Annotated in this window: 37 protein-coding genes (2 of these 37 only partly in view); 20 read left to right on the forward strand and 17 right to left on the reverse strand. The window is 68.9% G+C overall.

Translation table 11 applies throughout. From position 1 onward, the window contains the following. The 3 genes from KEG38_RS11645 to KEG38_RS11655 form a co-directional block, all read left to right on the forward strand. Nucleotides 1-808 carry the 3' portion of a tetratricopeptide repeat protein gene (locus tag KEG38_RS11645; protein ID WP_272419419.1) on the forward strand. Its footprint begins 149 nt before the window's first position, so 808 of the gene's 957 nt are visible here — the last part of the coding sequence; its start codon lies beyond the left edge, outside the window; its stop codon occupies nucleotides 806-808. Nucleotides 809-823: 15 nt separating this feature from the next. Continuing rightward, nucleotides 824-1435: a hypothetical protein gene (locus KEG38_RS11650; protein WP_272419420.1), complete on the forward strand. Its 612-nt coding sequence runs from the start codon at nucleotides 824-826 to the stop codon at nucleotides 1433-1435. A 260-nt stretch (nucleotides 1436-1695) separates the two neighbouring features. Further along, nucleotides 1696-2208 carry a universal stress protein gene (locus KEG38_RS11655; protein ID WP_272419736.1) on the forward strand — a complete coding sequence of 171 codons (513 nt, stop codon included), beginning with the start codon at nucleotides 1696-1698 and terminating at the stop codon, nucleotides 2206-2208. On the opposite strand, the gene ggt is transcribed toward KEG38_RS11655, so the two are convergent. The 5 genes from ggt to KEG38_RS11680 all read right to left on the reverse strand — a co-directional run bounded on the left by ggt (nucleotide 2205) and on the right by KEG38_RS11680 (nucleotide 8074). Then, nucleotides 2205-4094 carry a gamma-glutamyltransferase gene (gene ggt, locus KEG38_RS11660; protein WP_272419421.1) on the reverse strand — a complete coding sequence of 630 codons (1890 nt, stop codon included), beginning with the start codon at nucleotides 4092-4094 and terminating at the stop codon, nucleotides 2205-2207. The genes KEG38_RS11655 and ggt overlap by 4 nt on opposite strands. Nucleotides 4095-4187: 93 nt before the next feature. Then, nucleotides 4188-5072, reverse strand: coding sequence for a hypothetical protein (locus tag KEG38_RS11665; RefSeq protein WP_272419422.1), 885 nt, complete (start codon nucleotides 5070-5072; stop codon nucleotides 4188-4190). Between the two features lie 190 nt (nucleotides 5073-5262). Continuing rightward, nucleotides 5263-6309 (reverse strand): beta propeller repeat protein, encoded by a 1047-nt coding sequence (locus tag KEG38_RS11670; protein WP_272419423.1) that lies wholly within the window; start codon nucleotides 6307-6309, stop codon nucleotides 5263-5265. After that, nucleotides 6306-6989: a hypothetical protein gene (locus KEG38_RS11675; protein ID WP_272419424.1), complete on the reverse strand. Its 684-nt coding sequence runs from the start codon at nucleotides 6987-6989 to the stop codon at nucleotides 6306-6308. The genes KEG38_RS11670 and KEG38_RS11675 overlap by 4 nt, the downstream gene beginning before the upstream one ends. 2 nt (nucleotides 6990-6991) lie before the next feature. After that, nucleotides 6992-8074: a hypothetical protein gene (locus tag KEG38_RS11680; protein ID WP_272419426.1), complete on the reverse strand. Its 1083-nt coding sequence runs from the start codon at nucleotides 8072-8074 to the stop codon at nucleotides 6992-6994. 176 nt (nucleotides 8075-8250) lie between these two features. Between KEG38_RS11680 and KEG38_RS11685 the strand changes: the two genes are divergently transcribed. After that, nucleotides 8251-8475, forward strand: coding sequence for a hypothetical protein (locus KEG38_RS11685; RefSeq protein WP_272419427.1), 225 nt, complete (start codon nucleotides 8251-8253; stop codon nucleotides 8473-8475). 79 nt (nucleotides 8476-8554) lie between these two features. Here KEG38_RS11685 and KEG38_RS11690 read toward each other — a convergent pair whose 3' ends face one another. Continuing rightward, a complete protein-coding gene (locus KEG38_RS11690) occupies nucleotides 8555-9856 on the reverse strand; it encodes a citrate synthase (RefSeq protein ID WP_272419428.1) in 1302 nt (433 codons plus the stop codon). 238 nt (nucleotides 9857-10094) lie between these two features. Between KEG38_RS11690 and KEG38_RS11695 the strand changes: the two genes are divergently transcribed. Beyond that, nucleotides 10095-10742: a hypothetical protein gene (locus KEG38_RS11695; RefSeq protein ID WP_272419430.1), complete on the forward strand. Its 648-nt coding sequence runs from the start codon at nucleotides 10095-10097 to the stop codon at nucleotides 10740-10742. 109 nt (nucleotides 10743-10851) lie between these two features. Here the strand turns inward: KEG38_RS11695 and KEG38_RS11700 are convergent, their stop codons facing one another. The 5 genes from KEG38_RS11700 to KEG38_RS11720 all read right to left on the reverse strand — a co-directional run bounded on the left by KEG38_RS11700 (nucleotide 10852) and on the right by KEG38_RS11720 (nucleotide 15830). Continuing rightward, nucleotides 10852-11187 (reverse strand): HU family DNA-binding protein, encoded by a 336-nt coding sequence (locus KEG38_RS11700; RefSeq protein ID WP_272419432.1) that lies wholly within the window; start codon nucleotides 11185-11187, stop codon nucleotides 10852-10854. A gap of 420 nt (nucleotides 11188-11607) precedes the next feature. Next, entirely contained in the window at nucleotides 11608-12624 is a 1017-nt protein-coding gene (locus KEG38_RS11705) for an NAD(+)/NADH kinase (RefSeq protein WP_272419433.1), read from the reverse strand. After that, nucleotides 12621-13286, reverse strand: coding sequence for an NUDIX hydrolase (locus tag KEG38_RS11710; RefSeq protein ID WP_272419434.1), 666 nt, complete (start codon nucleotides 13284-13286; stop codon nucleotides 12621-12623). Before KEG38_RS11710 ends, KEG38_RS11705 begins: the two co-directional genes overlap by 4 nt. Before the next feature lie 37 nt (nucleotides 13287-13323). Continuing rightward, nucleotides 13324-14952 carry a hypothetical protein gene (locus tag KEG38_RS11715; protein ID WP_272419436.1) on the reverse strand — a complete coding sequence of 543 codons (1629 nt, stop codon included), beginning with the start codon at nucleotides 14950-14952 and terminating at the stop codon, nucleotides 13324-13326. A gap of 77 nt (nucleotides 14953-15029) precedes the next feature. Next, on the reverse strand, nucleotides 15030-15830 hold the full coding sequence (locus tag KEG38_RS11720; protein ID WP_272419438.1) for a hypothetical protein: 801 nt from the start codon (nucleotides 15828-15830) through the stop codon (nucleotides 15030-15032). 41 nt (nucleotides 15831-15871) lie between these two features. Between KEG38_RS11720 and KEG38_RS11725 the strand changes: the two genes are divergently transcribed. Continuing rightward, on the forward strand, nucleotides 15872-18058 hold the full coding sequence (locus KEG38_RS11725) for a cyclic nucleotide-binding domain-containing protein (RefSeq protein WP_272419440.1): 2187 nt from the start codon (nucleotides 15872-15874) through the stop codon (nucleotides 18056-18058). Between the two features lie 134 nt (nucleotides 18059-18192). Here the strand turns inward: KEG38_RS11725 and KEG38_RS11730 are convergent, their stop codons facing one another. Beyond that, entirely contained in the window at nucleotides 18193-18975 is a 783-nt protein-coding gene (locus KEG38_RS11730; protein ID WP_272419442.1) for a hypothetical protein, read from the reverse strand. 380 nt (nucleotides 18976-19355) lie between these two features. On the opposite strand from KEG38_RS11730, the gene KEG38_RS11735 reads away from it, so the two are divergent. Both KEG38_RS11735 and KEG38_RS11740 read left to right on the forward strand, forming a co-directional pair. Then, a complete protein-coding gene (locus KEG38_RS11735) occupies nucleotides 19356-19802 on the forward strand; it encodes a hypothetical protein (RefSeq protein WP_272419443.1) in 447 nt (148 codons plus the stop codon). A gap of 5 nt (nucleotides 19803-19807) precedes the next feature. Further along, on the forward strand, nucleotides 19808-21025 hold the full coding sequence (locus KEG38_RS11740; RefSeq protein ID WP_272419444.1) for a hypothetical protein: 1218 nt from the start codon (nucleotides 19808-19810) through the stop codon (nucleotides 21023-21025). Between the two features lie 12 nt (nucleotides 21026-21037). Here the strand turns inward: KEG38_RS11740 and KEG38_RS11745 are convergent, their stop codons facing one another. Together KEG38_RS11745 and KEG38_RS11750 are read right to left on the reverse strand one after the other, a co-directional pair. Then, nucleotides 21038-21427 (reverse strand): hypothetical protein, encoded by a 390-nt coding sequence (locus KEG38_RS11745; protein ID WP_272419445.1) that lies wholly within the window; start codon nucleotides 21425-21427, stop codon nucleotides 21038-21040. 39 nt (nucleotides 21428-21466) lie between these two features. Then, nucleotides 21467-23632 (reverse strand): sensor domain-containing diguanylate cyclase, encoded by a 2166-nt coding sequence (locus KEG38_RS11750; protein WP_272419446.1) that lies wholly within the window; start codon nucleotides 23630-23632, stop codon nucleotides 21467-21469. 127 nt (nucleotides 23633-23759) lie between these two features. Here KEG38_RS11750 and KEG38_RS11755 point away from each other — a divergent pair, with 127 nt between their 5' ends. Continuing rightward, nucleotides 23760-24905, forward strand: a complete 1146-nt coding sequence (locus tag KEG38_RS11755) for a sensor histidine kinase (protein ID WP_272419447.1) — start codon at nucleotides 23760-23762, stop codon at nucleotides 24903-24905. On the opposite strand, the gene KEG38_RS11760 is transcribed toward KEG38_RS11755, so the two are convergent. The 3 genes from KEG38_RS11760 to KEG38_RS11770 are packed head-to-tail and all read right to left on the reverse strand — an operon-like array spanning nucleotide 24898 to nucleotide 27112. Continuing rightward, a complete protein-coding gene (locus KEG38_RS11760; RefSeq protein WP_272419449.1) occupies nucleotides 24898-25716 on the reverse strand; it encodes a SirB1 family protein in 819 nt (272 codons plus the stop codon). The genes KEG38_RS11755 and KEG38_RS11760 overlap by 8 nt on opposite strands. A 36-nt stretch (nucleotides 25717-25752) precedes the next feature. After that, nucleotides 25753-26559 carry a polysaccharide deacetylase family protein gene (locus tag KEG38_RS11765; protein ID WP_272419450.1) on the reverse strand — a complete coding sequence of 269 codons (807 nt, stop codon included), beginning with the start codon at nucleotides 26557-26559 and terminating at the stop codon, nucleotides 25753-25755. A 4-nt stretch (nucleotides 26560-26563) separates the two neighbouring features. Further along, a complete protein-coding gene (locus KEG38_RS11770; RefSeq protein ID WP_272419451.1) occupies nucleotides 26564-27112 on the reverse strand; it encodes a hypothetical protein in 549 nt (182 codons plus the stop codon). 51 nt (nucleotides 27113-27163) lie between these two features. Between KEG38_RS11770 and KEG38_RS11775 the strand changes: the two genes are divergently transcribed. From KEG38_RS11775 to KEG38_RS11825, 11 genes are all read left to right on the forward strand, one after another. Beyond that, nucleotides 27164-28633 carry an MBOAT family O-acyltransferase gene (locus KEG38_RS11775; RefSeq protein WP_272419452.1) on the forward strand — a complete coding sequence of 490 codons (1470 nt, stop codon included), beginning with the start codon at nucleotides 27164-27166 and terminating at the stop codon, nucleotides 28631-28633. A gap of 2 nt (nucleotides 28634-28635) precedes the next feature. Beyond that, nucleotides 28636-28938 carry a hypothetical protein gene (locus KEG38_RS11780; protein ID WP_272419453.1) on the forward strand — a complete coding sequence of 101 codons (303 nt, stop codon included), beginning with the start codon at nucleotides 28636-28638 and terminating at the stop codon, nucleotides 28936-28938. A gap of 34 nt (nucleotides 28939-28972) precedes the next feature. Further along, nucleotides 28973-29353: a hypothetical protein gene (locus tag KEG38_RS11785; protein WP_272419454.1), complete on the forward strand. Its 381-nt coding sequence runs from the start codon at nucleotides 28973-28975 to the stop codon at nucleotides 29351-29353. Then, nucleotides 29350-29985, forward strand: a complete 636-nt coding sequence (locus tag KEG38_RS11790) for a hypothetical protein (RefSeq protein ID WP_272419455.1) — start codon at nucleotides 29350-29352, stop codon at nucleotides 29983-29985. Before KEG38_RS11785 ends, KEG38_RS11790 begins: the two co-directional genes overlap by 4 nt. Nucleotides 29986-30099: 114 nt before the next feature. Continuing rightward, a complete protein-coding gene (locus tag KEG38_RS11795; protein ID WP_272419456.1) occupies nucleotides 30100-31197 on the forward strand; it encodes a tryptophan 2,3-dioxygenase family protein in 1098 nt (365 codons plus the stop codon). A gap of 1 nt (nucleotide 31198) precedes the next feature. Further along, nucleotides 31199-33220, forward strand: coding sequence for a DCC1-like thiol-disulfide oxidoreductase family protein (locus KEG38_RS11800; protein WP_272419457.1), 2022 nt, complete (start codon nucleotides 31199-31201; stop codon nucleotides 33218-33220). 4 nt (nucleotides 33221-33224) lie between these two features. Then, nucleotides 33225-35243, forward strand: a complete 2019-nt coding sequence (locus KEG38_RS11805) for an HTTM domain-containing protein (RefSeq protein ID WP_272419458.1) — start codon at nucleotides 33225-33227, stop codon at nucleotides 35241-35243. 495 nt (nucleotides 35244-35738) lie between these two features. Further along, complete coding sequence (locus KEG38_RS11810) at nucleotides 35739-43919, forward strand: type I polyketide synthase (protein ID WP_272419460.1); 8181 nt, start codon at nucleotides 35739-35741, stop codon at nucleotides 43917-43919. A 29-nt stretch (nucleotides 43920-43948) separates the two neighbouring features. Next, nucleotides 43949-48676, forward strand: coding sequence for a type I polyketide synthase (locus tag KEG38_RS11815; RefSeq protein ID WP_272419461.1), 4728 nt, complete (start codon nucleotides 43949-43951; stop codon nucleotides 48674-48676). After that, nucleotides 48673-55278 (forward strand): type I polyketide synthase, encoded by a 6606-nt coding sequence (locus KEG38_RS11820; RefSeq protein ID WP_272419462.1) that lies wholly within the window; start codon nucleotides 48673-48675, stop codon nucleotides 55276-55278. The genes KEG38_RS11815 and KEG38_RS11820 overlap by 4 nt, the downstream gene beginning before the upstream one ends. Next, nucleotides 55275-57671: the 5' portion of a type I polyketide synthase gene (locus KEG38_RS11825; protein ID WP_272419463.1), read on the forward strand. The gene runs 2325 nt beyond the window's last position; the window shows 2397 of its 4722 coding nt (coding positions 1-2397); it begins with the start codon at nucleotides 55275-55277; the stop codon falls past the right edge of the window. Before KEG38_RS11820 ends, KEG38_RS11825 begins: the two co-directional genes overlap by 4 nt.

The raw sequence follows: 57671 nt of genomic DNA on the forward strand, positions 1-57671 counted from the left end.
GGCCAAGGGCCTCATGGAGAAGAAGAACTACGCCGAGGCCTGCCCGAAATTCGAGGGAAGCTACAAGCTCGATCCGGCCATCGGCACGAAGCTGAACTGGGCCGATTGTGTTGAAAAACAGGGCCAGCTCGCGCGCGCGTGGGCCCTGTGGGGCGAGGCGCGGGATCAGGCCAAGCGCGAAGGCGACAAACCCCGGGCGGACCTCGCCACGCGCCGGCAAAAGGAGCTCGATCCACGCCTGCCGCACTTGACGGTGCAGGTGAAAGGCAGCGTCGAGGGGCTCGGTGTGTATCGCGACGAGGTGAAGCTCGACCCCGTCACGTTCGGGGTGCCGCTGCCGGTCGACCCGGGCAAACACGTGGTGACGCTCCGGCGCGGGAACGACGTGCTCAAAGAGGCGGCCGTCGAATCGAAGGAGAAGGCCACGGACGAGGTCACGCTCGACGCGACGGACGTGCCGCCGCCGCCGCCCGAGCAGGTCACGCAACCGCAGACGATGCCGGGGCAGGGGGACAAACCCAAATACCGGATCGCCACGGTCCGCCGCAGCACGGGCATGCTCGCCGGCGGGGTCGTCCTCGGTGTCGTCGGTGGAATCGTGGGGCTCGTGGGCGCGGGCACGGTCGGGCTTTCGAGAGGCGGATCGCCTGGGGGCTGGGCGACGCTCGGCGTGGGCGCCGTGATGTTCGGCGGCGGCATCGCGCTGGGCGTCATCGGCAACCAGAAGATTCAGCGCAAGCTCGAGGTGACGTACATGCCCGAGGTCTTCATCGGGCCGAGCTCGGTCATGGTGCGCGGGGTGTTCTGAGCGGGAGGGGGCGGCATGCACCGGGGCATTTCGACGTTTTGCCTTCTCGCGCTCACGAGCGTGCTCCCCGCGTGCATCGCCTTTCCCTTCGCGACGCCGCCGCTCGCCATTTCCGGGGGCGGCGGCGTTCGTTATGGGACGCCGAGCACCAAGCAGACGGGCCCCTCGATGGGGCACGTCGACGTGGGGGTGAAGCCGCTCCAGCTCATGCGTGACTGGCAGAAGCGGCGTGCGGACGTCGGCTTGGGCTACACGTTCGAGGCGGGCGCCGGGCCCTCCCGGCACGGCGCCTTTTTCGAAGGGACGGTCTTTCCCGTCGTGGATCAAATCGCCCGTATCGGCGTCGCGGCCCAGCCGCGGCTCTGGTACGAGCCGGAGACGGACAAGATGGGGTTTGGCATGGCCGCTCGCGTCACGGCCGAGGTCCGCGCGTTCGAGGCGACCACGTTCTCGGGGACGAGCTCCAGCGGCGGCGCTATAGGGTATGCGTACGGCGAGGCAGGGCTTGGCCTTTACCTCGAAGGCGCGTATGCGAAGATCGGGGAGCGGCCGAACGCGACGCTGGGGTTCGGTCTGACCGGCCGCATTCCCGCCACGGTCGGCCTCGCGATTGCGTTCTTGCGCTGAGGCCGTGCGCGCCCGCCCGCGGCGGCCGGGCCCGTCCGCCCGCGCCGCGCGGTCGTTTCGGAATGCTTCCGCTCGAAGAAGTAGCGAAAGGGACTTGCGACCACGCGACGCGATCCAAACATTCGCTGGCAATGGTCGCAATTGCTCCGTCCACGGTAGAGCCCGGCCCCGATTCACCCGCCCCGGACAGCGAAGAAACGACGCAGCCGAGGCTGCGCGCTGTCTCGGCTTCCCCACCGGACTCGGCCGTTCGCAGGGTGATGCCGCCCGCGGAGCGCAAAAAGGACCCGTACATCGTGCTCGTGGGGCTCGACCTCTCGGAGCCCGGCGGCCGGGCTTGGCGGTTCGCTTTTGATCTGGCGGAGCTCCGGGGCGAAGAGACCGAGATTCACGCGGTGGTGATCGGGGCGCGCGGCATGGCGCCGCGAATCAAGGACGTGGCGACGCCGCGGGTGTCGACCTCGCACGCGAGCGAGGCGAAGCTGCCGACTTTGAAGGTGCTCGAACATCGCTCCGCGGGCGGGCAAGCGCGGCTCATGGCCATGCATTACCGTGACGGACGGCCGGACAAGGCCATCGTGAACCTGGCGCACGAAATCGGGGCCGACCTCATCGTCGTGGCGAGCCACCCGCCGAGCCGCCTGGAGCGTCTTTTCGGCGGCCCGCTCGCCGATCGCATCGCGCGCAATGCGCCATGCCCCGTCGTGATCGTCCGCCCGAAGCGCGACGAGGACGACCCGGGCGTCGATCAATACGATCCGCGCCTTCGTTAAGGACGGGCGTCCTTCGCCTTTTCCATGTCCGAACGGGAAATCCCCTCGGCCGTGCCTCCCTCGCGGGGATCGGCGAAGCCGTAGGCAAAGCCCGTCTGCGGGTCGACGAGGATGTCGTTCGCGTCGCCTTGCGTGAGGTTGCTCTGCTCGATCGTGTGCCCGCGCCGCGTGAGCTCGGCGAGCACCTCGCGCGGCGGCGGGCGCTGCTTCTCCACGCGCAGTTTGTCCGGCTGGAACTGGTGGTGCAGGCGGCCGGTCGCGATGGCCTCGTCGATCGTCATGCCCCAGTCGACGAGGTTGCGGAAGACCTGGGCCACGGTGTTCGGGATCGTGTCGCCGCCCGGCGAGCCGAGCACGAGCGCGAGCCGTCCGTTCTGCGTGACGATCGTCGGCGACATCGAGGTCGCCATGCGTTTGCCCGGCGCGACGACGTTCGGGCCGTCCTTCGAGAAGCCGCCGAGAGCGTTGCCGAGCAGGACGCCCGTGCCGGGCACGACGACCTTCGCGCCGAACCCGGCCGAGAGCGTGTACGTGCAAGCGACGGCGTTGCCCTCGGCATCGACGACCGAGAAGTGCGTGGTCTCGGGTGACTCCTTCGCGGCCTCGGGCATCGCCGCGGCGAGCGTGGCCGAGGGCGTGGCGCGCGTCGGGTCGATCGCGGGCTTGCGGGTCGCGAGGTGCACGCCGGAGAGGAGCTCGTGGAGCTTCGTGTCGAGGTCCTTTGGCCCGAAGTCCGGGTCGGCCCCGACGAGCCTTCGATCGGCGTAGGCGCGGCGCGCGGCCTCGACGAAGAGGTGGAGCGCGTCGGCCGAGCCGGGCTTCTGCTCGTGTGCGCGCGCGCGTTCGAGCGAGAGCATGATCTGCGCGAACGCGATGCCGCCCATCGACGGCGGAGGCGCGGTCTCCACCGAAAAACCTCGGTACGAGAAGCGCAGCGGCGCGCGCTGCTTCGCGCGGTAGTCGGCCATGTCCTTGGCCGTGATGTACCCGCCGCCCTTCTTCATCCATTCGTCGATCGCGCGCGCGAAAAATCCTTCGTAGAAGGCGCGCGGGCCTTCCTTCGCGATCGACTCGAGCGTGCGCGCGAGGTCCGGCTGACGCACGCGTTCGCCCTCGGCGAGTGGTTTTTTCCCTTTGCCCCAGATCGCGCGGGCCGCGGGGTCGTGCTTGAGCTTGTCCCAGGCCCACGCGAGCGTGAGCGCTTGCCGCGGCCCGAGCGCGTGTCCCTTCTTCGCAAGCTCGATGGCGGGCGCGACGAGCTCCGCGAGCGGGCGCGTGCCGAACCGTTCGAGCGCAAAGGACAAACCCGCGACGGTGCCCGGAACGCCGGCCGAGCGCAGGCCGATGCCGCCGTCGTGATCGAGCATCGCGAGCACCTTCTCGGTCGTCGCGCCGGCCGCGGGCGCGGTCTCGCGGAAGTCGACGAAGTGCGTCTCGCCGCTCTTCAGGCGGATCATCATCACGCCGCCGCCGCCGATGTTTCCCGCTGAGGGATGCGTGACGGCGAGCGCGTACGCGATGGCCACCGCGGCATCGACGGCGTTGCCGCCGCGGCGCAGCACGCTGACGCCGATGCGCGTGGCGTTCTTCTCGACGGAGGTGACGAGGCCGGCCTCGCCCTGCACGGCGCGCTTGCCGCCCGGGCGAAGAGCGACGGGCGGAGCGGGCGGCGGCGGGGCCGGGTAAGGGTCGGGCGCGGGCGCGCTCGCAGCGGCGGAGGTCGCAGGGACGACGGCCGCAGACGCGCTCGTGGAGGCGCTCGGCGCGGCGGACGTCACGGAGGGGGGAGGGGGCGTGGCGTCGTCGCGCGGCGCGGGCGTCTGGGCGACGCAGGCCGAGACGAGCGCCGCCGCGAGGAGGATGGTTCTTCTCGGACGCGCGGGCATCGGCGGGGGGACTCTATCCCAAGCCCCCGGTTGACGCTTGGGGGCTTTGCTCGGACGAGCCGAGCGCCGCCCCCAAACCCCCGAGGTCGGCGACTACTTCTTCTGGTTCTTGCGGCGGCCGAGCGCGAGGCCGAAGGCCGCGATGGCGCCGAGGATGCCGGCCGCGCTGCTCGACGTGTTGCCGGCGCTCTGCGCGCAGGAGACGCCCGCCTCGCCCGAGGCGGTGCAGCGGCCGCCGCTGCAATTCGCGTCACCGCGCACGTAGCCCTCGACCTTGATCTCGAGCAGGCTCTCGAGCTGCGCGACGCAATTGTCGATCTGCTCGCCGACGTCGACGTACTGGCCGTCGCAGAAGAGCGCGCCCTCGGGCCTCTGGCAGGCGACCTCGCAGCCGCCCTTGAGCTCGGACTCGCAGTCGATGAAGCCCTTGGCCTGGCAGTCGATCTGGCAGTCGATGTTGGCCTGCGCGTCGCAGGAGCCGGTGCAGCACGCGGAGCACTGCGCCTTGCAGTCCGCGCTGGGCGGCGTGGCCTCGCAGCGCGCGTCGCACTCGCCGCCGCACGTGGCCTCGCAGGAGGCGCGGCAGCGGGCGCTGTCCGGATCGGCGGCGCAGGAGGCGTCACAGCTCGCGCCGCAGTCCGCGCGGCAGGAAGCGCCGCACTCGAAGCTGCCGGGGTCGACGTTGCACTCGGCCTCGCAGCTCGCCGCGCAGCTCGCGGTGCACGAGGCGCTGATGTTCGCGTTGCACTGGCCGCTGCAGCCGACGTAGAGGTCGGCGGCGCACTGGACCTGGAAGCTCACGGGCTCGCACGCGGCGGTGCAGCCGCCCGAGACGCGCATCTCGCACTGGGCGTTCGCAGCGAGCTCGATGCCGCCGCAAGCGCTGATGGTCTTTGCGTCGGCCGAGGAAGCAAAGCCGAAGGTCGTGGCGGCGGCGAGCGCGGCGGCGGCGAAGATCGGGGCAAGGGAAGTACGCATGAGTTCGTTCTCCTGTGTGGACGAGGGGTCCCTCGATCGCGGCGCCCCCGGTGCAAGGGGGCGACCATCCGCGAGGGTACGTCCTGCGTTTGACGATCCGCCGAGGATTTCGAAACGGTCGAGCTCCGCCGTTCACGCCGCCTCGGGCGGGGCTGTCATACCGGCGGTCGCTCGTCCGACCAGGTCGAGCTCACGGAAGGATCTGACTCGTGATCCTGCCTGGGCCGTACCGCGCCACGATGCCCTCGCGCGCCGCGCCCGGCATGCTGCTCGTCACGAAGTTTCCTCCAACGGCCCAGTACGTGCCAGTGCCATCGGCCCAGGCCGCATGCAGATCGGCATAAGGTGGCACTTCGAACTCGTCCACCCAGGCGCCCGCGTCGAGCCGCTGCTTCGAGCCGCCGAAGCCCACGACGACCACCTCGCCGGGCGCGTTGCAAGCCACGCCGTTGACGCCGTTCGTGAGCGCGACGTCGAGCTTCTGCCACGTCGCGCCGTCCGAGCGGAGGACCTCGAACGTGCCGACGGCGTAGACCTCGTTCGAGCCGCAGCCAGCCACCGTGAAGAGTGTGCCACTGGCGAGAGGCGGGTCCGATTCGAGGGCCCATTCCGCGCCTTTTTTATGCCAGATCGTGCCGTACTCGCCGACCACGTAGAGGTCGTCCGAGCTCGTGCCCCAGACCTTGTAGTGCGCGCGTCCGAGCGGCATGCCGGGCAAGGTCACCGGCGTCCAGGTGCTCCCGTCCCAATGGAGGACCACGTCGTTCGGGGCGTCGGCGCCGCCCTCGGGTGTGCCGCCGACGGCCCAGGCGTCCGTCTTCGAGGCCGCCCAGACGCCCCAGAGCGTCGCCGTGGTGCCGGAATCGTGCTCCGTGAAGGTCGCGCCATCCCAGTGGGTGATGCGGCCCTCCTCGCCGACCATCCAGACGTCGTCCGGGCCGGAGCCCGAGACCCACCAGTACGTCTGGTCGCCGCCGGGATGGAGTTCGCGGAAGGAGGCGCCGTCGAAGTGGACCACGAGCGACTCCAGACCGTTTCCGAGCGGGCCGCCGACGGCGAAGACGTCCTTCGGACCGCTGCCCCAGACGCTGAGCACCGCGCGGTCGAGGTCGCCACCGTCGAGCGCGACTTGCCACGCGGGCGTTTCCGAGGAAGGCGGTTTGTCCGGCGGCGGATCGGAGCAGCCCGTCGTGAGCGCCACGAGCGTGAGCACGAGCGAGAGGCGAAGGTGCTTCACGGCGGTCCTCCAGACGCGTCCGGAGGGTTTCCGTCTGCGCCCGCGTCGAGGTCCGGATCGATGGGGCCGGCGTCGGGATCGCACTGCATGCCGAGGACGTAGTCGCCGGCGCACATGCAGAGGCACTCGGCTTCGTAGCCGGGTTCGTCGCAGCGCGGGGTCACGGTCATGATCTTCGTGACCTTCTTGCCGTCGCGATCCGTGAGCGAGACCGTGAGCTCGTAGGGTTTGTCGAAGAGGTCCTCCTCGGCCCACTGGTTCGGACACGCCGCGATGTTCGAGAACGTGGAGATGTCCGTCGGCGCGCTGCGCCCGTGGCCGTCGTCCGTGGGCTCGAGGTTGATGATGCGTGTGTCCAGACGAACTTGTTTCGTCACCGGGTCGCGCAGGGCGCCCGCGACGCGGACGGCGCACGGGTCGACGTTCGTCGCCCGCACGCCCGCGAACACGACGCGGCCGCCCTGCGGCGGGAAGATGAGCGAGATGCTCGATCCGTCGCTGATCGGCTGCAGTTCGCCCCCGGGACCGAGCGCGATCACTTCCATGATCGGCTCGGCCGAAGGGTCCCCGAGATACGCGAGCTTGCAGCCCCCGATCGGGCCGGCGTCCGGCTCCGGCGGCGGCGAGGGAGAGCTGCAAGCAGCGAGCGCGAGCACGAGGGCGACCGAGCGTTTGTCCACGGCTAGAAGCAGTTGATGTTGTCGGACTTCGGGTAGTAGTAGACGAAGATGTTGCAGTGCTCGTTGGCCTCGACGATCGGGCCGAACGTGTAGCAGCAGTCGTCGGCGCCCTGCTTGTCGAGCGCGTTCAAGCCGTCGCAGCCGAGCGAGGCCTCGGGCATCTGCCACTGGTACGAGCACGTGTAGAACACGCCGCCGCCCGCGGGGACCTCGCGATCGAGCTCGGGCGACGTGAGCATCGGCGGCTCGTCCCAGGCCTGCGAGGCGTAGAAGCGCTCATCCATCGGCGGCTGGTCGATGCTCACGCCGTCCCACGTGAACATGTCGAACTGTTTGCCGCGGCTGTGGAAGTGGCCGTTCGCGCCGATGATGTGCACGGGCACGTCGCTGTTGAACTGGCAGGAGCCGTCGAAGGAGGGCGTCGGGTTCGAGGCACAGACGCGGATCGACTGCTTCGTCGCGAAGAGCGTTCCGAGCTGCGCCTTGACCTTCTCCTTCGGGATCGTCCAGAAGTTCACGTTGACCTTGCCCTCGCCCGAGGGCGTGCCCTGCGTCGACGCGTTGACGTAGTGCGTCTGGAGCATGAGCCACTCGTCGGGCATGAACTCGTTGGCGACGCCCTCGGGGAAGGTCCAGTCGAGCTGGCCGTCGATCTGCGAGTTCGCGACGAGCGGCCAGTCCGCCCAGTTCGAGCTCTTGAAGCACTCGCCGACGTTGTCCTTGCCCTCCTGGATCGCGCCGTTCGCCGGATCGAGGCCCGTGATCGTGCGGACGCGGAAGACGTTCATGTGGTGCGAGCCCTCTTTCTGGGCGATCTGCACGCGGTTCACGTAGACGGGGCTCTCCGGATCGAGGCCGTTCGCGGCCGCGAGGTCACGGACGCGGAAGAAGTAACAGTCCTGCTTCTCGACGCCGGCCGGGACCTCGAAGGTCTTCGTCTCGATCTGGAAGCCCTGACCCGCCGGGGGTGGGTCGATATGTGCCGGGTCTGCCCCCGTTGTCGGGGGGGGATTCGGCTCGCTCGAGCATGCAAAAAAGAGGGGGGCCGCGAACGCAAGCAAGACGAGAGATCGGAATGCAGACATAGGTTCTCCTCCCCGGGGGTGAGAAAAAGGGGACGGTAAGGACGCTACACGAAAGCAAGTCGTCGGCCATCCGGGCCCTGCTGCCCTCCGCGCGTCCTTTCCCGGGGAAGGTGCGCGCGAGGAGGCGCACACAGGGCGCCTTGCTGCTATTGTCGCCGCACGGAGGATTTTCGTCGATGGCTGGCAACAAGCAGTGCGGAGAGCACACCGAGCTCGCGTCGAACAGCGCCGTGCGCGTGACGCGATGCACGTGCGGCACGGTTCACGTCACCATGCTTCAGAACGGCGTGACGGTGCGCATGTCGGCCGACGCCCTCCGCAACGCGTGGGCAGGGATGAAGGCCGCGATCGATCGGATGGACGAGCCCGTGCCGAGCTTCGGCAGCTCGATCATCAACTGACGTTCGCGAGGATGCGGGAGGGGTAGGGCGCGCGGGGGGAGGCGGCCCTCCCCCCACGCATGCGCGAGGCGCGAGCCTTTCAGCCGCGCTCTTCGAGGGAGATGTAGTTGCGCTCGACCTCGCCGGTGTAGATCTGGCGCGGGCGGCCGATCTTCGTCGAGGGGTTCTCGTTCTGCTCTTTCCAGTGCGCGATCCAGCCGGGCAGGCGGCCGAGCGCGAACATGACGGTGAACATGTTCGTGGGGAAGCCGAGGGCCCGGTAGATGATGCCGCTGTAGAAGTCGACGTTCGGATAGAGCTTGCGCTCCACGAAGTACGGGTCGCTGAGCGCCGCCTCTTCGAGCTTGCGGCCGATGTCGAGGAGCGGATCCTTGATGCCGAGCTTCGAGAGAACCTTGTCCGCCGCAGCCTTGATGATGCGCGCGCGCGGGTCGTAGTTCTTGTACACGCGGTGGCCGAAGCCCATGAGCTTGAAGCCCGAGGACTTGTCTTTCGCGAGCTTCACGAACTTCGTGACGTCGCCGCCGTCCTTGCGGATCTCCTCGAGCATTTCGATGACCTCCTGGTTGGCGCCGCCGTGCAGCGGGCCCCAGAGGGCACAGATGCCCGCCGCGATCGAGGCGAAGAGGTTCGCCTTCGCGCTGCCCACGAGCCGCACCGTCGACGTCGAACAGTTCTGCTCGTGGTCGGCGTGCAGGATGAGCAGGAGGTTCAGGACCTTCACGATGTCCTCGTCGATCTCGTACGGCTCCGCCGGGACCGAGAACATCATGTTGAGGAAGTTCGCACAGTACGAGAGCGAGTTCTGCGGGTAGACGAAGGGCTGGCCGATCGACTTCTTGTACGAGAAGGACGCGATCGTGCGGACCTTCGAGAGAAGGCGCGCGATCGTGATGTCGACCTGCTCGCGGTTGTCCGCGTCGATCGCCTCGGGATAGAAGCTCGAGAGCGAACACACCATCGACGACAGGATCGCCATCGGGTGCGCCGTCGAGGGATACCCCTCGTAGAAGTGCTTCATGTCCTCGTGGATCAACGAGTGCCGCGTGAGCAGCGTCGAGAAGCGCGACAGCTCCGCGCGGCTGGGCAGCGAGCCGTAGATCAGGAGGTAAGCGACCTCCACGAACGTAGACTTCTCACCGAGCTGCTCGATCGGAATGCCCCGATACCGCAGGATGCCCTGCTCCCCGTCGATGAAACAGATCGAGCTCGACGTGGACGCGGTGTTCACGAACGCCGGGTCGAGCACCACACAGCCGGTCTTTGCGCGGAGCGTCGAGATGTCGATGCCCTTCTCGTTCTCCGTCCCGGTCACGATCGGAAGCTCGATCGTCTGCTCCTGTCCATCCTTGTTGAGCGTGAGCTTGGCCGTCTCCTGCACGCGTCCTCCTTTCACCACACCCGCCGCAGCGGCGGCATAAGTACCACGGCTGTCCGACATAAGCCGAGCGGAACCACACGTGAAGTGTCCACGTGCACGCAAATATCGTGGGGACGCCGGAAAACACAGGGTTTCGGCTCTAGGAGTGTTGGTCTGGCCACAAGCAGGGGGCGATCGACGGGGGTCTCTCAGGGCAAACCCCGCGGCGGCCAGGGAAAACTTTGGTAGGTACACGAGGATGGCCGCGCTCGAACCGATGGTCCGGGGCAAGCTCGCCTCCCACCCCGATGCGACTGCGTTCGCCGCCGAGGTCCTCCGGGTCCATCGGCGCTACGCGACGGAGATCGTGCAAGCGTACGCGCTCTGCCCGTTCGTCCGAGATGTGGACGTCGCGTTCGGGAAGTTCTGCGTGATGCTCGACCGCGAGCCCGATCTCGACGCGACGCGTGAAGCGGTCGTTGCGGCGCAAAGCAACGTGCTGCACGTGGTCTTTCCGCTCGCGCTGCCGCCGCCGAACGTGTTCGAGCGCTTCGCTTCGACGCTGCTTGCCCGTTTGCAAGGGTTTTTCCCGGAGGCGCCGGTGATGGCGGCGTTCCACCCCGAGCTCGTCGGTGATCGCGACGCGCCGCATCGTCTCATCGGGCTCTTGCGCCGCGCGCCCGACCCGTTCGTGCAGTTCATCCCCGCAGGCGTGCACGAGGGCGGCACGGTGTTCGCGACCTCGATCGAGGAGTTCGAGGCGAGCGCGGTCGACCGTTCGGAGCTCACGTTCCAGAAGCTGCGCGGCGAGCCGATCGAAGCGCTGCTCGCGCGGGCCCAGGAGATCCGCGCGGATCGGGATCGGGCGTACGCGCGGTTTGCCGAGCTCGCCATCGCGGCGGGCTAGACGGGATGCACAAAAAAGAAAACGGGCCGCGCGCCGGCTTCGCACTGCGAAGACCGGCGTTCCGCGACCCGTGGCCCCGCCCTTCGACTCGAGGGACGGGAGCGAAGGCTCAGCCCATCGCGTCCTTGACCGCCTTGATCGGGCGGGCGCGGACCGTCTTGCTCGCCGGCTTGGCCGGGAACGTCATCGGCTGCTTCGTGAAGGGGTTGACGCCCTCACGCGCCTTCGTGGCCGGCTTCTTCACGACGCGGAACTTGGCGAAGCCGGGCACGGTGAAGATGCCGGCCTTCTTGAGCTCGCGGTGGCCGATCTGCGCGAGGTTGTCGAGGACGAGCTTGACCTGCTTGCGCGTGATCTCGCCCCCCGCCTCCTCCGCAATCGCGTTCAGAAGCGCGCTCTTGCTGATCGAGGCCGCCTTCTTCGTCTCCGTCTTCTTGCCAGCCATGATGTGTTTCCTCCGAGGTAAAAGCCCCTCTCGCGGCCCAAACAACCACAAGGAACGCGCTAGGTCGAGCGGGAAATCGTCGTTCGGAGCGACAAAAATAGGCCATTCGACGAGAGCTCCCTCCCGAGGTCGCGGCCTGATGGGGCCCTCGGCGCGGCCACACGAGGGGCCGAAAGAGCCCTGATTTCCAGGGAAAACGCGCGATCTTCCGGAGGAACCCGAGCGGCGCGGAGCGGAGGATCGCGGCGCGGTGGGAGGTTCGGGTACCACGAAAACGGCGGATCCCGAAGGGTCGGCGCCGATCCGGCTCTTCCGGGGGGCGCTCGCGGCGTGCGCCGGTGCGAGGCGAATTTTTCACGGGACGGCCGGGAGACAGGCCTCCGGAGAGGCAAGCGCGCACGGACGAACCCGTTTTTCGGATCAGCGCGCGTGGTCGTCGCGGGGCGCGGCGCGGCTCGGCGCTTGTGACGGGGGTTCGTCGTGGTCGACGCCCCAGCGCCGCGTGGGCGCGATGCCGAGCACGGTGAGGGCCTCGTTCGCCTGCGTGAACTCCAGGAGATCGCCGACGCCGACGTCGATCGTGCGGTTCGGTCCGTCGATGAAGAGCTTCGCGTCCGTCATCTTGCTGCGCACGACGAGCGGCGTCCCCGGCGCGATGAGCGCGTGCCGCAGCCGGTAGCGCTCGCCGTGCGGGGTGTAGGGCTCGCGGACGACGAGCTGCAATCGTTTGGAGGTCAAAGGAATCACGCGGCCGCCGGCGGAACGCTGCGCCGCGGTGGAGCCGGCGGCGGGGCCGATCCAGAAGCCGCTCGACTTCTGCTCCTCCTCGATGTCGCCGAGCCGGACGAGGTAACGCGAGGTGGCGGCCGGCGAGACGTGACAGAAGAGCGCGTCGTTGAGGACGCGGGCCGCGACGACGCGGCCGTTCACGCAGACCTGCATGCGCGTGAGCACGGCGCGGCGGAGCTCGCCGCGGAGCGCGCGGCCGATGGCGAGCGCGGCCTCGCCGCGGCGCGCGCCGCAGAAGAAGCCGACCGAGTACTCGGGCGCGCTGTTGATGCCGAGGATGGGGACATCCGCGACGGAGTGCGAGGCGCTGAGGAGCGTGCCGTCGCCGCCGACGGTGATGACGAGGTCGAGGCCGCGGGCGTCGAAAGCGTCGCCGACGCTGCCCTCGAACGCGACGTCCACGCCGAGCACGGCGAGCGCGGCTTTGACCTCGGCCGCGGTGGCCTCGTGTTCCTCGTGCGCGGCGCGCAGGTGCGCGACCGTGGGGTCGTGGGCGTCGAGGAGGCGCTGAATGCGGCCGTTCTTTCGCTCCTCCACCTGCACCCGGTAGGCCGAGCGCTTGACGATGAGCGCGACCTTGGGCTTCTTCGCCGCGAGGCCGTTCGAGCCCGCGGGCGCCTTTCGTCGCGCGGACGAGGCGCGCTTCACGAGGCGAGCTCCGCGAGGCGGCGGAGCGCGAGCTCGGTCTTTTCGTCCTCGAGGAGGCCGCTCCGCGCGAGCGCGAGGGCCTCGTCGAGGGAGAGCGCCGCAATCGTGGCCTTGCGTTCGAGCACCGAGCCGTCCTCGGTCGGCGTCGTGCGTCGCGCAGGGTCGACTTCGACGTGGAAGAAGAAGTGCCGCTCGCCGACCATGCCGGGCGCCGGGAACGAGGAAGGACCGAGCGGCGCGAGCGCGCGCGGGTCGACTTCGAAGCCGAGCTCTTCCTGGAGCTCACGCGCGGCGCAAAGCAGGAGGCCCTCGGGGCTTCGCTCCTCGACTTCCACGAGGCCCGCGGGCAGCTCCCAGAGGTTGCCGAGGTCGTCGCGCTCTTCGATGGGCGAGGTCGCGCGGTTTCGGAGCGCGACGGGAGGGCGCACCGAGGAGCGGAGGTAGACGTGGCGGACGCCCTTCTCGTCGCGGAAGTGCGCGGCGATGACCACGGCGTCGAGCCGCTGCCGATCGACGATATCGTAGGAGAAGGGCTCGCTCTGTTCGCCGTCCGGGAAGGTGGCGCGGAGCATGACGCGCTCGACGCGCAGGAAGGCGGGCGAGCCCGGTTCTGCGTGCTGTTCCTGCGTGAGCAGGATGCGTGGCAAGGGGGGCAGCGGCATCGCCGGAGCCCGGAGCATACGCCGAACGGTCCGTGCGTTACAGGACTTTTCCAGCCCAGAGCGTGGCGTTGTACGCGAGCTGTTTGCCCCACGTGTAGCCCGAAGCGAGCGAGCAATCGGACGTGAGGTAATGAAAATCGAGATAGACGACGCGGCCGCTTCCATACGGCCACTTCGCGACTGCGTGCCTCGTGAGATCACCGAGCCACACGACCGAGCTCGTGGCACCGGGCTTGAGCGTGAACTGGACCTCCTCCCAGCCGACGAAGTCGTTGGGCTGGAAGTTGACGCCTTGCAGGAGGACGTCGGACGGGTCGAGCACGGTGACCTTGAGCGGGAAGCTCTGGAAGCTGTTGATGACCTGGCCCGTGACGGGCAGGAGATCGACGAGGTTGCCGTAGTTGCTGTACATCCACGGCGTGGCGATGACGCCGCCGCCGCCCTGCGCGTAGGCCTCGAACGTGGACGGGCTGAAGCAGCTCATCTGGCCGTGGGTGATCACGACGTCGAACTTCTGGAGCGTGGCGAGCGAGCAATCGGTGTTCACCACGGCCGAGCCGATGAAGGGCTGCGTGGCGAGGTGGGCGCGCAGGTCGTCGACGTAGAACGGTCCGCCCATCACGGCGACCTTGAGCAGCTTGCAGTCGTCGTCGGTCGAGAGATCACAACCCGCAGGGCAGCAGCCGTCGCCATGGGCGCAGTCGAGGATCGGCGCGCCGCCGCCGCAGGTGCCGGCGGCGCACGTCTCACCCGTCGTGCAGGCCTTGTTGTCGTTGCACGTGGTGCCCACAGGCACGGGCATGCCGCCGCCGCATGCGCCGGCCGCGCAGACCTCGCCCGCGGTGCAGCTGTTTCCGTCTTCGCACGTGGCGCCGTCGTTGCCCGGGACCGCGATGCAGGTCTGCTTGATCTCGTCGCACTGCGGGTTCTTGCAAGGATCGGCCGTCGGTAGGCAGGGGTTCGGCTTGCCGACGCACTGGCCCGAGATGCAGACGTCCTCCACGGTGCAGAAGAGGTTGTCGTCGCAGAAGACGCCGTCGTTCTGCGGGACGGCGATGCAGCCGAGGACCGTGTCGCATTGGCCGATGGAGCAGAGGCCGTTGAGGAAGGAGCAGTCGATCGGCGGGCCCATCTGGCACGCGCCGGCCTTGCACGTGCCGAGATCGGTGCACGGGTCGCCGTCGTCGCAGAAGCCGCCCTCGTTGACGGGCGCGAACTCGCACGCGTCGTTCGCCTCGTTGCAGCTCCCGATCTTGCAGGACTCGCCGTTCGACGGGCAGAGCTTCGAGGTGCCCGCGGTGCACACGCCGCTCAGACAAACGTCGTTGATGGTGCAGAAGAGGCCGTCGTCGCACGGGCCGAAATCGTTCTTCGGCACGAACTGACAGCCGTTCTCCCCCGCGCACACGCCGTCGCTGCAAGGGCCTTCGAGCGCCACGCAATCGAGGTCCGTGGTGCAGGGCGAACCGGGTGTGACGTCGGGGCCAGCGTCGCCATCCGAGCCGCCCGCGCCGCCTACACCCGTCGCGCCGCCCGCGCCTGCATCACCGCCCGAGCCGGTGCCGGCGTCGGGCATTTGAACGGGATTTGCGCAGGCGAACGGGACCGCGGCGAGCGTGAGCAGCGGAAGCAGAAGAAGCGGAGATGTAAGCGAAGAGATACGCATGGTCGCCATACTTACCGTGACGAACGTGCAGCGTCACGGCGGCGGCGACTTCTCGACGAGGGCGTGTCGAGGACGTGTCAGTCCTGTAGACAAGCGTTGAGCTGTTGCCCGCATTTTTGCTGCACGCAGCCGAAACAGGCCTGACTTGGCTGTCCGCCTTGGCAGGAGCTGGCACACTCGGTCGTGCAGTTCTGCTGGCAGGTGCAGTTGAAGAACTCGCTGAGCAGCACATCCGAGCCTTGGCAAGGCGGATCGTTGCCGCCGCCTTGGAGAATCTCGGAACACGTGCTGCACGCGGAACCGCCGCCGCCCGTGCCGCTCGCGCTGCTGCTCGTGGTCGTGCTCGAGCTCGATGTGCTCGCGCCGTCGCAGTAGCTTCCGCACTGCGCGCTGCACGAGCCGCACGTGCAGTCGTAGACCGGCTGGGCCTGGGGGTACTGCGTCAGGCAATCGTCGACGCAGAGTTTGTCGGTGCAGTTCTGCGCGCAGCTGATGAAGCCCGCACACGTCTGGCCGCAGGCGAAGATCTCCGCCTGGCAAGCGCCGTACGCGCATTGACCGCAGACCTGCGGATCGAAGCCGCCGCCGCCCTGTCCGCCCGTGCCGCTCGCGCTGCTCGAGCTCGGACCCGTGCCCGTCGCGGCGCTGCTCGAGTTCGATGCAGCGCCGCCTTGTCCGCCCGCACCGCCGAGCCCGCCCTGACCGCCTGCTCCACCGAGCCCGCCTTGTCCGCCCGCGCCTCCGACACCACCGGCGCCGCCGTTTCCGCCCGTCGTGCCGCCGCTCGCGAAGAGCGACTCCACCTCCGCGGCACACGCCGCGACGGAGCCGAGACCGAGCACGATCGCCAAAAGTCCAAGATGAAAAGAAGTACGCATGAAGGCACCTCGCGGGCGCATGGTAGCTCTCCCTGCGTCGTATGTCGTCGCCCACGCTGCCCTATCCCCCCGAACCCATTCCGCGTGCTTCCATCGATGCGCTCACCGCCACGAGCACGCTCTTCGCGCAAATTTGCAGTGCGACGTCATCGCGGCTGGTCTCGTACCTCGAACACGTCGTGCTCCCGCCGCAGTCGGTCGTGATGCACGAGGGCGAGGTCGGGCGGGAGATGTATTTCCTCGTGGCGGGCGAAGCGCATCTGCGCCGCGCGGACGTGGACCTCGGTCGCATCGGGCCGGGCGCGCATTTCGGCGAGTTCGCGCTCATCACGAGGCGCATGCGGACGTCGAGCGTGGTGGCGGCGTCGACGCTCACGCTCGCGCGGCTCTCGCACGAGCAGTACGAGCGGATGTCGAAAGAAGACCCGGAGCTCGCGCTCTGCCTGACGCAGGCGCTCGTGGCGTCGCTCGGACAAGAGCTGACGGAGATGACGGAGAGCGTGGGCGTGCTCTTGCGCGAGCGCTCGCTGCCGCGGCGCGTGTTCGTCGACGTCACGGTGAACCGCGCGTGGACACGGGTGCGGACGGGGACGCGGCTCGGCGCGCTCTTGCCGCGCGAGGTCGACGGCGATCCGGTGGTGGCGGCGCTCGTGAACAACAAGGCCGTCGCGCTCGGGATGCCCATCACCTCGGACGCGCACGTCGAGCCGCTCTGCGCGTCGCACTGGGAAGGCAAGCGCGTGTATCGCGCGAGCCTCGGGCTCTTGCTGCTCGAAGCGGCGCGGCGGGCTTTTCCGGACGTCTTCGTGCGGCTCGGGCCCGGCGCGGGCTTTGGTCAGTCGATCGAGCTCTTGCACCCGGGCACGCTCTCGCTCGCGACGTGGGCCCGGCGCGTGACGGGGATGATGCACGAGCTCATCGCGGCGGACGTGCCGTTCCAGCAGGAGCTCTGGACGGTGGACGAGGCGCGCAGCCACTTCGCCGAGGAAGGCGCGCGGGACTTGCTTGCGCTCCTACGCACGTGGCGAACGGGGCACGTGCAGCTCGTCTGCGCGGGGTCCGAGGCGGTGCTGTCGATGACGCCGCTTTTGCCGAGCGCGGGGCACATCGCGCCGTTCCCGTTCCGCATCGAGGTCGACGGCGAGGCGGTGATGCTCCGCTACGGCGACGAATCACGCGTGAAGCCCGAGGGCGGCGCGGCGCCAGCTTCGACGCGCCTGCCCCAGGACATCCAGCCCGAATCCGCGCGGCACGGGGTACGGCAGGACGAGCCATGGCTGACGACGCTGGGGATCACGAGCGTAGGCGCGTTCAACGACGCGTGCGTGCGTGGCAAGACGCCGGAGATCATCCGGGTGAGCGAGGGCCAGCACGAGAAGCGCATCAGCCGCATCGCGGACGCGATCGCGGAGCGCGGGACGATCCGGGTGATCTGCGTGGCGGGTCCGTCGTCGTCGGGCAAGACGACGTTCCTCTCGCGCCTGACGGTGCAGCTCCTCGTGAACGGGATGCACCCGGTGGGTTTGTCGCTGGACGACTACTACGTCGACCGGGAGAAGACAGCGCGCGATGCGCGGGGCGAGTACGACTACGAGTCGCTCGAAGCGCTCGACGTCGGCACGCTGCGTGATCATCTCGCGCGCATCGTCGCCGGGCAGACGGTGAAGACGTCGCGGTACGACTTCGTGACGGGCAAGAGCCATCCGGACGGGGGGCGCGAGGTGACGCTACGCAGCTCGGACGTGCTCTTGATCGAGGGCATCCACGGGCTGAACCCGAAGCTCGTTGATGGAATCCTCCCGCGGGACAAGGTCTTCCGCATCTTCATCCAGCCGATGACGGCGCTGCCGTTCGACCGGGTGAACCGCATCAACGTGTCCGACGTGCGTCTGCTCCGGCGCATCGTGCGCGACCGTCACGGGCGCGGGACGAACGCGGCGGCGAACATCCAGCGCTGGCCGTCGGTGCGCGCGGGCGAACGCACGAACATCTTCCCGTTCCTCGCGCAGGCCGACGCGATCTTCGACTCGTCGCTCGTCTACGAGCTCGGCGTGATCAAGGTGTTCGCGGATCGCTACTTGCTCGAGGTGTCGCAGGAGCATCCCGCGTTCGTGACGGCGTATCGGCTAAGGCAGCTCATCGACAAGGTGGTGACGATCTACCCGGATCACGTGCCGCCGACGTCGATCCTGCGGGAGTTCATCGGGGGGAGCGGGTTCGAGTACTAGGAGGTCAAACGGAGTCGGGATCGACGCCGAGGGCGCGGAGCACGACGAAGAAGTCGGGGGCACCGAACGTCTCGCCAGCGAGGTGCTTGGCGTTGAACTCGAACGACGATGTCCGCCGTGGCAAGCGGGGGCCCTTAAGGCGTCGTGCTTCCGCTCGCGGCGTCCGCGCCGGCTTCGACCGTGTCCTCGGGCTCGGGCAAGCCGGCCCTGCGTCGCGCCGTGGGCCGGACGCGCTCGGCCAGGGCGGGGCGGCCGGCGAGGAGGAAAAAGGCAGAGGCTGCGTCCGCCACGCCCGAATACGACGTTCCCCAGGCGGCCATGGCCTCGTTCTTGGCGGTCTGCGTGAGCTGCGCCTCGCGCTTTTCGCGATCGACATCGCCGAGCGCCGTCTTCAATGCGGAGGCGCTGGCTTTCAGGTCGTCGGCGGCCGCGATGGGGTCGATCTTCAAGCTCTTGTTCTTCGGCGGCTCGGTGAGCGGGCGATTGCGAAGCTGATTCTCGACATTGTCGGCGAGCACGAGGACGGTATGCGGGTCCTCTGGAATGGGGGCGCCGAGACCATAAGCACCGGCGACGACCTGGCCATAGTTGCGACCGAGGCCGGAGCGAAGCGTGCCGAGGAAGTCCCGCGTCTCGGCGGTGCATTCGTCGCGCTTTGCGCGGTAGCCGTCGTCGTCGGAGAGCTCGACCATATGGGTACGGTCGGCAATGACGAGCTGGTCGGCACGCGCGCGGAGGTGGGCGCCGAATGCGGCGAGGACCTTGGCAATCGTGAGGTCCGGGGGGACGCCGTCAGGGAAGAGAATCTTCTCCAGGGTGGGCGCGATCTCGGGGCCGTGGATGTCGATCGCGGCGACCACGGTGTTGGTGATCGAGACGCGGTCGGAGACCATGCGGGAAGCTTTGGCTTCGCTCATGGGATGTTGGTATCCGAACGGAGCCCCGTTGGGAAGGGGGATTGCGGGAGTGTTCGGGACGGGAGCTTCAACTTGAAGATGGGGCTCCAGGGACGAACGGGGTGCGACGCTCGGGCGCGCGGAGGGGGGCAGGGGCGGCGGGAGGCGAGATCGAGCGGCGTGGTGGGCGGGGAAGGAAGGCGGGGAGGGGGTTTGATCGGTGCGGGTGAGGTAGGAAGAGGCGGGGAGGTGGTTTGGTGGGGGAGGGGCGTGGCGGGCGAGCCGGGAGGGCGGTTCCGAAGGAAACGAGGCGCAGCGGCGCGGGGGAGGTGAAGCGTAGGGATGAAAGGTGCTTCGCCGGGGGGCATGATGCGCGCGGGGGACGTGGTAGGTTGCCTCCCATGTCAGCGGCTTGGCCGAAGATGTATCGCACGATGGTTCCGGAGGATCCGTCAGCGAAGCCTGCGGTTCCGGCGGTGGGGACGGCGGCGAACATGCTCGGCGTGCGCGTGCCGCCGCATCCGACTCCGGATGTTCACCCGGATAGCGCGGGGAACGTGGGGCCTTGCGGGGAGGGGCTCTCGGTGGCCCCAAGCCTCGCCGTCCTCCCACAACGGCTCGTGCCCGCGCGGCTCCGTGACAAGCGACGTGGCGCGCGAGGCCCTGACGATCTCCATGTGTTTCGCCTCGGGGAGGCGAGCTTCCGGCGCGCGCCGGTAGGGGGCTCGCTGGAACTCCAGCCGACCTCCGACACGCATGGCGTGCTTCAGCCCCTCCGGCAAACCTCCGTCGCGCAATACCAGCTCGATTTGGGGGCCACGAAGACATCATGGGTCGACGAGGGGTGACGAAGATGTCCCAATCGAACCGAGCCAAGTACGAAGCCCTGCTCGTCGCCCTTCACCAGGAGATGCGCGCCGGGCGACGCGAGGGTCAGCGGGCGGCAGAAATCGAGGGCGAGATGGATGCGCCCTGGTACGCGCTTTCGGATGACGAGCGTGCTCTCTTCGATGACCTCTCGGAGGACCTGTATATCATCGAAGGGAAACGTCGGATCGAACCGCTTGCGGAGGGGGAAACGCCAGTGTCCGTAATGCAGCAACTCCCCGCTGCATTCAAGGCAAAAGACGACCGCCGGACGCTCCAGCTCCTCCGGAAGCTCCCGACGCTCGAAGCCCCGCACGTGTATGTGATGGGGCGCTGCTGGGACCGGCAGGAGTTTTTCTGGGGCGCTGTCTGTTTCTACGACTTCGCCAAGGAGCTTCAACCCAAGGATGTCTACGAGGTTTCAGCGCTCGAAGCGCTGGTGCGTGCCGGTTCAATCGAGCAAGCCGAGGAGCGTGCTCGCGGAATCGAGACCCGCCCCATTGTGTCGGGCACGCTGCTCCTTCAGGCTGCTTCCATCCTTCATCGTGCCGCCACGCGTCTTGAAGAAACCGAGCGTCGTTCGACCCTGGGGCGCGTGACGAAGTTGGTCGAGTGCGCATGGGATGACGCCACGGCGCTGCCTTCGGTTCGTGCTTCGGGACTTCTCGCTGCAGGTTTTGCGTATGAGCACCTGGGCGACAGGGAAAAGGCATTACGCTCGTTCGAGCGGGCTGTGACGGTACATCGCTCTGAAGCTCCGCTGCTCGCGCGCGGCCTCGCGTTGCTGCACTCCGATCGGCCCCGAGCGATGCGCGACTTCATCGAGGCTGCCAGATCCAAGACGAAACTCGACTGGCCCTACCTCTACGCTACGCATCACGCACTCCAGGCAGGCCGCTATGCCGAAGTCGAGCGGTTCTGTGAAGACGGGCTTGCGGTATCCACCCGTAGTGAGGTGCGTGGGCGCCTCCTGGAGTGGTGGGCCATCGCCGCCGCGATGCTCGGTCATCCTGCACAACTGGTGAATGCTCTCTTTGAGCAGGCGATGACAGAGCTACCGCTGGACCCGCAAATCCGTCGCAACGCCGAGCGGTATCGGGAGGCGCTCTACTTCCAGAAAGCCACGCCTGCGAACGACTGGGAGCTGTCGACGGACATCGACGAAGCACAGGCGTGGGAATCCCTGCGGCAGCTGGCCGCCTGATCCCAACCCGCTCTACTTCGGCTGATCGTCGTCCGTCATGATCCGAAACCCCGGATCCTCCTCCGTCGGCCCCTTCGGCTTCTGGCCCGGCGGGTACCGCGGCGGATCACGATCGTCGCCCTTGCGCTCGTCTTCCGGCTCGGGCTCGCGCTTCTTGTCCTTGTCCTTCGATCCGAACAGGATCTCCGTCCCGAGCCGGCTCACCACGTTGTTCGCCGCCCGGTAGATCTCGCGACCCGCGACCTCGACTTGCTTGCCCACATCCGAGCGGTCGAGCTCCTTCTTGATTCCGCTCGCCGCCATCGTGGCCGCGCGGAACAAGTGGCCGAGCCCTTGCACCAGGTGCGTCCTCGCCCGCTCCGACTGCTCGTTGCGGTCGTCCCGATCGTCGTTCGCGCTCATGCCTAGAGTGTATGGGTCGTGTCAGCGCGCTCGCAAGCGTCAGGCAGCGTGTTGCGCTTTCGAGCCGGCCGCGCGGGTAGGCAAGGCCGCGTGGGCGGTCACGCGGTTTCTGCCCCCGCGCTTCGAGGCGTAGAGGGCCTCGTCCGCGGCCTTGAACAGGTCGTCCCAGGTCTCGCCGGCCTCGGGGAAGCTCGCCACGCCGATCGAGCAGGTCACGCGGATCGTCACGGGCTGACCGTCCGGGCCGGGCTTCGGCGCGTGGAAGATCGTCTTGCCGAGCTCCTCGCGCACCCGCTCGGCCAGGAGCATCGCGCCGCGCGCATCCGTCTCCTCGCAGATCACCACGAACTCTTCGCCGCCGAACCGCGCGATGGCGTCGGTCGCGCGCCGCTCGCGACGGAGCACCTCGCCGAGGCCCTTGATGATCACGTCGCCCGCGTCGTGCCCGTAGGTGTCGTTGACCTTCTTGAAGTGGTCGATGTCCGTCACGAGCACGCTGAGCTTGCGGCCGAAGCGCTTGGCCGCCTTGATCTTCTGGTCGGCGATCTCCAGCATCGCGCGCTTGTTGTAGAGGCCCGTCATGCCGTCGAGCGTGGCCATCTCCTCGAGCCTGCGCATCATGCGGGCGTTCGCGAGCGAGACGGCGACGTGGCTCGTGAGCACTTCGAGCGTGCTGCGCGCGGCGTCGCCGAACGCGGCCCGGCGGCGCGAGCCGAGCACGAGCGTGCCGAGGGGTTTGTCGTGCACGAGCATCGGCAGAACGATCATCGAGGGCATGCTCGGCGGCGCGAGCTTCTTCGTGAAGACGATCTGCCGCTTCTCGTCGTACTCGCCGCGGTAGGGCAGCGGGTGCTTGTTTTCGAGCGCCATCGAGACGAGGCCGGCGTTCTTCTTGTACTGCTGGCCGACGAGGTTCGCCTCGTCGCCGCCGCTGACGGCGCGGATCTCGTGCGCCTTCTGCGACTCGTCGTAGAGCGTGACCGCGGCGAAGTCGACGCTCGTGATCTCGCGCGCCGTGCGCAGGCCCGCCTCCACGACCTCGGCCTCGGTCGTCGCGGCGTTGAGGCTCTCGACCGCGCGGTAGAGCCGACCCTGCTCCACCTTCGCGCGCTCGAGCTGCACGAACACGCGCTCGTTCTGGATGGCCCGCACCGCGTAGCGGCAGGCTTCCATGGCGAGCTCTTGTTCTTTGAGGCCAAAGGGTTCGTCGGCGATGCGGTCGAGGACGAGCACGCCGCGGATGGCGCCGTGCTCGAAGACCGGCAGCGCGAGCGCGGCGCGCACGGGGCAGGGGCCCGTGTAGTAGGGGAGCTTGTGGCGCGGTTCGAGGCCGCGGAGCGCGACGGCCTCGCGCTGCGTGATCGCCGCGCCGAAGATGCCGTCGCCCGCGAGGAAAGGGCCCTCGGCGACGTTCGGATCGTCCGTCGAGAGCTCGCTGATGCGCAGGTGCGTCCCGGCGTCGTTTTGCCAGAGCAGGACGGCCGTGTGCAGGTTCATCGCCTGCCGCAGGAGCCGCAGCGCGAAGAGCACGGACTGGTGGATCTCCTCCACGCCCGAGCGCACGAGCCGCTCCTCGTCGTTCGCCCGCGACGCGTTGCGACCGCCGGCCGGCGCGCCGAGCAGTCGGTAGCTCCGCGCGTCGTCACGAAGTTTTTCCACCTCGGCCTGGATGCGCTCCTTCAGCGCGCTGCGGGCCCGCGCGATCTCGGCGCGAAGGAGCAGCGCGTTGAACGAGGCGAACACGACCATGAACGCGCCCGAGTAAGCGAGCCGCTCGAAGCTCGACGCGACCATGGCCCAGTGCCGCACGGACGCGTCGAGGCCGAGCGCGAAGGCGAGGAGGAGCACGGTGGCGATCGGTCGCGCGAACGCGCTCACGAGGCCCACGCACACGTAGACGAGCGGGTAGAGGCGCCCGTCGAGCGCGCCGTCGCTGCGCGTCACGATCGCGTAGACGAGCACGGTGAAGAGCGCGCCGACCTCGAGGTCGAGGCGGAGCGTGCCCTCGATCGCCCGGGAGCGTCGCGACGCACGCGCCGCGAGCAGGCCGAGCAGGAGCGCCGAGGCAGGCGCTTCGATCCAGAGCGAGAGCGGGCTCGCCGTGGACGCGACCACGACCGCGCCGAGGGCGATCGCAGCGGTGAGCGGCAAGGCCGCGCGGCCAAGGCGCCGAAGCTTGAGCACGAGGACCACGAGCGGAGCCATGCGGGTGCGGGGGTTCGGGGGCGCAGCTCGGCTCGTCCGAGCGAAGCCCCCGAGCGTCGACAACGCCCCGTATCAGAGCTGATCGGACCGGGCCTAGTTTTGGGAGAAGACGGCTACCCTAACGCCTGTGCGCCCCGGCATACGGCTTCAGCTCCTCGTCGCGCTCGGCACGCTCCTCGTCCTCGCTTTCCTGCCTTTGTTCTTCGCCGTCGTCAGCTTGCACCGGGCCAGCATGGCGGGGGTCATTCCCACGGCGCCGCTCATCCGGCTCCTCGCCCTCTACATGGGCATCTTCGCCCTCGCGCTGCTCATCTTCATGTACCTCGCGATGACGCGGCTCGTGGTCGATCCGATCGAGCGCCTCTCGCGCGCCGCGGGCCGTGTGGCAGAGGGCGCGCGGCGACTCGAGTTACCACGCACGGGCGCGCGTGAGCTCGCCGAGCTTGCCGAGAGCGTGTCGCGCATGACCGAGCGCCTGCGCGCCGACGAAGAGAGCCTGCGCGTGAAGATCGAAGAGGCCACGCGGTACGCGAAGGAGCTCGAGCGCGCGCAGGAGCGACTCGTGCGTTCGGAGCGGCTCGCCTCCGTGGGACGTCTCGCGGCCGGGCTCGCGCACGAGATCGGAAACCCCATCGCGGCGCTGCTCGGCTTCGAAGAGCTTCTCCTCGCCGGCGGCCTCGACGAGACCGATGAGCGCGACTTCCTGCAACGCATGAAGCGCGAGACCGAGCGCATCCACCGCATCCTGCGCGACTTGCTCGACTTCGCGCGCCCCGCCACGAGCGTGCGTGACGGACGACCCCCCGAGGCCTTTGGCTCCTTCACGCAAGCGCTCGACGCCGCGCTCGCCCTCGTCAAACCGCAGAAGGCCCTGCGCGACGTGGACATCACGATCGACGTCGAGAAAGACCTGCCGCTCGTCGCGCTCTCCGAACCGCGCCTCGTGCAGGTCCTTCTGAACCTGCTCTTCAACGCGGCCGACGCCGTCCCCAAGCCCGGAGGCCGCATCGAGCTCCTCGCGCGCCGCGCGCCCGAGGGCTTGCGTGTCGAGGTCCGCGACAACGGCCCCGGCGTCGCGCCTGCGATCCGCGATCACCTCTTCGAACCCTTCACCACGACGAAGGACGTCGGCAAAGGCACGGGCCTCGGGCTCGCGGTCTGTCGCGGCCTGCTCGAATCCGTGGGCGGATCGATCGGCGTCGAGCACGGCGAGGAGGGCGCGGGCGCGCGCTTCTCCTTCACGGTCCCGCTCGCGGCGAAGGACCTCAGTTGAACGAGCGGTGCGCGCTTGGCCGGGCGAGGATCGCGCGGCTGCCGCCGAGACGCTCGAGCTCGCGGGTGAGCTCCGGCGACGGCGCGATCGCCACGAGATGCTCGAGCACGTTGCGCAGCCGCTCGTCGTCCCCCCGCGACGCGTGGATGCTGCGGAGGTTCGAGAGCATGCGGGCCAGGATCTGACGCTTGCTACACGGTTCGAGCAGGCGCGGATCGACCCGCGGGCCCGCGCCCGTCACGCGCGCGTGCAGCGCTTCGAGCTCCGTGTTGCCGAGGATCCGACCGTGGAACGGATCGATCACCAGGTTGACGTTCGGGGCTCCGAGCCGCCTGACGGCGCGGTTCTCCAACGCCAATCGCGACGCTTCCTTCTCCCGCTCCCCCGCGCCGACCAGGAAATGCCCCGGGAACGAGATCCCTTTCGCGTCGATCCCCGCGCGTGTCGCCACGTCGAGGAGGATCACCGCCAGCGTGATCGGGATGCCCTTCTTCCGATCGAGCACCTCGTTCAGGTAGCTGTTGCGCGGGTCGTAATACTCCTCGGCGTTCCCACGGAAGCCTTGCGAGCCGTAGAGCCATTCGAGCACCACGCGCACTCGCTCCTCCGTCGTCCCGTGCGGCGCGGCTTGCGCGATGCGACGGGCGGCGGCGCGGCCGAGCCCTTCGAGCGTCGCCACGTACCGCGCGACGTCGAGCGACGGGTACTCGCTTTCGGCGAAGACGAGCGCGGCTTGGACGAGGTCGATCTCCGACTCGGGACGCGAGACGAGGTGGGCGAAGAGGGTCAGGCTCGGACGAGAAGGCACCATGACGATCCGTCTTCGTTCGTAGCGCTCTTCGGGGCCCTAGGCCGCACCTTCCTCGCGGCTTCCTTCCACGAAATCCGTGACCGCCACGCCGACGAGGTTCCTCGCCCGCATGCCTTCGAGGATCGCGGGCAGCGCGCCGAGGCTCGCCGGCACGTGATCGTCACGCTCGGCCGCGTCGTGCAGAAGCACGATCGCCCCGTCTTCCAGGCCTCGCACGACGCGCGCCGCCACCTTCGTCGCGTCCGCCGAGGCGAGCCCGTCGATCGCACGAACCGACCAGCCGACCACCGTCAGGCCAAGCTCGGTAACGACCTTCGCGATGCGCGGGTTCGTGTGCCCGATCGGCGGCCGGAACAGGGTCGGCTTGCTCCCCGTGATCTTTTCCAGCACCACGAGCGAGCGCTCGATGTCCGCGCGCACGGCGGCCGTGGACAGCATGGCGAACGTTCGCGGATGCGCGTAGCCGTGCGAGCCGAGCGTGTGACCTCGCGCCACGATGTCGCGCACGAGCTCCGGATGCGCCTCGGCCTTCTTGCCGATCACGAAGAACGTCGCCTTGATCTTCGCCCGATCGAGCGCGTCGAGCACCTTCGGCGTGTGCGTGCGATTCGGCCCGTCGTCGAAGGTCAGGGCCACGCCGCGCGCGTCGTCGGGCCCGCGGCAGACCGCGTCGACGAACATGCGGAGGCGCAAGAAGAGCACGCCGGAGAAGACGATCGCCGTGTACGCGGCGAGCGCGGTGAGCGTGATCCACGTAGGCACGGGCCCGATGAGGAGCGAACGCGCGACGAGCGCGAGGGCTCCGAACGTCGCCATGTAGAACAGGATCCGCGCGGGCGGCACTGCTCTACTTCTTCGCCTTTTTCTCGTCCGCCGACGTGTCGAAATCCTCGTCGAGCTCGTCCTCGGCCGGCTGCGCGATGCGCTTTTGCGGCCCAGCCTTCGCCGGCGGAGCTTTTGTCTCTTCTTTTGCTTCTGCTTCGCCCTCGGGCCCGGGCGTGTTGTCGGCGTCGTAGAAGCCGCCGAGCACCGCGGCGATGGTCGCGAGCGAGGTGATGGGGAAGTAGCCGAACCGGATCGCCTCGCTCTTCGTCATCACGCCGATCTGGCTCAGCGGCTCGGTCGGGAGGTACATCGTCAGCCACTTGCGCGCGGCGAACATGAGCCCGGCTCCGAGCAGCGCGCCGACGACGGCCTTCATCCCGGCCTCGATCTTCGCGTCCTTCGCCCAGATGGGTTTGCCCGCGATGAGGCCGATCACGACGCCGGTGATCGCGGCGGCGATGTACGCCAGCCAGGCAGGTAGTAGGGCAAATCCGAGCTTCACGAGCCCGAACCCGATGAGCCCGCCCACGATGAGGCCTTTGAGGATCCCTACGATCAGGCGCCCGAGCATCACCGTAATCCTTGGCACGGCAGCCCGCGCCGTTCAACATGCGGCCCGCTCGTGAACTTCATCAGCATCGAGTACGCGGTTTTCTTCGCCGTTGCGTTCGTCGGTTGGTGGGGCCTTTCGACCCTCAAACCGTCGTTCGCCACGTCCGGCGGGCGCCTCCTCGCCTCATGGCCGCGCATCGTCTTCCTCCTTGCGATGAGTTACGGCTTCTACGCCGCCTGGGACTGGCGGTATCTGCCGCTCATCTTCGGCTCGTCGACGGTCGATTTTTTCCTCGCCCGCATCATCGCGAACGAGACGAGCCCCTCGCGCCGCAAGGCGCTCCTGACGATCACCGTCGTCCTGAACCTCGGCTTCCTGGGCTTCTTCAAGTACTGGAACTTCGGCGTCGAGAACGTCGAGCTCCTCCGCGCGTGGCTCACGGGCACCACGCCGAAGACGAGCGACGCGATGCGGGTCCTGCTCCCGCCCGTCGGCATCTCGTTCTTCACGTTCGAGTCGATGAGCTACGTCATCGACGTCTACCGCGGCGATCTCCCGGCCCACCGGAGCTACCTCCGCTACCTGCTCTTCGTCTCGTTTTTCCCGCACCTCGTTGCGGGCCCGATCGTTCGCCCGCGTGACCTTCTGCCGCAGCTCGAAGCCGTCCCTTCGCTGCCGAGCCGCGTGGGCGCCGAGGCCATGTTCCTCATCGCGACAGGCCTCCTGAAGAAGGTCGTCTTCGCCGATCAGCTCGCGATCCACCTCGTCGATCGGGTCTTCGAGCGACCGGAGAACTACTCCGCGGTCGAGGTGCTCGCGGGCGTCTACGGCTACGCCGTCCAGATCTACTGCGACTTCTCGGGCTACAGCGACATCGCGATCGGCTCGGCGCTCCTGCTCGGCGTGCGCTTCCCGCCGAACTTCGACGCGCCCTACACCTCGTCGAACCTCGCCGAGTTCTGGCGCCGCTGGCACATCTCGCTGTCGAGCTGGCTGCGCGACTACCTGTACATCCCGCTCGGCGGAAACCGAGGTTCGAACCTCGCGACGTACCGCAACCTCATGCTCACGATGCTCCTCGGCGGCCTCTGGCACGGCGCGTCGTGGACGTTCGTCTTCTGGGGCTTCCTCCACGGGCTCGGCCTCGCCGTCACACGCGCCTTCGAGCGCGCCGGGGGCAAGAGCGCGGGCAAGTCGAAGCGCTTCCTCCCGAAGCCGATCGGCGTGATCCTCACGTTCCACTACGTCTGCCTCGCGTGGATCTTCTTCCGCGCCCCGACCTTCGACATCGGCACGCGTGTCCTCAAGCAGATCTCGACCGGGACGACCTTCCACCCGAACTTGCCGCCGATCGTCGCCGCTTTGCTCGCCCTCGGGATCGCCGTGCACCACACGCCGCGTGTGATCTACGATCAGCTGCGCGCCGCGTTCACGGCCCTGCCGGCCCCCGCGCAAGGCGCCATGCTCTTCCTCGTCGCCGTCGTGCTGCACGAGGCGGCGAGCGTGAAGGCCGTGCCGTTCGTGTACTTCCAGTTCTAGCCATGCGCCCTTTCGCCCGGATACTTCCCTTCCTCGTCCTCGTCGGCTGCCTCGACAACGTCAACGGGCGTGGCGCGGCCAGGCCGGTCGTGCTGATGCACGCGGAGAAGGACCTCGACTGCCCCAGCGAGGACATCCGCGTGAGCGAGGAGTTCGGCGGGGTCTACAAGGCCGTCGGCTGCGGCCGGAAGGCGTACTATCAGACGCTCTGCGAGCACCTCTCCTGCGAGGTGAAAGGCGAGGGCGACGGGCCCGTCGGCTGGAAGGATCGGCCCGATCAGAACACGCCCGTCCTTCCGAGGTAGACATCGAACCTTCGCATTGCGACAGGACCGAACGATGAGCGAGACGAACGAGGGCGCGGATCCGCAGGGCGAGGCCGAAGAGCCGAGCGAGGCCGCGCGCCCCAAGAAGAAGCGCAAGAAGAAGGCGAAGGCGCCGCGCGAAGGCGTGCCCTCGTTCGCGCAGCGGTTCCCGCGCGACGAGAGCCTCGACGCGTTGCTCGCCGCCTTCGACCGCGGCGACTACGCCCGCGTCCGCGAGGACGGCGCGCGCCTCGTGAAGAGCACGGACGACCCGGCCGTGCGCCGCGCCGCCGAGGAGCTCCTGCGTCGCATCGAGCCCGATCCGCTCGCGAAGTACATGCTCTTGGCCGCGTGCTTGCTCCTCGTCTTTTTCACGGTCTGGTACTTCTCTCACCGGCTCTCGCCCACCCCATGACGTCGAGGCCGAGCGCCCTCGCCCTCGTCCTTTCGGGCCTCGCGCTCGCCGCGTGCGGGTCTTCTGCGCCCGAGCCGCGGCCTTCGTTCACCACGCCCGGCGAGGGCATGGTCGACGCGTCGTCCGGCATGCCGATCGAGCGGTATTTTCCGCTCGTGCACGGAAACCTCTGGCACTACGAGACGACGAGCGACGATGGCGAGCGAGGCCTCTTGCTCGTCCGCGCCCGCCGCACGAGTGCGATCGAGGGCGAGCTCGTCACGCCCACGGGCGCGCGCCGCGTCGCGTTCACGAGCGAGGGCGTCGCGCTGCTCGGCCGTTCGGTCTACGTGCTGCGCGCGCCGATCGCCGTCGGCATGAGCTGGACCGGCGAGCATGGCGGCTGGACGCGGATCGAAGCGGTCGGACAGAGCGTGACCGTGCCGGCGGGGCGCTTCGACGGATGTGTCGTCACGGTCGAAGAGCGCGGCGGCGATGTACCCATCCGGTACACGACCACGTTTTGTCCCGATGTCGGCATCACCGTTCTCGACGTCGAGGCGCGTATGGGCCACGAGCGCGCTGAACTCCGGAGTTACGGGCCACCCGTGAACATCGGACCCGAGGGCACGAGCTTCACCACGACGCCCTGATCCCGAGGCCGACGTTACGTTAGCGGCGGCCGTGGGCGCTCTTCGAGCGCGCGCCTCGTGACTTCCGTTTTCGCGCGTGGGCAGTAGACTCGCCTCGCGTCAAGGAGCCGAGGCATGCGCAACTACTGGGACTACATCAAGGTCGAAGAGCTCCTTTCGCTGCAGGGCGGCTTCGACAACGACGAGAGCAAGCTTTCGAACGACGAGGTCGTCTTCATCGTCGTCCACCAGGTCTACGAGCTCTGGTTCAAGCTCATCCTGCGCGAGCTCGAGACGGCGCGCGATCTCTTCCGGCAGAACCCCGTGCCCGACATGAAGCTCGCGAACGCGGCGACCTCGCTCCGCCGCGTCGTGGCGCTCTTCGAGCAGGCCGTGCCGCATTTCCGCGTGATGGAGACGCTCACCACGCGCGACTACCTCGACTTCCGCGACCGGTTGATCCCGGCGAGCGGCTTCCAGTCGGCGCAGATGCGCGAGATCGAGATCCTGCTCGGGCTCGACGACACCCTGCGCATCCCGCTCGGTCGCGAGGGCAGCTACATGGCGGCGCTCCGCTCCTCGGACGGTTCTCCTTCGGCGGCGCTCGCCCGCGTCGAGCAACGCAGGCAGAGCGGGCCGAGCTTGAAGAGCGTGCTCTACGAGTGGCTCGCGCGCACGCCGATCGACGGCCCTGCGACGCAGGAGTCGGCCGATCGGTTCGCGAAGGCGTTCATCGCGGGGCACGAGAAGGAGATCGAGAACCGCGTTCGCCTCGCCAAGCAGAACGCGCTCACGGCGGACGACATCACGCGGCTCGAGGAGCGTTACCGCGCCGAGATCCGGTTCGCCGAGCGGTTCCTCCGGGCCGAGGACGAAGAGGGGCTCGACGACGAGGCGCGCGCCTTCCGCCGGCGCGTGCGGGCGGCGATCGTGTTCCTGGAGAGCTACCGCGAGCTGCCGCGGCTCGCGTGGCCGCGCGAGGTCATCGACCTCGTGATCGCGGTCGAGCAGCAGATGATCATCTGGCGCCAGCGCCACGCGCGCATGGTCGAGCGTGTGATCGGGCGGCGTACGGGAACGGGGGGGTCTGCGGGCGTCGATTATCTCGATCAGACGGCGCTTCGGTATCGCATTTTCAACGACCTCTGGGCCGTGCGGACGATCTTGCTCCGCAAGCCGAGCGTCCCGTTGCTCTCGCACGAGGACGAGTACCGATTCCGTGTCGAGGATTGACGTGGGCAAACGAATTCTGTCGAGCTTCCTTACAATCGACGCCCGCTCCCTGGGGCTCTTTCGCATCGCGATGGCCCTCGTCCTTCTGGGCGACCTCTTTCGTCGCTGGCCGTGGGTGCGCGCGTTTTATTCGAACGAAGGCGTCCTTCCGAATCACAACCACATCTTCAACCTGCGCGACAAAGGCCAGGTCTGGAGCATCCTCCACGCCTTTTCGAGTGTCGGGGAGAACCACCTCGCGTTCGTCCTGATCCTCCTCGTCTATCTCGGCTTTCTCCTCGGCTGGAAGACGCGCATCTTCCACGCGCTCTCGCTGATCTGTCTGGTCAGCCTCGGCTCGCGGAACATCCTGCTCGAAAACCAGGGCAACTACGCGGCCGTCGCGCTCCTCTTCTTCACGCTCTTCTTGCCGCTCGGCAGCCGCTTCTCCGTCGACGCCCTCGCCCGCTCGTTCGCGGATCGCGACGAAAAGACCGACGCGGATTTGAACGATCGCCCGCGGCCCACGGAGGCCGAGCTTTCGGTCACGCGCGGGCCCGGCTGGTCGCCGCTCTCGTTCGCGGCGCTCGCCGTCACGCTGCAGATCGTGATCATCCTCGTCGCGTCGGCGGCCTGGCATTTCGCTGGGTCGTGGCGGGACGGCAGCGGCCTTTATTATGCGCTCCACGTCGAGCGCTGGGTGAGCGATTTCGGGGTGCGGCTCCAGCACGCGCCGGCCGGCGTCTTGAAGGGCCTCTCGTATTTGCTCCTCGCGGCGGAATGCGCCGTCCCGCTCCTCGTGCTCGTCCCCGTGGCGCGAAGGCCGCTCCGCGGCATCGCCGTCGGGCTCCTCGTCGTGTATTCGCTCGCGCTCGGCCTCCTGTTCTCGCTCGGCCTTTATGCCTGGACGCTGCTCGCCGCCGCGGCGCTGCTCCTACCGGAGGAGAGCTGGGACGCCTTCGAGCGCCGTTTTTCCCCGGAGCGCGCGCGCAGCGTCGTCTACGACGAGGATTGCGGCGTTTGCTTGTGGCTTGCGCGCCTCGCCAAGCGCCTCGACGCCCAGCACCACCTCACGTTCCAGGGCAATGGCGACCTCTCGGGGCTCCTCCGCGGCAAGGCCGACGGCACGGTCGAAAAGGTCGACCTGCCGGCGGACATCACCGAGGAGCTCGTGCAGAACACGATCGTCGTCGTGGACGCAAAAGGCACCGTCCTCACGCGGAGCCGCGGCATCGCGGAGATCGTGCGGGCCTTGCCGTTCGGGCGTCCTCTCGCCTTCGTCATGCGCCTGCCGGGCATCTCGAACCTGCTCGACGTCTTCTATGACGCCTTCGCCAAGCGGCGCGCCGACGTCAGCGTCCTCCTCGGCATGGACGCGTGCGGCGTCCCCGCGCCGAAAGACGAGGCCGAACCCGATGCCGCCGAGGCCCTCGACGTCCCGTCCGCCGTACGCACCCAGCGTTTCTTGACGGGTGGCCTTCGCGAGGCGTTCGTCTTCGTGCTTTTCGTCGCGGCGCTCGCGCAGGCGACCAAGGAAAACCCGCTTCGGTTCTCGATTCCCCAGGGAAAACTCCTCTCGGCGGCCGTCGCGTGGCCGCGCATGATGGAGCGCTGGGACGTGCTCGCCGTGAACGGGGATGAGGACGGAGTCTTCGTGATCGACGGTCAGAACCGCAAGGGCGCGAGCATCGACCCGCTCACGGGCGCCCCGCCCGCGATCACCCCCGAGGCCTTCAACGCGCGCAAGCTCGGCCAGCTCTGGAACGATTACCTGAACCGCGTCCGCCTGCGCGAGTACGAGCCGTTCCAGAAGGCCCTGCGTGATTACCTCAGCAAGGGCGGCCCCGCGCTCGAGGGCCGCACGCCGGACGAGCAGCTCTCGGGCTACGACGCGTACTGGGTGAAGTATTCGATCGCGAAGCCTGGCGAGAGCCCGGCGCGCGTCGAGAAGGATCGCGAAAAACTCTTCACGCATTCGCGCGGCGGGCGCATGGCGGCCGACCGGCTCCCGATCATCAAGCCCGACGTCCGCCGGCAGGAGTAGGGTCGTGGCCGAGATAGCCGCCGAGGGCGAGGTCACGGCCGGACGGCCCGAGGACGCGCCGCGAGAGGACAAACCCGCCAAACCGCGGTTTTCAGGCCTCCGCGCCGCGTTCGCCTGGCTGCGTGACCATTACATGACGATGGACCCGCGCACGCTCGGGTTTTTCCGGCTCGTCATCGGGTTCCTCGTCACCGCCGATTGCATCAGGCACTGGAAGGATGCGCGCTGGTTCTACTCGAACGAGGGCGTCCTCACGAACCATTACCACCTCTTCCGTCCGAGCAGCGGCTTCAACTTCAGCCTCTTCCACGCGTTCTCCTCGCTCGAAGAAGTCCACGTCGCTTTCGCGATCGCGACGTTCTGCCATTTCTGCTTCTTCATCGGCTGGCATACCCGCATCTTTTCGGTCCTCTCGTTCCTCTTCGTGACGAGCCTCGACAACCGGCTCGTCATGGTCGAGAACGGCGGGTACGTCGTGGAAAACCTGCTCATCGGCTGGGCGATGTTCATGCCCACCGGCCAGCGATTCTCCGTCGACGCGCTTTTGCGCTCGTTCCGCGAGCGCAAGGAGCGTTCGTCCGCGGAGCTCAACGCGCGCGCGCCCTTCGCCTGGGCCACGAAGCCCTACGTCTCGTTGATCGGGCTCCTCACGACCCTGAACATCGCGGTCATTTATTATTTCAACGTCGTCAACAAATCGGGAAATATCTGGCGCAAGGGCGACACGGTCCATTACGTGCTCCACCTCGATCGCATGATCACGGGGTTCGCCGTGCCGTTTCGCGAGTACATGCCGATCTGGATGATGCGGCCTGTCGCCTGGAGCGTGCTCGTCGTCGAGGCGATCCTCGTGCCGCTCATCCTCGCGCCCGCCGGCCGCCGCGTCACGCGGCCGCTCGCGATGCTCCTGATGACCGGCCTGCACGGGAGCTTCGGCGTGATGATGCGCCTCGGCCCGTTCTCCTGGTTCATGATTGCCTGGAGCTTCCTGTTCCCCCAGCCCGTGCACTGGGAGATCCTCGACCGTTGGTACACGAAGAAAGCCCGCGCGTGGGTCGTCGTGTACGACCGGCGCTCGCCGCTCGCGTTTTTCCTCTGTCGCCTCTTCGCGCGCCTCGACCACTGCGAGCGCCTCACGTTCGAGGAGAGCCCCGAGGACGAAGCCACGCCGAAGCTCCTCCGCGTCCGCGATCCCGCGACGAACGAGGTCCACGACGATCACGCGGCCCTCGCAGCCCTCGCGCGCTCGCTCCCCGCGGGCCGCTTTCTCTGGCCCGTCTTCCGCGTCCTCACGCTGGGCCTTTCGGGGCCGCTCTTCGGCTACGTCGCGCGCCGTCGCGACGCCGTCGCGCGCGCCTTCGGCCTCGGCACGAAGCCCCGCGGCCGCTCGGCGAGCGCTGTGCCGTCCCCGCTCGCCGAGCGCGCCTCACGCGTGCGCGCGGGCCTGCGGGAGGCGCTCGTGGCCTGGTTCTTCCTCTGCGCGGTGAGCCAGACGATCAACGAGAACAAGTCCGTCCCTGCGCCCCTCAAGCACACGCAGCCGTGGCTCATGCAGGCGACCCTCGGCTACCCGCGCCTGTACCAGGGCTGGGGTATGTTCGCGCCGAACCCGATCAGCGACGACGGTTCGATCACGATCGACGCGATCACGATCAGCGGCCGCCACGTCGATCCTTTCACTGGCAAGGAGCCCGACCTCAATCTCTCGGACGCGCGTGGTCTCGGCCTGAACCAGATCTGGCAGGATTACTTCAACCGCATCCGGCTCGATCGGAACAAGGTGTTCCGTCATGGTCTCAAGGAGTACCTCCTGCACTGGCACGAAGAGACCGGTCGCCCCGAAGACGAGCTCGTCGCGTTCGACGTGTACTGGCTGCGAGACCAGTGTCCGCTGCCTGGACAAACGCAGCCATACAAGCATGAAAAGATTGCGATCTTGACATATCGCAAGCCTGGATACAGGCCGCCGCCAGGCAATCCGCCGCTTCCGCCCGAACCCAAGGTCGAGAGCGCAGGCAACTGAGCGGAGCGGGCGCAACATCCCGGCGTCGCGTGATTCTGTGTGCGACACGCGTGGGCCGTCCGGAGCGCTCTCGTTTTCGTGTTGCCGGTGTGTCCGTGCGGGCTGGCTTGCATCGCAGCCGTCGAGCACCGAACGTGCGATGGGCAAACGGTTCGGCTTCGTTTAGGATTCTCTGGACTGTATGCGCGACGTCCTCCCTGCTTCGGTCGAGCTTCGGCGGGGATCCGAGGGCCACGGGCGCCGATGCCCTCGCCGCGGGGAGGCTCGCCGCCATGGTGCTCGCGAGGCGCGCTCGTCTGGGTGGGCGAGAAACACGCGATGCGGGCTACCTCGTGCGTCGCTTCGCCACCTCGGGGTATATGCTGCTCCCGGGAGCGCGCCGCGAGGCGTGCTTCGACCGTTGGAGCAAGGTTTCAAACTTTCCGTGGCACGTGAGCACGACGGGCCGCGACGAGGTCGAGGGGCTTTCAGGAGACGAGGTCGGGTTACGCGTCGATGACTCCACCCAACGCAGAGAACCTTTCGGCCTGGCTGGTCTCCCGCCTCGCCGAGCTTCGGGGGATCGATCCGCGGACCATCGACCCACGCGAGCGGTTCCATCGCTACGGGCTCGACTCCCTCGGCGCGACGAAGCTCCTCGCGGATCTGGGCAAGCACCTCGGTCGTAGCCTCTCACCGACCCTCGTCTGGGAGTACGCGACCCCCGCGTCGCTGGCGAAGTTCCTGGCGTCGAACGCGGGTTCGTCCACGTCGTCTGGGTCGTCGTTGCGCCCCCCGCCCGTGCCTTCGCCGGCCCATCGCGCGTCTGCGGGAAACGAGCCCATCGCGATCGTGGGCATGGCGTGCCGCTTCCCCAAGGCGCCGGACCTCGACGCGTTCTGGCGGCTCCTGCGCGACGGCATCGACGCGATCACCGAGGTGCCGAGGGATCGCTGGGACGCATCGGCGCTCTACGATCCGGACAACGCCGCCGTGGGCAAGGTGAACACGCGCTGGGGCGGGTTTCTCGACCACGTCGAGGCCTTCGACCCGCAGTTCTTCGGCATCTCGCCGCGCGAGGCGGTGCAGATGGATCCGCAGCAACGGCTCACGCTCGAGCTCGCGGTGGAGGCGCTCGAAGACGCCGGGATTCCGCCGTCCGCGCTGAAGGGCAGCCGCACGGGCGTCTTCGTCGGCGCGCTTTTCCTCGACCACGCGCTCCTCCAGGATCGCGCGGGGCGCGAGTCGATCTCCGCGCACACGAGCACGGGCGGCGCGTCGTGCATCATCGCGAACCGGCTCTCGTACGCCTTCGGCCTCGAGGGCCCGAGCATGACCGTGGACACGGCGTGCTCGTCGTCGCTCGTCGCCATGCACCTCGCCAGCCAGAGCTTGCGCAGCGGCGAGTCGAACGTCGCGATCGCGGGCGGCGTGAGCTTGATGCTCGTGCCCGAGACGACGATGGGCTTCACGAAGCTCAATGCGATGAGCCCCGACGGTCGCTGCCGCGCCTTCGACGCGCGCGGCAACGGCTACGTGCGCAGCGAAGGCGCGGGGCTCGTGATCCTGAAGCGCCTTTCGGACGCGCTGCGCGACGGCGACCGCATCTACGCGGTCATGCGCGGCAGCGCCGTGAACAACGACGGCGCGAGCAACGGCCTCACCGCGCCGAACCCGCTCGCCCAGCAGTCGATGCTGCGGGACGCTTGCCGCTCGGCAGGCGTCTCGCCCGCGGACATCCAGTACGTCGAGGCGCACGGCACGGGCACGCCGCTCGGCGATCCGATCGAGGCGGGCGCGCTCGGGGCCGTGATCGGGCTGGAGCACTCGCCCGATCAGCCGCTTTGCATCGGTTCCGTCAAGACGAACATCGGGCACCTCGAAGCGGCCGCGGGGATGGCGGGGCTCTTGAAGGTCGCGCTCGCGATGCAGCACGACGCGTTGCCGCCGACCCTGCATTACGAATCGCCGAACCCGAACATCAACTTCGAAGCGCTCAACCTGCGCGTCGTCACCAAGGTCGAGCCCTGGCCCGCGCCTGAGGGCGCGCTGCGCCGCGCGGGCGTGAGCTCGTTCGGCTATGGCGGCACGAACGCGCACGTGATCCTGGAGAGCATGGCCCGCTCGACGGCGAGCGTCGCCCTGCTCGAAGCGGGCGCGCCGGAGGCGATGGGCGCCTCGATCGGGCTCGCGCTCGAATCGATCCGAGGCGAGGAGGTGATCGCCGGGCGGGTCTTGCGCGGCCCTTCGGCCGGCGTGGGCCAGAGGCTCGCGGTCGTGGCGAGCACGAAGAGTGGCCTCGAAGCGCGGCTCGCCGAGGCGCGCAGCGGCGCCGAGGGGCGAGGCATCTTCCGCGGCGTGGCCCGCGGATCCCGCCGCGTCGTGTGGGTGTTTTCGGGGCAAGGATCGCAGTGGGTGGGGATGGGCCGATCGCTCGTGCTCTCGGAGCCGAGCTTCCGCGCGGCGCTCACGCGTTGTGATCGTGTGCTCGCGCCGCTGCTTGGCTGGTCGGTGCTCGACGAGATCATGGCCGGCTCACCGCGCGTCGCCGCCGATCGCATCGACGTCATGTGGCCCGTGCTCTTCGCGTTCCAGGTCGCGCTCGCGGAGCTCTTGCACGACCTCGGCCTCGAGCCGGGCGCGGTGATCGGCCACAGCATTGGCGAGGTCGCGGCGGCGCACGTCGCGGGTGTTCTCTCGCTCGAGGACGCGGCGCGCGTCATCGCGCATCAGGCCACGCTCGTGCAGCGCTCGGCGGGCCAGGGGATGATGCTCCTCGCGGGTGTCGGCTGGGACGAGGCGCAATCGATCGCGGCGTCCTCGGGCGGCCGCATCCACCGGGCCATCGCGGCGAGCCCGACCTCCACGGTCTTCTCCGGGGACGGCGGCGCGCTCGCGGGCATCGCGGCGTCGTTCGCCTCCCGCGGCGTCTTCGCGCGCCCGGTCAACACCGGCGCCGCCGTGCATGGGCCGCAGATGGCTTATCTCGTGGACGAGCTCCCGTCGCTGCTCGGGGATCTCCACCCCATGAGCGCGCGGGTCCCCGTCGTCTCGGCGCTGACGGGCGAGCGCATTCGCGGCGAGGACCTCGACGTCGCCTACTGGTCGCGCCAGCTCTCCGAGCCGGTCCGGTTCGCGAATGGGATCCAGCGCCTGCTCGACGACGGGCTCGCGGTGTTCCTGGAGATCGCGCCGCACCCCATCGTCAAGCATTCCATCGAGGAGTGCATTCGCCACGTGGACAAGCAGGCGACGGCGGCGGCCGTGGCGGCGCTCTGGCGAAACGAGGACGAGGGCCGCTCGATCCGCGAGGCCGTGGGTCAGCTCTTCGTGCACGGCGCGAGCGTGATCGATCGCCGCACCGAGTCCGACGCGACCGAGACGGGCCACGTGCACCTCTTGCCCGTCTCGGGCCAGACCGAGACGGCGATGCGGGACGCGGCGCGGCGCCTCGTCCGGTTCATCGACACGTCGAGCGAAACCGCGCTGCGGGACGTCTGCTTCACGATGAGCGTCCGCCGCGCGCACCACCGCACGTGTGGGGTCGTCGCGGCGCGGAGCCGGGCGGAGGTGCTCGATGGGCTGCGCGCGATCGCCGACGGGCGTGATCATCCCCTCTCGCGGGTCGGCGCGGTGCCGATCGGCGGCCGGCGCGGCCTCGTCTTCGTGTTCCCCGGGCAGGGCTCGCAGTGGGTCGGCATGGGCCGCGCGCTCTTCGTGCAGAAGCCGGTCTTCCGCGAGTCCATCGAGGATTGCGACGCGGTCATCCGGCGCGAGGCGGGTTTCTCCGTCATCGAGGAGCTCCTCGCGGACGAGACGCGCTCGCAGCTCGGCCGCATCGACGTCGTGCAGCCCATGCTCTTCGCGATCGAGGTCGCGCTCGCCGCGCTCTGGCGCGCGTGGGGCGTCGAGCCCGACGCCGTGATTGGCCACAGCATGGGTGAGATCGCGGCGGCGCACGTCGCGGGCGTGCTCTCGCTCGACGATGCGGCGAAGGTCATCTGCCGCCGCAGCAAGCTCCTTCGGCGTGTGGCGGGGCTCGGCGGGATGGCGCTCGTCGAGCTGGCGATGTCCGAGGCCGAGCGCGCGCTCGTGGGGTACGAGGACAGGCTCAGCGTCGCGGTGAGCAATGGCCCGCGCTCGACCGTGATCGCGGGCGAGCCGGCCGCGCTCGACGAGGTCGTCGCGATGCTCGAAGGGCGCGGGGTCTTTTGCCGCCGGGTGAAGGTCGACGTCGCCTCGCACAGCCCGCAGATGGACGTGCTCAAGCAGGACCTCTCGACCGTGCTCGCCGATCTCCGGCCGCGGGCGACCAAGGTCGCGATGCGCTCGACTGTCACGGGCGAGCTCGTCTCGGGCGCGGAGCTCGACGCCTCGTACTGGGTGAAGAACCTCCGCGCGCCCGTCCTGTTTGGCAGGGCCGTCGCGAAGGCCGTCGAGGAGGGACAAACCCTCTTCGTGGAGATCAGCCCCCACCCGATCTTGCTCCATTCGATCGAAGAGACGTTGCGTGCCCTCTCGAAGGAGGGGGCGGCCATTGCGTCGCTCCGGCGCAACGAGGACGAGCGCCATTGCCTCGTCGACGCGCTCGGCGCGCTCCACGTGAAGGGCCACGAGCTCGCGTGGGGCAGGCTCTTTCCGCGCGGCGGCCGTTGCATCTCGCTCCCCACGTATCCGTGGCAGCGGGATCGGTATTGGCTGCCGGACGAGGTGAAGTCGCGGATGCCGCAGTCGCGACCGTGGCTCTCGCAGGCTTCTCACCACGAGCCCGACGTGCACCCGCTGCTCGGCCCGCCGGTCCACCTCTCCGTCGAGCCCACGCTCCATTTCTGGGAGCAATCGCTGAACATGACGGCGCTCCCCTACCTCGCGCACCACCGCGTGCAGAACGATCCCATCTTCCCTGGCGCGGGGTACGTGGAGATGGCCCTTTCCGCCGTCGCCGAGGTGCACGGCAAGGTCTCCGTCGCGCTCGAGGAGGTCACCTTCGACCGGATGCTCCCGGTCGGCAAGGACCCGGAGCGCCGTGTCCAGTTCGTCCTCGTGGACGAGGAGGCGGGGCGCGCGTCCTTTCAGGTTTCGAGCCGCGAGGCGGGCGCGAAATCGTGGACGCGGCACGCGGCGGGCAAGGTGCGGACGGGCGTGGGCGCGCCGGGGGCGCGGATCTCGCGCGAGCGTCCTCGCGTGCTCCAGGCGCGTTGCCCGACGGTGGTCGACGCGGAAGCATTTTATCGCCGCATGGAGGAGGGCGGGCTCTTTTATGGCAGGAGCTTCCGCGGCCTCGAGCAGATGTGGCTCGGCAACGAGGAAGGGCTCGCCCGCGTCTTCTTGCCGGCCGACGTCGCGGTGAACGCGGACCAGTATCAAGTGCACCCGGCGCTGCTCGACGCCTGTTTCCAGACCCTCGTGCAGGTCCACGTCGCGTCGGAGACCGAGCCGCTCGGCACGTACGTGCTCTCCGGCATCGATCGAATTCGGCTCCATCGCTCGCTCGGGCAAGAGGTATGGGTCCACGCGCAGCTCCACGCGAGCGACGACAAGACGAACCCCGCGGGCGACGTCTACGTCATCGACGCGGACGGCCGGGTGCAGGCGGAGGTGCAGGGGCTGCGCATCAAGCGGCTGGAGAGCGGGAAGTCGGCGTCGGCGAACGCGCTCGACGACGCCATTTACGCGATCGAGTGGCGCAAGAAGGACCTCGACGGCGAGTCCATGCGGCTCAAACACGCGGGGAACCCGGGCGCGTGGCTGCTCTTCGTGGACGAGGGCGGCACGGCCGCGTCGATGGCGTTCCTCTTGCTCGCGCGCGGCGAGGCGTGCGTGCGCGTGCGCGCCGGGTCGCGGTTCTCCCGCCTCGAAGCGGGGCTCTTCGAGATTGACCCGACGAACCCGGAGCATTACCAGCGCGTCCTGCGCGAGGCGTTTGGCCGCGAGGTCCATTGCCGTGGGATCGTGCATCTTTATGCGCTCGACGCGACTCCGTGGGAGCGGATCACGAACGACACGATCGAGCGTGACATCGCGCACGGCTGCCTGAGCGCGCTTTACCTCGTCCAGGCCGTGATCCGCCAGGGCTGGCGCGACATGCCGCGGCTCTGGCTCGTCACGCGCGGCGCGCAGGCCGTGCTCGCGACCGGGACGCCGCTCTCGATCGCGCAATCGACCCTCTGGGGGCTCGGCCGCACGATCGCGCTCGAGCACCCGGAGCTCGAATGCACGCGCATCGACGTCGATCCGAGCCGCAGTGTCGACGAGGCTTCGGCCCTGCTCCGCGAGATCTCGGTGCGCGACCGCGAGGATCAGGTCGCGTATCGCAAGGAGGGCCGGTTCGTCGCCCGGCTCGTACATAGCTCGTTCGACGCGGCCGAGGCGGCCGGGGGCAATGCGCCCCCCGAGCCCGCCAATGGCAGGGCGTTCCAGCTCGAGAGCCAGGAGCTCGGCGTCCTCGATCGGCTCGTTTTGCGGGAGATCCCGCGGCGTCCTCCCGGTCCGGGCGAGGTGGAGATCCAGGTCGAGGCGGCGGGCCTCAACTTCATCGACGTCATGAAGGCCATGGGCGTTTACCCCGGCATGACGCCTGGGCCTTTGCAGCTCGGCCTCGAATGCGCCGGCCGCGTGGTCGCCGTGGGGGCGGGTGTCGAGCAGGTCCGGGTCGGGCAGGAAGTCGTCGCGTTCGCCGCGGGCTCGTTCGGCTCGCACGTCACCACGCACGTCGAGTTTGTCGCGCCGAAGCCCTCGAAGCTGAGCTTCGCCGAGGCGGCCTCGGTGCCCGTCGTCTTCATGACCGTCTATTACGCGCTGAACAAGCTCGCGCGCCTCGGCCATGACGAGCGGGTCCTGGTCCACACCGCGACCGGCGGCACGGGGCTCGCGGCCATTCAGCTCGCGCGCTTTCTCGGGGCCCAGATCTTCGCGACGGCGGGCAGCGAGGACAAACGCGCGTACCTGCGCTCGCTCGGCGTCGAGCACGTCATGGATTCCCGGACGCTCGATTTTGCCGGGCAGGTCCTCGAGCAGACCGGCGGCCAGGGCGTCGACGTCGTCCTCAATACCCTCACGGGCGATGGGCGCACGCGCAGCCTGGAGATCCTCGCGCCTTATGGTCGATTCGTCGAGCTCAGCAAGCGCGACATCTACGACAACGGCCAGCTCGCGATGACGCCCTTCCGCAAGAGCCTTTCGTATGCGGCCGTGGACCTCGCCGGGATGTCGGTCGAGCGTCCGGCGCTGCTCGGCGCCCTGCTCCAGGAGGTCATGCAGCTCTTCGACATGGGCGTCTTCCAGCCGCTCCCGGTGAAGGAATTCCCGGTGGAAGAGGTCCGCGACGCCTACCGCCTCATGGCCCAGGCCAAGCACGTCGGGAAGATCGTCGTCAAGATGAACGACCCGACGGTCCGCATCCTGCCCGTGGAGGAGCCGAAGCCGACCATCCTCGCGAATGCGACGTATCTGGTCACCGGTGGCCTTGGGGGCCTCGGTTTGTCCCTCTCCCGGTGGATGGTCGATCGGGGGGCGCGCCACCTCGCGCTCGTCTCGCGCGGCGCCCCCTCCGCGGCTGCGCGGGAGGCCATTTCGGCCATGGAGAAGGCCGGGGCCGAGGTGGCCGTGCTCGCGGCGGACGTGACGCGCGAGGACCAGGTCGACGCCATGCTCGCGGAGATCAAGAAACGAATGCCGCCCCTGCGCGGCATCGTTCACGCCGCCGGCTTGCTCGACGACAGGACCCTCCTCGAAATGGACGAGGAGCGGTTCACGCGGGTGATGGCGCCGAAGGTCCGCGGGGCCTTCAACCTGCACACGCGTACCCTCGATCAGAAGCTCGATTTCTTCGTGCTGTATTCGTCTTCCGCGTCGCTGCTCGGCGCCCCTGGGCAGGGCAATTACGCGGCGGCCAATGCGTTCCTCGACGCGCTCTCCCACGCGCGCAGGCGCACGGGCCGCCCGGCGACGAGCATTCACTGGGGGCCGTTCGCCGACATCGGCCTCGCGGCGGCCCAGGACAACCGCGGCAACCGTCTCTCGCACCGCGGGATCGAGAGCCTCTCGCCTGCGCACGGGCTCCTCGCGTTCGGCAAGCTGCTCGAACGCCCGCGCGCCGAGATCGGCGTCTTGCGCCTCTCCGTGCGCCAGTGGGTCGAGTATTACCCGCAGGTCGGCGACATCCCCTTCTGGTCCGAGCTCCAGCGCGATCAAAAGGCCACGGACCGGCCGCCCTCGAGCCGGATCTCGTTCCGGAGCCTGCTCGAGCGCAGGCCGCCGCAGGAGCGGCTCCCCATGCTGGAGAAGCACATTCTCGAGCACGTGGGCCAGGTGCTCCGGCTCGATATCGGGCGGATCGACCGGCTCGCCTCGTTCACGAGCCTCGGCATGGATTCGCTCTTGAGCCTGGAGCTCCGCAATCGGCTCGAATTGAGCCTCGGCGTGCGGCTCTCGGCGACGCTCCTCTTCACCTATCCGAACCCCGCGTCGCTCGCCGATCACCTGCTCGACCGGATGAGCCTTGCGCAGGGCAAGCGCTCGACGGACACGTCGCCCCCGTCGATGGCGGCGCCGCGGGCGGAGCGCTCGTCGGCCCTTCCCGCGAGGCCGAGTGAACCCATAAGGGTGCAGTCGCCCAGGCACATAACGCAGTCGGAAGCCGAGATCCTGCTCGAACTCGAGGAGGAGCTGGCCCGCTCGGAGGACTACCTGTCGTGAGCACGAGACGCCCCGACCCTCCCGCGACCATGACGACGCAGCACGAGGAAGAGGCCCCGCCCGCGTCGGGGCTCTCGTCGATGCAGCGCGCGATCATGACGATCCAGAAGATGCGCGCCAAGATCGAGAACCTCGAGCGCGCGCGCGTCGAGCCCATTGCCATCATCGGCATGGGTTGCCGTTTTCCGGGGGGCGCGAATACACCGGAGGCTTTTTTCCGGTTGCTCGAGGACGGCGTCGACACCATTCGCGAGGTCCCGCCCGAGCGATGGAGCCTGGAGCAGGCGGGGCCCGAGCAGGACGCCGAGGCGCGGGCGCTCCGGTGGGGCTCGTTTCTCGACGACGTCGATCGGTTCGACGCGGCCTTTTTCAACATCTCGCCGCGCGAGGCGGAAAGCCTCGATCCGCAGCAGCGGCTCTTGCTCGAGGTCTCGTGGGAGGCGCTCGAGCGCGCGGGGCAAATGCCCGAGCGGCTCATGGGCAGCCGGACGGGCGTGTACATCGGGATCTGGGCGCTCGATTATCAGCAGCGCGTCCTCGCATTGAGCCCCGATCAGCTCGACGCCTATTGTTTTACCGGGAACGTCATCAGCACGGCGGCGGGTCGCCTCTCGTACGTCTTTGGACTGCAGGGGCCGGCCGTGTCCGTGGAGACGGCGTGCTCCTCATCGCTCACCGCGATTCACCTCGCCTGCCAGAGCCTGCGGAGCGGCGAGACCAACCTCGCGCTGGCGGGCGGCGTCAATTTGATGCTCTCGCCCGCGACGACGAAGCTGCTCAGCAAGACGCAGGCCCTCTCGCCGGACGGGCGATGCAAGAGTTTCGACGCCCGCGCGAATGGGTTTGTCCGGGGCGAGGGGTGCGGCGTCGTGGTGCTGAAGCGCCTTTCGGACGCCGAGCGCGATGGGGATCCGATCATCGCGGTGATCCGCGGCTCGGCCGTGAACCAGGACGGTCGATCGACGGGCCTGACGGCGCCGAACGTGCTCTCGCAGCAGGCCTTGCTGCGGCAGGCGCTCGAGAGCGCGCGCGTCGCGCCGTCCGACGTCGGGTACGTCGAGGCGCACGGGACGGGGACCTCGCTCGGCGATCCGATCGAGGTCGAGGCGCTGAAGGCCGTGCTCGGCGGGCCCCGCGAGAGGGGGTCGAGCTGCGTGCTCGGCGCGGTCAAGACGAACATCGGGCACCTCGAGGCCGCGGCCGGCGTGGCGGGGCTCATGAAGGTGGCGCTCTCGATGCAGAACGATCGCATCCCGGGCAACCTGCATTTCCGCTCGCTGAACCCGCGGATCGATCTCCGCGGGACGTCGCTCGAAATCGCGCAGCATGCAATGCCCTGGAAGGCAGGATTGCGGCCTCGCATCGGCGGCGTCAGCTCCTTCGGCATCAGCGGGACGAACGCCCACGTCGTCCTCGAGGAAGCGCCGCGGAACCTCGAGGAGCAGCTCGCGAAGGATCCGAGCGCGTATCTCTTGCCCCTCTCGGCGAAGACCCCCGAGGCGCTGCTCGACCTCGCCCGATCGTACCAGCGAACGCTCGCGAGCGCCGACGGGCCGCGCCTGCTCGACATCGCGTACACGGCGAGCGCGCGGCGCAGCCATTTCGAGCACCGCCTCGCGGTCGTGGGCGGCAGTAAGGACGAGCTCGCCGGGCTGCTCGGCGGATTCTTGCGCGGGGAGCAACCCAGCGGCGTCGTGCAAGGAAAAGCCACGCCCGCGCGGGCGAAAGTCGTCTTCGTTTTTTCGGGCCAGGGATCGCAATGGCTCGGCATGGGGCGCAAGCTTTACGACGAGGAGTCGGCATTTCGATCGGTCATCGACTCCTGCGACGCGCTCCTCACGGGGCGGCTCGGGTGGAGCATCCTCGACGAGCTTTATGCGACCGAGCCGATGTCGCGCCTCGCGGAGACGCAGGTGGCGCAGCCGATGCTGTTCGCCATTCAGATCGCGCTCGTGGAGCTGCTCCGTTCGTGGGGGATCGCGCCGGACGCGGTGATCGGGCACAGCGTCGGCGAGATCGCGGCGGCGCACATCGCCGGGATCCTCTCCCTCGACGAGGCCATTCGTCTCGTCGCCATTCGTGGTCGTATCATGCAGAAGGCCACCGGCGCCGGAAAGATGGTCTCCGTCGCGGCCTCGCCGGACGCGGCGAGGACGTTCCTCGCGGGGTACGAGGATCGCATCTCGATCGCCGCCGTGAACGACCCGAATTCCATCGTCCTGGCGGGACAAACCCAGGCGATGGACGAGGTCGTGGCGCGGATCGAGCGCGAAGGGATCTCCTGCCGACCCTTGCGGGTCAACTATGCGTTCCACAGCCCGCAGATGGCGCCGTTCGCCGCGGAGCTCGTCGAGCGACTCGTGCGGGTCGACGCGCGGCGGGCGACCCTCGCGATGTACAGCACGGTGCTTTCGGAGTGCGTCGAAGGCAAGGAACTCGATGCGCGATACTGGGGGCGCAACGTGCGCGAGACCGTGAATCTGGCCGGCGCCGTCGGCGCGGCCATTCATGACGGGTATCAGCTCTTCCTGGAGGTCGGGCCCCATCCGGTGCTCGCGAGCAACGTCGACCAGTGCCTCGCCGCCAAGGAGGCGGGCGGGCTCGCCGTATATTCGATGCGGCGAGGCCAGGACGAGCGTCGCGCGCTGCTCGAAGCGATCGGCGGGCTTTACACGCGCGGCTGCTTCCCGGAATGGGCGCGGCTCGTGCCGACCGGGGGGCGGTGCGTGCCGCTGCCGACGTACCCATGGCAGAAAAAGGTGTACTGGATTCCGGAGCCGGGGCATCGCGCTCCGGCCGCCCCGCGTGTGGTGGCGGGTCGGGACGTCACCTACGAGGCGCAATGGCAAAACAAACCCCGGGCCCGCGCGGGGGACGGCAAGCCGCGGCCGCGCGGCGCGGGGGCGTGGCTCGTCTTTTCGGACCAGCTCGGCACCGGCGCCGCCCTCTGTGAGGCTTTTCGCGCGCGTGGCGAGACGTGCGTCCGCGTCGTCGCCGGGGACCGATACGAATCGGTGAGCCCCGATCTCTACCGGATCGATCCGGCCGATCGCAGCCATTACACCGAGGTCCTCGGCGCGGCGCGCCCGAAGGGAATGGAATGGGCAGGGATCGTGCATTTGCAATGCGCCGACGATCCCGCCTGGGGCAAGGAGCAGGAAACGGCGCTCGCGCGATCGACGGGGGCCGAGAGCCTGCTCCATCTCGCGGGCGCGCTCGCCACGCAGGGGCTCCGGACGAACCCTCGCATCTGGCTCGTGACGCGTGGCGCGCAGGCCGTCGGCGCGTGGCAGGAGTATATCGCGCCCGTGCAGGCCGCGGCCTGGGGTTTGTCGCGGACCCTCGTGCTGGAGCACCCCGAGATCGAGATCTTCAACGTGGACCTCGATCCCGGCGCCGCCGTGGGGGACGTCGAGGCGTTGCTCGAGGAGCTCGGCGCCGGCGAGGAGGAGGATCGGGTCGCCCTGCGGAAGGACGGTCGATTCGTCTCGCGCCTCGCCCGCAGCGCCCTGGAGAATGCCCCCGGCCGCGGGGAGAAGGTGCGCGCGGACGCGCGTTATCTCGTGACCGGCGCGTTCGAGGGACTCGGCCTCTTGACCGCGCAATCGCTCGTCGGCTGGGGCGCACGCCACCTCGTCCTCGTCGGGCGCAAGGAGCCCTCGGAGGCGACGAAAACAGCCATTCAGGCCCTGGAGGAGGCCGGCGCCGAGGTCGTGGTGACAGTGGCCGACCTCCGGCAGCGCGCGGGCGTGGACAAGGTCCTCACCCAGATGAAGGAACACGAAGCGCCTCCGCTCCGCGGGGTCTTTCATGCGGCATTGGTGGCCGAGGAGCCCACGCGCGACGCGGATCTCGAGAGCCAAAGGTTCGGCGACGAGCTCTCGTCGGGGCTCGTCGAAGCCCGGCACCTCCTCGAGATCGCGCAGGGCTCGACGCTCGACGCAATGGTCCTTTATTCGTCGGTGTCGGCGATTCTCGGGTACGTCGGCCGCGCGAGTTATGCCGCGACGAGCGCCTTTCTCGATACGCTCGCGGGATGGCTCCGTTCGCGGGGCGTGCCTGCGACCGCGGTCGAGTGGGGGGCGATCACCGGGATCGGGCTCGCCTCCGGGGCGCGGAGCAGCGCCGCCGCCGGGCTCGAAGGGCTCTCGCAGGAGGAGGCGATGGCCGCGCTCTCGGCGCTGGTCGGGCAACACCGCGTGGTGGCCGCGCTCATGCGGCTCGATGTCCGGCAATGGCTCGATATCTTCCCCCAGCTCGCGTCGAGCCCCTTCTGGGCGGATTTGCGTCAGGCTCGCGCGGCGTCGAAGGGCGCCGCCCCGGAGGGCAAGCAATTCCGGCAAACGCTCGAAACCACGCCCGCCGCCAAGCGTCTCGGGCTCCTGGAGACGCACGTCGCGGAGCGCGTGGCGCGCGCGCTGCGCATGGATCCGACCCAGATCGGGCGCGCGGAGCCGTTCCGTTCGCTCGGCGTGGACTCGCTGATGAGCATCGAAGTGCGGAACGTGCTCGAGCGTGACCTCGGCAAGCGATTGCCAGCGACCCTGCTCTTCACGTATCCCCACGTCGCGGCGCTCGCGGAGCATCTGCTCGGCGAGCTCGATCTCCCCGTCGAGCAAGAGCGAATCGTGGAGCCGGCGCCGCCGACCCCGCGGACGGGCGAGCTGCCGGCGAGCCTCGCGGGCGTCGAGGGCGACGAGCTTCTCGCGATGCTCGACGAAGAGCTGGCCAACGCGCGCAAGGGATCGCCTGGATGAGCGGCAACGCACCCGATTATCTTTCGAAGCTCCGGGAAACCCTCGTCGTTTTGAAGACGGTCCGCGCCGAGCGCGACGCGCTCCTGCGCGAGAAGACCGAGCCGATTGCCATCGTCGGCGTGGGCTGTCGATTCCCCGGGGGCGGCCAGGGGCCGGACGCGTTTTTCCGCGTATTGCAGGACGGCGTCGATGCCGTGCAGGAGGTCCCGCCGTCGCGGTGGCCGAAGGACGCGATTCCCGGACAGCGGCCCGACGTACGCTGGGCCGCGCTCTTGCCGGACATTCACGGCTTCGACGCGAGCTTCTTTCGGATCTCGCCGCGCGAGGCGCATAGTCTCGATCCGCAGCAACGTATGTTGCTGGAGGTCACGTGGGAGGCCCTGGAGGACGGCGGTCAAGATGTCGATCGCCTCGTCGGGACGCGCACGGGCGTCTTCGTCGGCATTGCCATCATCGATTACGAGCACCAGCTCGTTTCGTGCGGCATCGACGCCGTGGACGCTTATTCGGCCACGGGCAACATCGGCAGCACCGCGGCGGGCAGGCTCTCCTACGTGTTCGGGTTCCAGGGCCCGGCCGTCACGGTCGATACCGCGTGCTCGTCCTCGCTCGTATCCGTGCACCTCGCGTGTCAAAGCCTGCGCAGCGGTGAGAGTGATCTCGCGGTCGCGGGCGGCGCGAGCGCGATCGTGTCGCCTTTCACCATGCAGATGATGGCGCAGACGAACGCGCTTTCGCCGGATGGCCGGTGCAAGAGCTTCGACGCGCGGGCCAATGGATACGTGCGGGGCGAGGGGTGCGGCCTTTTGATCCTGAAGCGGCTTTCGGACGCGCTCCGCGACGGCGACCGCATTCGAGGCCTGATCCGCGGCTCCGCGGTGAACCAGGACGGCCGCTCCACGGGCCTCACGACGCCGAACGTGCTCTCGCAAAAAGCGGTGCTGCGGCAGGCCCTTGCGAGCGCGCGCGTGCTGCCCGAGCAGATCGGTTACGTCGAGGCGCACGGGACGGGCACGCCGCTCGGCGATCCCATCGAGATGGACGCGCTGAAGGCCGTCCTGGGAAAACCCCGCGAGGATGGCGCGAAATGCGTCGTCGGCGCCGTCAAGACGAACATCGGGCACCTCGAAGGGGCCGCGGGCGTGTCGGGCTTGATCAAGACCATGCTCGCGCTGGAGCACGAGGAGATCCCGCGAAACCTCCATTTTCGCGCGCTGAACCCGCGCATCGAAATCGAGGACACGCCCTTCGTGATTCCCCGGGAGAACAGGCCGTGGCCGCGCGGGGCGACGCCTCGCCTCGCGGGCGTGAGCTCGTTCGGGATCAGCGGGACGAACGCGCACGTCATCCTGGAGGAGGCGCCGCCCCCGGAGGCGAAGCCGCGCGCGAAAGAGGCCTCGAGCTACCTCCTGTCGCTGTCGGCGAGGAGCGCCGAGGCCCTCTCGGCGCTCTCGCGTTCGTATGCGGAATGGTTGTCCGCGACAAACGATATTTCCCTTCCCGACGTCATTTATACCGCGAGCGTGCGCCGGTCGCACCACGAGCACCGGCTCGCGGCCGTTGGTGCGACGCGGGAGGAGCTCGCGGAAGTCCTTTCGTCGTGGGGGCGCGGGGAAGGGCCTGCGCAGGTGGTCGCGGGGAAGGCTTCGGGGCGTCCGAAGGTCGTTTTCGTGTTCCCGGGGCAAGGATCCCAATGGCTCGGGATGGGGCGGCAGCTCCTCGCCGAGGAGCCGGCATTCCGGGCCGCGCTCGAGGCGGCGAGTGAGGCCATCGCGCGCGAGGCGGGTTTTTCGGTGCTCGCCGAGCTCGCGGCCGACGAGGCGCATTCACGGCTCGCCGAGATCGACGTCGTGCAGCCCGTGCTTTTCGCGATCGAGGTGGCGCTCGCGGCGCTCTGGCGGTCCTTTCGAATCCAGCCCGATTGTGTCGTCGGGCATAGCATGGGCGAGGTCGCGGCGGCGCACGTGGCCGGGATGCTCGGCCTCGAGGACGCGGCGAAGGTCATCTGTCGCCGGAGCCGGCTGCTCCGGCGCATTCGTGGCAAGGGCGCGATGGCCCTCGTCGAGCTGACGATGGCGGAGGCGGAGCAGGCCATCGTGGGGCGCGAGGATCGGCTAGGCGTGGCGGTGAGCAATGGTCCGAGGTCCACGGTGCTCTCCGGGGACCCGGCGGCGCTCGAAGAGGTGCTCGCGAGCCTGGAAGCGAGGGGTGTGTTCTGCCGCCGCGTGAAGGTCGACGTCGCCTCGCACAGCCCGCAGGTGGAGCCGCTGCTCGCCGAGCTCGTGGCCACGCTCGGGGACGTCCGCCCCTCGCCCGGCGCGCTCGCGATGCGCTCGACGGTGACTGGGGAGGCGCTCCGCGGCGACGAGCTCGTGGCTTCGTATTGGTCCGACAACCTCCGCCGCCCGGTGCGATTCTCGTCCGTCACGGATGCGCTGTTGAAGGAGGGGCACCACCTTTTCGTGGAGATGAGCCCGCATCCGATTCTGCTGCCGTCGATCGAGGAGAACCTGAAGGAGGCGAAGATCGACGGAGCCGCGATCGCGTCTTTGCGACGGCACGCGGACGAACGCCGGTCGATGCTGGAAGCGCTGGGATCGCTGTACGTGCGCGGCTGCGGCGTGGCGTGGGGAAAGCTTTCCCCCGACGGCGGGAGCATCGTCACACTTCCCGCGTATCCGTGGCAGCGGGAGGATTACTGGCTCGAAGCGAGCACGCGCAAGCCGCGGGCAGCGCGACGCGAGGGGGGCCACCCGCTGCTCGGCGCCGGGCTCGTCCCTGCGGCGCAGCCGGAGCTCCACGTATGGGAGCAATGGGTGAGTGTCGAGGGATTCCCTTACCTCGAGGACCATCGCGTCCAGGGAGAGGTGGTGTTTCCGGGCGCTGGATACGTGGAGCTCGGGCTCGCGGCGGCGGCAGAGGTCTACGGGGAGCGCGCGACGCGCCTCGAAGAAATGTCGTTCGAGCGAATGCTCGCCTTGCCCCGCGGCGGCGAGCGGCTCGTGCAGGTCTCGCTCGTGGAGGAGGGCGGCGGGCGCGCGGCCTTGACGATCGCGAGCCGCGAGGCGGACGCGAAGGAATGGGTGACGCACGCGAGGGGCAAGCTGCGCGTGGCGGCGCCGAAGGCCGCGGCGCGGGCGGGGATCGATTTCGGCGAGGTGGAGGCGCGTTGCCCCGAGGTCGTCGAGTCGCGCGCGCATTACGCGCGTATGGAAGCGCGTGGCCTCTCGTATGGCGCGCATTTCCAGGGCATCGAGCGGCTGCGGCTCGGGGAGGGCGCGGTCCTCGCGCGTGTTCGATTGCCGGACGATCTCGGCGACGACGTATCCGCGTATCATGTGCATCCGGTCCTGATGGACGCCTGTTTCCAGGCGGGAGGCGCGGCGTTGCAATCGTCGCTGGGGGAAGGCACGTTCGTCCCGGTCGAGGTGCGAGGCTTGCGTTTGTCCGGGCGGCCCGGCGGGACGGCGTGGGTCCACGGCCGGGTCGTGAAGACGGAGGGGGGCGCCGATCCCATTCTATCCCTCGCCATCCTCGACGACGCGGGCCATGCCTGGGTCGAGATCGACGATCTCCGGGTGCAGAGGCTTGCGGAGGTCGAAGAGCCCGCCATCGATCCGTTCGCTGATTGTGTCTTCGAGGTCGCGTGGCAATCGAAGCCGCTCGCGGCGGCGGCGTCCACGGGAAACCCGGGGGCGTGGCTCGTGCTCGCCGACGAGCGGGGGCTCGGCGCGGCGCTCGCGGAGCGAATTCGAGCGCGCGGCGGGTCGTGCGTGGAGGTGCGGGCCGGCGACGGATATGCGCGCCTCGGCGAGGGGCGATTCCGGCTGGACGTGACGAATGCGGCGCACTGGGACGAGGTCTTGCGGGGAGCCTTCGGCAAGAACGGTTGTCGTGGCGTGATTCATTGCGGGGCGCTCGACGGCGCGGGCTTCCACGACACCACCGAAGCCACGCTCTCCGCAGACCTCGGGCGCGGCCTCGCGAGCGCGATGCGCCTCGCCCAGGCGCTCTTGCGTCAAGGTTTTCGGGACGTCCCCCGCCTGTACCTCGTGACGCGCGGCGCGCAGGCGGCCGGTACGGGCGCGGGGCCGCTTTCGGTCGCGCAATCGACGTTGTGGGGGTTCGGGCGAGCGATCGCGACCGAGCAGCCCGATCTCGGGTGCGTCCGGATCGACCTCGCGCTGGAAGAACAGCCGGACGAACTCGAACATCTTTGGGGCGAGATTCTCTCCGGAGACGACGAGGATCAGGTCGCGTTGCGGCCCGACGGCAGGTACGTGGCGCGCCTCGTGCGAGGCAGCCTCGGCCATGGGAGCGCGGCGGAGCGCAGGGAGCGGGCGGCGGGTCGTTCCTTCCGGCTGGACATTCGTGAGCCCGGGATGCTCGAAAAGCTCTCGCTCCGCGCCATGACGCGCAGGCCCCCGGGTCCCGGCGAGGTGGAAATCGAGGTCGAGGCGGCGGGGTTGAATTTCCTCGACGTGATGAAGGCGATGGGCATCTACCCTGGAATGGATCCGAGCGCGATCCTGCTCGGCGGGGAATGCGCGGGCACGATCGCCGCAATCGGCGAGGGGGTCACGGGGTTTGCCGTGGGGGATGCGGTCGTCGCGTCGGCGCCCGGGAGCTTCGCGAGCCACGTGGTGACGCGCGTGGAGTTCGTCAAGCCAAAGCCACGGCGCCTCTCCTTCGAGCAGGCTGCGGGCATTCCTGCCGTTTTCATGACGGTCGCGTGGTCGCTCGACCACGTGGCGCGACTCCGGCGCGGCGAGCGCATCTTGATTCACGCGGCGACAGGCGGCATCGGGCTCGCGGCCATCCAGTATGCGCGGGCCGTGGGGGCCGAGGTGTTCGCGACCGCAGGCAGCGAAGAAAAGCGCTCCTACCTCCGCGCGATGGGCATCGAGCACGTCATGGATTCGCGTTCGCTCGCGTTCGCGGACGAGGTGCTGGGACGCACGGGGGGGCGGGGCGTGGACGTGGTGCTGAACTCGCTTTCGGGGGAGGCGCTCGATAGAAGCCTGGAGGTCGTCGCGCCCTACGGGCGGTTCGTCGAGCTCGGCAAAAAGGATATTTATCAAAATACGCGCCTCGGCCTCTTGCCATTTCGCAAGAGCCTGTCGTACACGGCGGTCGATCTCGCCGGGATGGCCGAGGAGAAGCCGGAGATGTACGGCGCTCTGCTCGACGAGGTCATGGCGCGCTTCGAGGACGGCACGTTCCAGCCGGAGCCGGTGCAGGTCTTCGCGGCGAGCGCCGCCGCGGATGCCTTTCGGCTCATGGCAAAGGCAGGGCACATCGGCAAGATCGTGGTGCGCATGGAGGACGACGCCGCAGAGGTCACGGTGTCGGAGGAGCCTGGGCGCGCGCGGATCCGCGCCGACGGGACGTACCTGATCACCGGCGGCCTCGGGGGCCTCGGTTTGTCCCTGGCGACGTCGCTGGTCGAGCAGGGGGCGCGGCACCTCGCGCTCCTCGGGCGAAGCGCCCCGGGCGACGCGGCGCGAGCGGCGATCGGGGCCATGGAGGCATCCGGGGCGCGGGTCCAGGCATTGCGTGGTGACGTCTCCAAGCGGGCCGACGTGGACGCCGTCGTCCAGGAGATCGAGCGTACGATGCCGCCACTCTGCGGGGTCGTGCACGCGGCGGGGCTCCTCGACGATGCGACGCTGCCGAACATGAGCGAAGCGCAGCTCTACCGGCCGATCGAGCCCAAGGTGTTCGGCGGATGGAACCTGCACGCGGCGACGCGGGGGCGCGCGCTCGATTTCTTCGTGGCGTACTCCTCGGTCGCGGGGCTCCTCGGATCGCCGGGACAAACGAATTACGCGGCCGCCAATACGTTTCTCGACGCGCTTTGCCAGGCGCGCGCGGCGGAGGGTTTGCCCGGGCTCAGCATCCAGTGGGGCGCGTTCGCGGACGTCGGGCTCGCGGCGGCGTCGGACCTCCGCGGCAAGCGGGTCGCCTCGCGCGGCGTCGACGGGATGACGGCGGAGGAAGGGAGCCTGCTTTTCGGCCGCGCGCTCGCGCATCCACGGCCCGAGGTCGCGCTCATGCGCTTCGCCCTGCGGCAATGGGTCGAGTTTTACCCGCAGATGGCGGGCGCGCCCTTCCTGCGCGAGCTCGAAGCCGAGAAGAATGCGGCTCCGGGCGCGCCCGACAAGAAGGGGACCTTCCGGGACGTCCTCGAGCGCGCGAGCGCCGCCGAGCGGCTCGGGCTCGTCGAGTCCCACCTGGCCGAGCAGCTCGGCCGGGTGCTCCGGATGGAGCCGGAGCGGATCGACAGGCGCGCGCCATTCACGAATTACGGGATGGATTCCTTGCTGAGCCTGGAGCTACGCAATCGGCTGGAGGTGAGCCTCGCGCTCAAGCTCTCGGCGGCCATTCTCTTCACGTACCCGACGGCGTCGGCGCTCGCGGCGCACCTCGCCGAACGAATGTTCCCCCCAAAGGCCCCCACCGAGGCCGCCGAGGTCGCGCCTCCGGGGCCGGCGGAGGTCGACGACGCCCTGATCGCGCCGGCCGAGGGCGAATCGACCTCGGAGGAGGACGAAGCGAGCCTCGTGGACAAACTCCAAGCGTTCGAGGAGTATCTCGGATGAGCAACGCAGACGAATCTGCGAAACTCCCGCGACCCGCGGCCGGTGAGCCGAGCGCTCTCCAGCGGGCGATCACGGCGCTCGAAAAAATGAAAGCGCGCCTCGACGCGGTCGAGCGCGCGGCGAGCGAGCCCATTGCGATCGTGGGCGCCGGATGCCGTTTTCCCGGCGGCGGAAACGGGCCCGAGGCATTCTGGCGTTTGCTCGAAGAGGGCGTCGACGCCGTCCGCGAGATCCCGCCCGATCGATGGCCGCCGGACGCGATTTCCGGCAATCACCCGGAGGCGCGCTGGGCCGCGCTGCTCGACGACCTCCGCGGCTTCGACGCGGCCTTTTTCGGCATCTCGCCGCGGGAGGCCGAGACGCTGGATCCGCAGCAGCGGATGCTCCTCGAGGTGACGTGGGAGGCCCTGGAGGACGCGGGGCAGCGGCAGGATCTGCTCGCGGGCGGCAAGGTCGGCGTCTTCGTGGGGCTTTGCGGCAACGATTACCAGCAGATCGTGGGGGACGCGCTGCTTGGCCGTTACGACGCCTATTGCGCCACGGGGAACCTGTTCAGCACCGCGGCCGGACGCATTTCGTTCGCGTTCGGCTTTCAGGGGCCGGCCCTTTCGATCGATACGGCTTGCTCGTCGTCTCTCGTGGCCGTGGCGCAGGCATGCCAGAGCTTGCGGGAGCGTGACAGCGATCTCGTCGTGGCGGGCGGCGTGAACGCCATTCTCTCCCCGCGGATCATGGCCATGGCCGTGGAGACGCGGGCGCTCTCGTCGGACGGGCGGTGCAAGACGTTCGACGCGCGCGCGAATGGCTTCGTGCGCGGCGAAGGGTGCGGCGTGGTGGTGCTGAAGCGCCTCTCCGATGCCTTGCGCGACGGCGATCGTATTCGAGGGCTGCTTCGCGGCTTCTGCGTGAACCAGGACGGGCGTTCGACGGGCCTCACGACCCCGAACGTGCTCGCCCAGCAGGCCATGCTGCGGCAAGCGATTGCGCGGGCCCGGGTCTCGCCGTCGGACATCGGGTACGTCGAAATGCACGGGACCGGGACGTCGCTCGGCGACCCCATCGAGGCCGAGGCGCTGCGGGAGGTGCTCGGGGCGCCGCGGTCGGACGGATCGACGTGCGTGCTCGGGGCGGTCAAGACGAACATCGGGCACCTGGAGGGCGCGGCGGGCATGGCGGGCCTGCTCAAGGTTTTGCTCTCGCTCGAGCACGGCAGGATCCCGAAGAACCTTCATTTCCGCCGATTGAACCCGCGCATCGTGCTGGACGGGACGCCGTTCGTCGTCCCGACGGAGGCCGTACCGTGGCCGCGCCGGGACAAACCCCGCTTCGCCGGCGTGAGCTCGTTCGGCATCAGTGGGACGAATGCGCACGTGATCGTGGAGGAGGCGCCGGTCGAGAAGGCGAATGCGGCGCGGGCGGCCTCGAGCCATCTGCTACCGCTCTCGGCGAAGAGCGCTCCCGCATTGCGGGCGCTCTGTCGTTCGTATGCGGAATGGCTCTCGGCGGCGAACGACGTTCCGCTCCATGACCTTTCGTACACGGCGAGCGTGCGTCGGGTGCACCACGAGCATCGGCTCTCGGCGGCATTCGGGACGAGGGAGGAGCTCGCCACGCTCCTTTCGTCGTACGGGAAAGGCGAGCAGGCCTCGGGGGCGCTGCACGCGCACGGGCCCGTGAAGGATCGGCTGAAGGTCGTGTTCGTGTTTCCCGGTCAGGGTTCGCAATGGCTGGGGATGGGGCGGCGATTGCTGGTCGAAGAGCCGGCGTTCCGCGCGGCGATCGAGGCCTGCAACGAGGCCATCGAGCGGGAGGCCGGCTTCTCCGTCCTCGCGGAGCTCGGCGCGGACGAGGTCGCTTCGAGGCTCGCCGAGATCGATGTGGTGCAGCCCGTGCTCTTCGCGATCGAGGTCGCGCTCGCGGCATTGTGGCGATCCTGGGGCGTGGAACCCGATTGCGTGGTCGGCCATAGCATGGGCGAGGTGGCCGCGGCGCACGTGGCGGGGATGCTCGGCCTCGAGGACGCGGTCCGGGTGATATGCCGTCGCAGCCGGCTGCTCCGGAGGATCAGCGGCAAGGGCGCGATGGCGCTCGTCGAGCTGCCGATGACGGAGGCCGCGCGTGCCCTCGCGGGATACGAGGATCGCCTGGACGTGGCGGTCAGCAATGGCCCGCGCGCGACGGTGCTCTCGGGGGATCCGGGGGCCCTCGAGGAGGTGCTCGCCGCGCTCGAAAAGCAGGGCGTGTTCTGCCGGCGCGTCAAGGTGGACGTGGCGTCCCACAGCCCGCAGGTGGATCCGCTGCGCGACGAGCTCCTCGCGGCGCTGCGTGACGTGCGTCCGTCGCCCGGCAAGGTGGCGATGCGCTCGACGGTGACGGGGAGGGCGCTCCGCGGC

It is taken from the genome of Polyangium jinanense, assembly GCF_028435265.1.
In the GTDB taxonomy this organism is placed as follows: domain Bacteria; phylum Myxococcota_A; class Polyangia; order Polyangiales; family Polyangiaceae; genus Polyangium; species Polyangium jinanense.

Bases quoted from the DNA above. Each gene is read 5' to 3' on its own strand.
- KEG38_RS11655 (WP_272419736.1), top strand. From the start codon at position 1,696: ATGCCGCCCGCGGAGCGCAAAAAGGACCCGTACATCGTGCTCGTGGGG.
- KEG38_RS11725 (WP_272419440.1), top strand. From the start codon at position 15,872: ATGTCGTCGCCCACGCTGCCCTATCCCCCCGAACCCATTCCGCGTGCT.
- KEG38_RS11710 (WP_272419434.1), bottom strand. From the start codon at position 13,286: ATGCCGCTGCCCCCCTTGCCACGCATCCTGCTCACGCAGGAACAGCAC.
- KEG38_RS11750 (WP_272419446.1), bottom strand. From the start codon at position 23,632: ATGGCTCCGCTCGTGGTCCTCGTGCTCAAGCTTCGGCGCCTTGGCCGC.
- KEG38_RS11650 (WP_272419420.1), top strand. From the start codon at position 824: ATGCACCGGGGCATTTCGACGTTTTGCCTTCTCGCGCTCACGAGCGTG.
- KEG38_RS11770 (WP_272419451.1), bottom strand. From the start codon at position 27,112: ATGCTCGGGCGCCTGATCGTAGGGATCCTCAAAGGCCTCATCGTGGGC.
- KEG38_RS11810 (WP_272419460.1), top strand. From the start codon at position 35,739: ATGACTCCACCCAACGCAGAGAACCTTTCGGCCTGGCTGGTCTCCCGC.
- KEG38_RS11700 (WP_272419432.1), bottom strand. From the start codon at position 11,187: ATGGCTGGCAAGAAGACGGAGACGAAGAAGGCGGCCTCGATCAGCAAG.
- KEG38_RS11735 (WP_272419443.1), top strand. From the start codon at position 19,356: ATGTCAGCGGCTTGGCCGAAGATGTATCGCACGATGGTTCCGGAGGAT.
- KEG38_RS11815 (WP_272419461.1), top strand. From the start codon at position 43,949: ATGACGACGCAGCACGAGGAAGAGGCCCCGCCCGCGTCGGGGCTCTCG.
- KEG38_RS11730 (WP_272419442.1), bottom strand. From the start codon at position 18,975: ATGAGCGAAGCCAAAGCTTCCCGCATGGTCTCCGACCGCGTCTCGATC.
- KEG38_RS11760 (WP_272419449.1), bottom strand. From the start codon at position 25,716: ATGGTGCCTTCTCGTCCGAGCCTGACCCTCTTCGCCCACCTCGTCTCG.
- KEG38_RS11720 (WP_272419438.1), bottom strand. From the start codon at position 15,830: ATGCGTACTTCTTTTCATCTTGGACTTTTGGCGATCGTGCTCGGTCTC.
- KEG38_RS11685 (WP_272419427.1), top strand. From the start codon at position 8,251: ATGGCTGGCAACAAGCAGTGCGGAGAGCACACCGAGCTCGCGTCGAAC.
- ggt (WP_272419421.1), bottom strand. From the start codon at position 4,094: ATGCCCGCGCGTCCGAGAAGAACCATCCTCCTCGCGGCGGCGCTCGTC.
- KEG38_RS11695 (WP_272419430.1), top strand. From the start codon at position 10,095: ATGGCCGCGCTCGAACCGATGGTCCGGGGCAAGCTCGCCTCCCACCCC.
- KEG38_RS11785 (WP_272419454.1), top strand. From the start codon at position 28,973: ATGAGCGAGACGAACGAGGGCGCGGATCCGCAGGGCGAGGCCGAAGAG.
- KEG38_RS11680 (WP_272419426.1), bottom strand. From the start codon at position 8,074: ATGTCTGCATTCCGATCTCTCGTCTTGCTTGCGTTCGCGGCCCCCCTC.
- KEG38_RS11740 (WP_272419444.1), top strand. From the start codon at position 19,808: ATGTCCCAATCGAACCGAGCCAAGTACGAAGCCCTGCTCGTCGCCCTT.
- KEG38_RS11715 (WP_272419436.1), bottom strand. From the start codon at position 14,952: ATGCGTATCTCTTCGCTTACATCTCCGCTTCTTCTGCTTCCGCTGCTC.
- KEG38_RS11665 (WP_272419422.1), bottom strand. From the start codon at position 5,072: ATGCGTACTTCCCTTGCCCCGATCTTCGCCGCCGCCGCGCTCGCCGCC.
- KEG38_RS11795 (WP_272419456.1), top strand. From the start codon at position 30,100: ATGCGCAACTACTGGGACTACATCAAGGTCGAAGAGCTCCTTTCGCTG.
- KEG38_RS11780 (WP_272419453.1), top strand. From the start codon at position 28,636: ATGCGCCCTTTCGCCCGGATACTTCCCTTCCTCGTCCTCGTCGGCTGC.
- KEG38_RS11790 (WP_272419455.1), top strand. From the start codon at position 29,350: ATGACGTCGAGGCCGAGCGCCCTCGCCCTCGTCCTTTCGGGCCTCGCG.
- KEG38_RS11745 (WP_272419445.1), bottom strand. From the start codon at position 21,427: ATGAGCGCGAACGACGATCGGGACGACCGCAACGAGCAGTCGGAGCGG.
- KEG38_RS11820 (WP_272419462.1), top strand. From the start codon at position 48,673: ATGAGCGGCAACGCACCCGATTATCTTTCGAAGCTCCGGGAAACCCTC.